This window comes from Chitinimonas arctica, from assembly GCF_007431345.1.
In the GTDB taxonomy this organism is placed as follows: Bacteria; Pseudomonadota; Gammaproteobacteria; order Burkholderiales; family Chitinimonadaceae; genus Chitinimonas; species Chitinimonas arctica.
On the sequence record NZ_CP041730.1, the window covers coordinates 4851783 to 4909453 of the forward strand.

A 57671-nucleotide genomic window follows, 5' to 3' on the forward strand; every position below is an offset into this window, starting at 1 on the left:
ACAAGGCTATCTTTCGAAGGGACATTTTGCCCACAGTCTGGTACCGCAGGCATTGCGTAATATCATTCAAAGAAAAGCAGTCGAAGAAGAGCTTTTCAAGGAAAAATCCCGTGCACAAATCGCGCTCAATTCGATCACGGATGCGGTCATTTGTACGGATCTGTCCGGGGATTTGAACTACCTCAACAAAGCAGCGGAGCTGCTTACCGGCTGGCAGAGCGATGAGGTGCTGGGTTGCGCGGTGGACAAGGTCTTCAGTATCAGTAACGGCAAAACAGGGGTGCCCGATCCGCAGTCGGTCGAGTTTGTTTTGCAACAGCGCGAGTCCGTGGCGTTGAACGAAAATACGATCCTGGTTAGGCAGGACGGCAGCCATACTGCAATCGAAGGCTCCATTGCGCCGATCAAGGACAGGATGGAGAAAATAAGAGGCGTGGTGGTCGTATTTCACGACGTCAGCCTGGCGCAGGCCATGGCGGAGAAAATGATCCACCTGGCGCAATACGATTTCCTGACGGATCTGCCGAACCGTCTTTTATTGAATGATCGCCTGAATCAAGCAATCATTCTGTCGAACCGAAATGCCACCCAATTGGCCATTCTGTTTCTTGATCTGGATAATTTCAAGCATATCAACGATTCATGGGGGCACGCCGTCGGCGATGAAATATTGCAGTCGGTTTCACAGCGCCTGAGTGCCTGCGTGCGCAATTCGGATACGGTTAGCCGGCGCGGAGGAGATGAGTTTGTCATCCTGCTGAGTGAGATAAAGGATAGAGGCGATCCCGAGTTGATTGCAAATAAAATCATCGCCGCAATGGCGCCGCCTCACGCCGCGGGTAAGGGCGAATTGCAAATCACAACGAGTATCGGGATCAGCGTGTATCCTGCTGATGGCGAAGACGGCGATGCACTGATGAGAAACGCAGATGCAGCGATGTATGAGGCTAAAAAGCAAGGAAGAAATAACTATCAATTCTTCTCTTGAGAGTTGAATTGGTGGCCGTGGCTGCTTCCGGCCGCCACTCGCTACACATCGGCGCTTTTCCGCCAGCCTTCGATTGACCTTGCCGTGACCTGCAGTCCACCGCAACGGTATCGAAAGCGCCTGCGTGTTCACGACGCCGTGCCCGAGCCGAAGCGATGCTTTGTTGGATATTACCGTCCATCGGCTGGTCGGTCGGAAAGCCGGCCTTGCATATATAATATTGGCCCTGCGCTTGATCCAACGTTAATATTCTCTCGTTCGAATCTGCACCACAATCCCACCAAGTAATTGAAAATGAAAAGATTTTTCCTGTTCGTCGCCTGCTGTCTACTTTCCTGCGCCGCCGTGGCTGCGCCCGGCGAGGAGCGTGGCTATGTCTATCTCTACAAACCGATGCTGTGGGTAGGTGCTGTCAAAGGGGACGTCTGCCGGGCTACTTCAGTGGAAGGCATCAAGAATATTGGCGAGTGTAAAGTGGTCCCTAACCCCGAACTCAACCAGTATCTCAAGATAGTTGGCTACTACAATGACGGCTGGTCCTACACGGACATCATCTGTTATAGGCGTACTGACGGCGGTCCGGAAAACTGTCCGGCGCCAGTCTACCGCTTTGATGGTGCTTGCAAACCGGGCTGGGAGATCAGCTTCAATAATGGGGTGAGGCCGAGCAAGCAAGTCTGCCGTATGGCCGGTCCCAATAAAAATGTCTGCCCTGCCGGCTTTTCCATGCGGGAGGATGGCAGCTGCGGATGCCCAGCCGGCCAGGCATTCGATGTCCAGCAGGATAAATGCGCCGTCCCGACCAACCCTACCCAAAATACCCAGGATAAAACACCGCCGCAGGACGATTGCCAATGCAGCATCCCGGCTGCGATCGGCGATCCGATTGGTCTCGACCGAGGCCGGACCTTGATCGACGAAACCGATTACGCCGCCACGGGCGCCTCATCGCTCGCCTTTGTCCGTCACTACGACAGCCTGCGGCGCGTGCCAAGCGGTACCGCCGCACGCGGCTGGGATGCCAGCGGCTGGCGCCACAACTACGATATCCGGCTATTCTCGCGCACCGGTTCCGATCGTATCGATATGGTTCTCCAGCTGGGCCAACGGACGCTATCGTTCCGCTTACTGGACGGGGAACCCCGTCGTTGGCAAGCCGATGCCGATGTGAACGCCAGCCTGACCGAACTGCCGACCGGCAGCGGTTGGGCGTATCGTGATAGCGACGAGCGCGTATGGACCTTTGATGCTTACCTCAATCCGCTCAGCCTGGTCCAGCGCAATGGCTACACCCTGACGTTCACCACCAATGCCAACCAGGACATCACCCTGGTGCGCGATAGCTTCCAGCGCCAACTGCGCATCGACTATGACGGCCTGCTGATCAAGCAAGTCACCCCGCCCAGCGGCAAGGTCATTACCTACGGCTATGACGCCGGCAAGCTCGCTTCGGTCAGCCATGCCGATGGCACTCGCCGCCAATACCAGTACCTGGCCCGGGTGTCGCCGATTGCAGGCGCCCCGGCCATGCTGAGCGACCTGATCGACGAGAAACAGCAACCCTTCGCCCACTGGGAATACGACGCCACCACCGGCCTGACCACCGCCACCTGGGAAGCCGGCAAGCTCAACCACTATCAGGTGGACCAGTACCAATTCGATGCCCAAAACCAGCTGCAATCGGTGCGTTTCACCGATCCGCTCGGCGTCAGCCATAGCTATGGCCAAGCCAGCCAGCTCGACGTGACCCGCCCCCGCCAGGAAACACGCAGCGGTGCCCGCGCCGGCGATCCCGTGCAGACCCGCAGCCAGATCTACGACACGCAAAACAACCTGGCCAGCTACACCGACTTCGGCGGCACGACCACCACCTTCAAATACGACCTGGCTCGTAACCTGCAAATCGAACGCGTTGACGCCGCCGGCACGGACAAAGCCACGACCACCCGCACCCAATGGTCGCCCAGCCTGCGTATCCCGCTGGCGATCTCCGCCCCCTCGCTGCGCACCACCTTTGTCCCCGATACCAAGGGCAATATCCTCAGCCGCACCGAGCAAGCCACCCTGGACCCCAACGGCAGCCAAGGCTTCAACGCCACCCTGACCGGCAGCGCCCGCGTCTGGCAGTACACCTACCACCCGAACGGCCTGCTGTGGACCATCACCGAGCCGGACCGGTCGGTGAGCACCTTCGTCTACGACACCCAGGGCAACCTCAGCCAAGCCACCGACGGCGCCGGCCTGGTCACGCTCTATCAGGACTACACCCCGGCCGGCCAGGTGGGCCGCATCAAACAAACTGACGGAGTCGTTGTTACCCTGGGCTATGACCTGCGCAACCGCCTCAAGACCCGCACGGTCGGCACGTTGGTGAGCACCTATAGCTATCACCCCACCGGCCAGCTAAGCCAGGTCGATACCCCCGACGGCCGCAAGCTGAACTACGACTACGACACGGCCCGCCGCCTGAGCGTGATCCGCGACAACGTCGGCAACCGCATCGTCTACACCCTCGATGCCATGGGCAATCGCAAGTTGACGGAGCTACAGGACAGCAGCAATAGCCTGGCCCAACTGGTCGCCCAGATCGACGCCGACCGCGCCCCGCTGGCCCGTCCTACCGCACGCACTGCAAGCTAAACCGAATGAAATTCCCCAATCTGATACTCGCGGCAGCGCTGGCCCTCAGCCTGCCGCTGTCCGCTGCCACCGTCCAAACGATCAAGCGCGACTTCGACCTGCACGGCAATCTCGCCAAGGAAATCCGCAACGACGGCGGCTGGACCGAATACACCCATACCCCCGGCGGCCTGGTCAAGACGCGTACCGACGATCTGGGCCGGCTCAGCGTGTTCGAGTACGATGCACTCAAGCGCATGATCACCCGCACCGATACGGCCTTGGGTGTCACCCGCATCCAGCGCTTCGACTACGATGGCCGCAACCGCCTGACCAAGTACACCGATCCGCGCGGCCTGGTCACTACCTATACGTATAACGGCTTCGACGAGATCCTGGTCCAGACCAGTCCCGACAGCGGCACCACCACCACGGTCCCCAATGGCAAGGGCGGCACCGACACCGTCACCGATGCCAAGCGGCAAACCACCAAGTACCGCTACGACACCGCCGGCCGCCTGGACAAGCTCACCTACGCCGACCAGAGCAACATCACCTTCGGCTACGGCACCACCGGCACACGGGCGGGCAAGTTACAACTGATCACCGACTCGCAAGGCGATCAGATCAGCACCCCCTACGACGACCTCGGCCGTCCGATGGGCGAATGGCGCACCATCGCCGGCAAGCAGTACATCACCCGCGAAAACTACGACAGCGCCGGTCGACTCAAGCAGCGGGTCTACCCCAGCGGCCGCACCATTACCTACAACTTCAACGCCGCCGGCCAGATCAACCAGATCCTGACCCAAGCCAATGCCACCGCCGCTACGGCTGTACTGGCCAAGGACATTACATACCGCCCCTTCGGTGCCGCGCAGAACTGGACCTACGGCAATGGTGAACTGCACACCAGCCGCTACGACCTCGACGGCCGCCTGACCCAGATCAGCCTGGGCGACAGCACCCTGACCCTGGGCTACGACACCGGCAGCCGCATCAAGACCCAGAAGATCAGCGGCGGCTGGTGGGAACGGCTGCTGCAAAAGCTGGGGCTGCCCGCTGGCCAGCAAAGTCAGTACGGTTACGACGGCTACGACCGCCTGAGCAGCTGGCAGGACGGCACCAAGAGCCAGGCCTACAAATACGATGCCAGCGACAATCGCACCGAACTGACCGTCAACGGTAAGGCCTTTGCCCAGCGCGTCGAGACGACCAGCAACCGCCTGACCGCCAGCGACGGCCCGCAAAGCAGTGTCTACCAATATGACGCCAATGGCAGCCGAACCAGCGACACCAAGCAAAGCTACATCTACAACGCCCGTGGCCGGCTGATCGCCGCCGCTGGTGCGCAATACGTGGTGAATGCCCTTGGTCAGCGCATCGTCAAGACCTACCAAGGCCAGACCACGGTCTACCACTACGACATGCAAGGCCATCTGATCGCCGAAAGCGACCAGCTGGGCAATACCAAGCGGGAGTATGTCTATCTCGACGACACCCCGATCGCCGTGATCGATTTCGGTGCGGTCCGCTATATCCATACCGACCACCTGGGCACGGCACGTCTGATCACCGACGCCACCAAGCGGCCGATCTGGGCGTGGCAGGGCGAGCCGTTCGGCAATACACCGCCGAATGAGGATCCGGAGGGAACGGGCGGGGCTTATGCCTTCAATCTGCGCTTCCCCGGCCAGTATTACGACAAGGAATCGGGGCTGTACTACAACTACTTCCGGGATTTTGATCCGGGACAAGGCCGCTATATCCAAAGTGACCCCATTGGCCTCAATGGCGGTCTCAACACCTATGCCTATGTCGGGGGGAATCCGCTGAGTTATAGCGACCCAACAGGTAGGAGCGCGCTTGCACTTCCGGGCTTGGGTAGTTTTGGCGGGGTCGCAGGAGGTCTATCCGCCGGTGGTATTGAAGCTGCGCTTGCCAGCAACCCAATTGGCTGGGGTGTGGCTACCTTTGGAGCTGGGTATGCAATTGGGACAGAAATCAATAGTCATATTCCTAGTTCACCACTTGATCCTCTGCCCCTGCCATGGGGGGAGATGCCACCAAGAACACCTGTTCAAGAGGTAGAAGCAAAAGCTGAGTATGCGGCCTATAAGGCCGTCTGTAATGATCGTCCGGACCCCTCGGGGGATCCATGCCAAGATTTTCTAAATAACGCGGATCGTGCCCAAAGATGTGCACAGATGAGACAGGCGTGGGATGACAAATGGTGGCCTCAACGGCATGCTAGGGATATAGCATCCGAATGGCGGTCTTGGAAAAATAACATGCAAGACTACGCGAAATGTAAAGTGAATTGCTGGAAAAAAAGCAGATAGAAAGGATTTGCCGCCATGGCTAATGTACCAAATAGGGATGATTGGGGCGACTTAAGCGACTTCGACGTGGCTTATGCATATGAAAAATTCGGCGGGCGATCACGTAGTGAAATACAACTAGAGTTTGCGAAAAACGTTGTGCCATGTGCTTCGGATATTGCCGCAATGCCGCCGGTGCCGTTTCAATATTACTTGCTTGGGCTGGGTGATTATGTACTGTCCGAAAATTATGGCAGACAGTCACCAAGTGATGTAGCAGACTCATTCATTTGGGTAGTAGAAGCACGCGCTGAAGACGATCCAGCGACGGTAAGAGTGATTATCAACGAGATCAATGCGGTTCTGGATTTTTTGACGGAGAACCAAAGTCGCCTTGAAATTTGTGAAGAGATTTATGGCGATCTGGGTCAGCGTACCGAGGCCATTAGAATAATGGCGACCGAACCCGGAGAGTAAACAGTAACGGCCGCACAGGCGTAGACGTTGAACAGCGGGACGAACTTCGCCAGCGCATTGGGCGCGCCGAACAACATCTGCTCCTGGGTGCGTGCCGATGGGTAAAAGTACCTCTGGGCAGTCGTCCTGTTTGCTGAAAACACGCATCTAGGGAAAAATGCGTGTCGTAGGGGCAGGCGTCGGGGTTTGTTGGGTTGTAAACCGTGCTGGCTCTAGGGAAAACGCGCTTTTAGCTGCGACCTTGCGTCTGAACAGGAGGTTTACAACTACCATCGCGATTTCGATCCAGGACAAGGCCGCTACCTGCAATCCGACCCCATCGGCTTGGCTGGCGGACTCAATACCTATGCCTATGTAAATGGCAATCCGCTGTCCGCAATAGATCCGCGTGGTTTGGATGCCTGGTGGCCGAATAGCGGCTGGAATCGTGACGCTGGTCGGCGTCGCGATGCCCTGGACCGGGCTTACGATGCGGTCCACAACCCGTGGGAGGCGCCGACGTCGAAAGACACCATGAATATGGCAGCGTATGATCGCACTGGCGCACTGGCGCAATGGCAGGTGTGGCGGCGAATGCGGCGGCGGGTGCCGCATGCAGAGTTATCAAGACGGACGTTGAATTCTTGGCAAAGCAAACAAGGTATAGCGCCGGGAACATTAATGCAGGGACATCCACTCAAGAAGCCATTCGTGCGCTTGAAGTTAATGGCTACATGAAAACATTTAGTCAGGACGGTTCTATAGCAATATTAACGAAGGGTGCGAAGACTTATCGATTTTACCCGAAGTCCAAGTCCACCAGCGAGCCGTCTGCTACGATTACTTTTGATGGCGCGAAGAAAGCGTCCGCGAAAATTAGATTTGAAGAATAGGGAATGGATATATGTTACTTACAGATGTTTCACCCGATGATCTATTGTCAGAAAGACTATGTCAGGTTATAGACTGGAGCAAGGACTTGCCTGAAAATATATTTCATGAGAATGATTATCGGTTTCACTTCTTTGAGCGCTCGGTGCTGGATAATAGTGAGCTTTTACGAGGCATAGTAGAATCCAATTGGCGGACGTATGTCACAGATTCGTTTGTGTCCTTCGGCGTTCCTAAAACTATCGCTTATGCGCAATTCATCTTGGAAGGCGACAAAATTGAGCATGAGCTCGTCACCCTTCAAAATAAATTCAAAGATTTTTTTGGTGGAACAGTAAATTATCCAATTGTGCTTTCCAATAAAAATCTTGATTGGTTTGCATTTGAGAGCGCATACGAGGAGCTTGGCGTGCTTGCGGTTAGAGACAGCGACGTCAAAGCCGGTGAGTTTGTTGATTATTTTAACAATGGCGCACTGATTTCATGTGTAAACATGAAAGCAAATGCCCCAGGCTACTCCGAGCTGCTCCTCGAATTCAAAGGGTTAATTACTGTTTTGAATGAAAATTATTGTTCGAATTGTTGAGGTGTGTATATGAAGACCGCGCTCTGCTGACTCGTCCCATCGGCCTGCGCCAAGCCCTCTCGCTGCTTGTTCTCTCTTTTTCTTTAGCCGCGCATTGCGCGTATCCAGGCCTCTGCACCTGGGTACGTGGCGATATATAAAAGCGCCCCTAGACCGTCGCCCTGTTTGCTGAAAACACGCATCTAGGGAAAAATGCGGGTCGTAGGGGCAGGCGTCGGGGGGTGTTGGGTTGTAAACCATGCTGGCTCTAGGGAAAACTTTTAGCTGCGATCTTGCGTCGGGACAGGAGGTTTACAACTACCATCGCGATTTCGATCCAGGACAAGGCCGCAACCTACAATCCGACCCCATTGGATTGGCTGGCGGGCTGCTTGCCCGCCAGCCAGGAGACATAAGTGAAATTATTTCCGCCTTTAATTTGGGCAAGTAACATCTTGGTTTTAATTGCCCTTGTTTTTAATTCCCATGCGGCAACACAGTTCCAGTTGATTGATATGGGAGAGCCCGGGGATATAGAAAAATGGTCTTCGCTTACGATGATGTCGGGCTATGTGGGCCTATTTTTCTGGGTGGCTGCAATAGCATTATCGACACTCCTATTCTGGAAAACAGATCAGCTATCGAAGACATACAAGGTTTGGTTGCTAGGATTGAGCGTGGCTAGTTTCCCTATCGCCTTTGTTCTAATGTTCTAAGGTGAAGCTAGCCAGTCGGAATAATCCGGTCAAAAGCCGCTGCTGATTTAGCCTTACTCTTAATCGTGGTATCGCCGTCAAAATGGTCCCTGTCGCCCTGGTCATTCAACCAAGGCGGCGGGCCTGGATCGGCGCAACCTTCCCAATACCCTGCTTCATAAGGTGGGGGTTCCTGCTCGTTAGCGTCATCTCTCCAGGGCGGCGGTTGGTCGTCGGTCGTCGTTTCGACCTCAGTTTGCGTACAGTTATTGGAACAAGTCCTACATCAAAGCTAGCGCGGGCAACGCAGCAAGCGTGGCGCGATAGGAAAGGGGCCGGTATTTCCCGGTCGCCACTTTCCCGTTAAAGAAACCGCTCGCCAGCATGGTCCCGAAACATCTCGCTACGACGGGTGTATCCCAGCACGGTACGGGGATCGGTTTGCAACGTCACTTCAATGATGCGTTGCAGCGAGTCACCATGCTCTGCGGCGGATGTAAAAAAGCCGCTGCGTAAGCTGTGGGCCGCCAGCGGCCCATCTAGACCGCCTCGATCCGTCCAGCGCCTCAAGATCAAGCGTACCGACTGCGCCGAGAGCCGTCCCGCACCGCTTAGTCATCGCCTGGCGCGGCTTAGCCTTGCTTAGTTGCTGCGTGGAGTGAGCTCGCCAACAATAAGCGCGCCGGATGATCTTGATTCGAGCTTCGATTATTCATTCCAGGTTCGGAGCAATTCCAAAATCAAAACCAGGCCACTACATCGTTGCAGTGGCCAACAGGAGGTTCAGAAAGTGCCCGTGAAAAAGCTGTTCGCAAGCGCCTTTGCCGGCATTTGCCTGCTGGATACCGTCAGTGCAATGCCGCTTGCCAGGCCCTGGCGCAAGGCCGATGTGACGACACCCGCTTACACGATTACCCAGGCGGAGATCGTAACCGAGCTCTTGCCGGCTATGCAGGCGAGCAATATTGTCGCCACCATCAACGGGCTCACCGCCTTCAAAAATCGGTACTACACATCGCAAGATGGGGTGGCGGCTTCCGATTGGCTATACCGGCAATGGCTGAGTCTGGCCAACGAACGCCGGGGCGATATTGCCGTCGAACAGATTGCCCATCCTGGCTTTCCGCAAATGTCCGTCGTCCTGACTATTGTGGGCACGGATCTGGCGGACGAAATCGTGGTACTTGGCGGCCATATCGATACCGTGCATGACGATGCCGATGGGGACGATGACACGACCGAAAACACCCGGGCTCCAGGCGCGGATGACGATGCCTCGGGTATTGCCAGTCTTACGGAGGCCGCGCGGGTCATCATCGACAGCGGTTATAAGCCGAGGCGTACCATTAAATTCATGGCTTATGCCGCGGAAGAAATCGAATTGAATGGCTCGCGCGATATTGCCAAGCGGCTGGCAAAGGCCGACATAGTAGGTGTGCTGCAGCTGGATATGACCAACTACAAGGGCTCGGATCGCGATATCTATATGTGCTCCGACTATACGGGTAAGGCGCAGAACAAATTCCTGGTCGATTTGGTGCGCACCTATTTGCGAGCCCCTCTCTATCCGCAGTCACTCACGACAGGCTGGACCCGGTGTGGCGAGGAAGGCTCGGATCATGTTTCGTGGCATGAACGCGGCTTTGCCGCCTCTATGCCCTTCGAAAGCGCGGAGGGCGAAAAGAATGTGCATATTCACTCCGAGCACGACACGCTGGGTAACTCCGACCCAAGCGGCGAACATGCACTCAAGTTCGGCCGCCTTGCTGCCGCCTTCGCGGTGGAGCTGGGCGCGGGTCGCTAGGACGGCGAGCGGGGCTTTGACGGCCCCTCGCTTCTCCGTACCAACAATCCTTCGCGACAAGTACTAGCTAGCTGATTTAAAATGCCTTTTATTCGGCGGGCGTGCGCGTGCACGCCCGCTCTTCATTTCGTGTCAAGGAAGCCGTCCGGCCCATGGTGGTGTGGACGGGTCCTGCAGTACCAAGGCGCTGTAGTGGAAAGGCCGGAAGCTTGAACGGCCAAGGCGGAAACAGGGGGTAGGGTGGTCATGTACCGGCCGCTATCCCGTACCAGCCGGCGACACCGTACGTCGCCGCGGCGTTTTGGATTTGATATTTAAAAACAGGAAGTTAGAAACGTGACTGCAATTACTACTACCCCCAAGGTCGGGTTCGTGTCGCTTGGCTGTCCGTATGATAACGTATGTATACTTTTCTTGTGTGATTCTGGCGACACTCTAAAGTTGCTACGGAAGCACAGCAAAGATTCTTTCTTACCTCCACATAGTCTAAGCTTCTAGGGAAGCTTGGTATTTTATTTTGGTCTTCTCGCTGATTCCCGTGTGCCCGAGTCCCACTCTTAGACAAGGTAATGCTAGCATTGGCGGCTCTGTCCTCGCGCCAAGGTAGGAAGCCTCTCCTCTTGATTGGGTTGTCCTCTCGGAGGCGAGACATTCTGGTGTACATTGAAGTATGACAATACTTAACGTTCTACTCTTTGAATACGGGAAACTGAAGACTTTATGGTTTTTCACCAGAAGTGAATAAGCTGAATTTTTGAAGAACTATTCACTAAGACGGAGTGAGTGATGCTTAAAGGTATAAAAATTTTTGGATGGAGGCAGTACAAGGCCGTTGATATTAGCTTTCATCCCCGGCTGACTGTTGTGACCGGTGCAAATGGGGCGGGAAAGACAACACTAATAAATCTAATCGCAAAACACTTTGGTTGGAATAATTACTTTGTAAGTACTCCGTTGAGTAAAGGAATCGGAGAGGATGCTAGCTTTGCTACGGATGTTTGGGACGTTGGTGATCGGTCAGGCGATGGGGGGGCTGGCAATCAGAATGTCAGATCTGTTACAGGTAAACCCATTGGGAAGATATGTTATATGAATGATATGGAGGCAGATTTGCTGGTGCCAGAATTCCCTAGTGATGCAATTTACGGGGTTGAAGTGCCATATATGCAAGGTACTTTTGGGCTGCATATCCCTTCGCATAGGCAAACATTTTCCTATCAAAAAATTGCTAATTTACCGATCTCTCTTAGGCGTCGCCATGAAATATCTTCAGGTTATTTTGGTCGGGTTTTAGGTGGGTATGTTGGAAACCAGTCTGGCGCTTCTCCTCATCATTATATGAAGGAGGCGCTTATTGCTCTGGCCGTATTTGGCTATGAGAGTCAAGTCTCGGAAGGTGATCCTGAGTCGGTGCAAATCTATGAAGAATTCCAAGAGATTTTACGGAAAATTCTTCCGCCTAAATTGGGATTTCAACGCCTGGTTGTGAGGATTCCGGAAATCGTACTCGAAACAAGGACGGGAGAATTTTCATTTGATTCACTTTCTGGAGGAATTGCGGCGATTGTAGATTTGGTGTGGCAAATCTTTATGTATCAGGGAGACGATGGGAAATTTGTGGTTACTATGGATGAACCAGAAAACCATCTTCACCCAGAGCTACAGCGCAGAGTTCTGGTTGACTTAATGGCAGCATTTCCCACTGTTCAGTTTATTGTGGCAACCCACAGTCCTTTTATAGTAGGCTCCGTTCCGGACTCCAATGTATATGTGCTTTCATATGATGAAAATAACAAAGTCAATAGTCAGCTCTTAGATACTATAAATAAAGGCGGAAGTGCGAACGAAATATTAAGAGATGTTCTTGGGCTGGACTTTACTATGCCCATATGGGTTGAAAATAAAATTGAGGCTCTTGTTAAGAAATACTCAAGTACAGGGTTTTCTAGCGAAAATATAGCACAGCTTCGAATGGAGATGGAGGAATTGGGGCTGACTAAGCACGTTGCTCTTGCGATTAATGCGCTGGCTGAGCAGAAAGAAAGGCAATGATAAAATTAAGTCGAAACCGCCTGTCAGATGATGTTGTGAAGAAGCTGGAGCAGAGTAGAGAAAAGTATATTGAGCTTGCGGCGCGTAAATTGCCTATACCGGATGCGTTGGCAACTGCATATAATAGGGTGGAAATTAAAGAGTGCTTAATTAATGAGTCGGCTGGGAAATGCATGTACTGTGAAGGCAAGATGCTTCACGTTGATTATGGGGATATTGAGCATATCGTACCAAAAAACTTAGGCCCTGAATTTCGTTATAGTTACGAAAATTTAGGCTTATCTTGTCGAGTATGTAATGGTAGGAAGGGAGGTTTTCATGATGCGACTTCTCCGCTTTTGAATCCTTATTGCGACGATCCAGATGAACATTTTTTGGCGGCGGGGCCAATGATTGTACATAAATTGGGCAGCGATAGAGGTAAGATTACCAAGGTGAAGCTAGAATTAAATAGAAAGGATCTGCTAGAGAAACGGGCTGAGCGAATTGAAAATATACAGTCTTTGTTTGAGCAATTTTCTAAAAGTAAAGAGCGAGCGATTAGAAAGGTTTTGTTCGAGCAAATCTGTCTTGAATGTGGTTCTGGTAAAGAGTATGCGTTTGTAGTTCGTGCTTACGCACAAGCTATTGTGTCGGATAATCCCGCCGTGTTTAATGAAATGAAAATTGAATATTATTGAATTTAAATGGCGTCGTGGTGATTTCCCATGCTAAACACCCATGCATGGAATTTTTCAGTCTTGGACGTCCTTAACCAATTTTGCTGCTTTAATCGCAGCTTTGAGTCTTTCTTCGGACGAACAGATTGTGATAAAATCTTCCCATTTTATCTTTATACCATTTTCTTTCTTTTTCCTTCCTCGGCACCAAATCAATCCGGTCATGGTAGCATAACAGTCCCCTAATTGCTCAGCTCCATCTTTGCTGCGGATTTCCAGTTCAATGCCATTTTGCTTTACTTGCATTTCCACTTTGAGAGATTTTATCCAGACTTGCATTTTTTCTTCCTTTTATTGTTTTATTTCCATAAATGTACTTGCCCAGGCTTCGTGGAGCTCACTGTCTAGGACTGTTGTAGTCTTGGCCTCGCTGTTTGTCACCCGCGACCGGTCAAATTCTTTATGCATAAATATCATGCAAACATCTAAGTTATAGTATTTACGCAGCAAGACATTGCCACCTTCCCGACCGGCGGCTGACTTGCACTGCGGTTGCAACAGGAGCTGCCCCAACTTTCATATGCAGGGGCTCTAGGGACACACTGATTTATTCCGTCCCGGTTGGCCTGAGGTGATTGTCTTGGGATAATTGGTACTGTGAGGGTGGAGCGAGAAACCGACATGCAGAGAAGCTTTTCCGACCTGGAGTACGCGGTGAAGAAGAAGGTGACGCGCCGCGACCGGTTTTTGGCCGAGATCGAGGCGGTGACGCCGTGGCCGGCGTTGGCTGCGGAGGTAGAGCCGTTCTATCCCAAGCGCGAAGGACGAGGCCGGCCGCCAATTGGGCTGGAGCGGATGTTGCGCATGTACATTGCCCAGCAGTGCTTCGGTCTGTCCGACGAAGGCGTCGAGGACGCTATCTACGACAGCCAGGCGATACGGGGTTTTGTCGGCATCGACTTGGGCCGAGAGGGCGCGCCGGATGCCACCGCTTTGCTCAAGTTTCGTCGCCTGCTTGAAGAGAACAAGCTGACCGAACGCATTTTCGCTGCAATCAACGCGCATTTGGCTGACAAGGGTTTGCTGCTCAAGGAAGGCACGGTGGTGGACGCCACCATCATTGCCGCGCCCAGCTCGACCAAGAACCAGAGCGAAGGGCGTGACCCCGAGATGCACCAGGCCAAGAAGGGTAACGAGTGGCATTTCGGCATGAAGGCTCATATAGGCGCCGATGCTCAGTCTGGACTGGTACATACCCTGGTTACCACGGCCGCCAACGTGAGTGACGTCACGCAAGCTCATCTCTTGCTGCATGGTGAAGAGAAGGTGGGTTTGGGCGATGCCGGCTACCAGGGAGTGGAGAAGCGGGAAGAGAATAAAAACAGCACGGTGAAGTGGTTTGTGGCGATGCGGCCTAGCAAGCGCAAGGCTTTGCCGGATACCGAACTGGGTCAGTTGGACGAACAGATCGAGAAGCTCAAGGCGAAGATTCGGGCCAAGGTCGAGCATCCGTTTCACTTCGTCAAGAATCTGTTCGGGCACAAGAAGAACCGCTATTGGGGATTGGCCAAGAATACCGCGCAACTCTTCACGCTGTTTGCCATGGCCAATCTGGTGATCGCTAAGCGGAGATTGTTCGCACTCAATGTCCAAGGAGCGTCCTGAGAAGGCGAATTGCATGCCAAACCGCCCAATCGGCTTGTGAAATTGCCCGATTTCCGCCGCTACGAGAAACATTCGTCGGCTTTTGGCCCGAAGCATCGAATTCGGAGGGCTGTGCGGCAGGTTTCGTCAGAAAGCCGATTAAATCAGTGTGTCCCTAGTGTGGTGTCTCAAAAGTAGAATTAATTAAATATTTGGTATAATTGTCGTAGTTCAATAGCTCATGGAGACTATGACGATGACCAGAACGGGCCGCCCGATCAAGAAGCTGGAACTATCCGAAGAGCAGCGCAGAGAGCTGAATGCACGTTTGGCGCTGCGCAAGGCGCCGGCCGATGAGAAGCTACGAATTCAGATTGTGCTCAGTTGTGCTGACGGCGAAGGAGGCAAAGAGATCGCGAAGCGGCTGGATACCACTGCGCAGACCGTCTCAAGGTGGCGTCGTCGGTACGAGTCGTATGGTCTGGCAGGGCTGACCGATGCACCGAGGTCGGGGCGGCCTCGCACGGTGCTAGACGAACACGTTCAGGCGGTGATTGATCGTGTCCGGAACAGTAAGCCTACTGACGCGACGCACTGGAGCGTGCGCACGATGAGCAAGGCAACAGGCGTGTCGGCGTCCACAGTGCAGCGCATTTGGCACGCGTTCGGGCTCAAGCCCCATCGGCTGGAGACGTTCAAGTTTTCCACCGATCCGAATTTTGTCGATAAGGTCCGCGATGTGGTGGGCTTGTACCTCGCCCCGCCGGATCGTGCCTTGGTGCTCTGCGTGGATGAGAAGAGCCAGATTCAGGCACTGGATAGAACGCAGCCTTCACTTCCGCTTACGTTCGGCAAAGCAGAAACCCGGACACACGATTACAAGCGGCACGGGACGACTTCGCTGTTCGCAGCTCTGGATGTGGCCACTGGCAAGGTCATTGGCCAACTCAAACGTCGCCACCGGAGCGTCGAATTTCTGCAGTTCCTCAATACCATCGACGCAAGCGTACCGGCAGACCTGGATATCCACCTGATCATGGACAATTACGGGACGCACAAGACGGAGAAGGTGCGTGCCTGGTTCGCCAGCAGGCCACGCTACCATCTGCACTTCACGCCAACTTCGGCCTCCTGGCTCAACCTTGTGGAGCGTTTTTTCTCACAAATCAGTGAGAAGTGGATCAAGCGTAGTGCCCACAGCAGCGTCGCCGATCTAGAGCAGTCAATCCGCCACTACTTGGACATCCACAACACCAACCCGAAGCCCTTTGTATGGCGCAAAAGCGCAGATTCAATCCTTGAGGCCATTGCTCGTGCAGGCAAAGTTATTAATTAATGCTATTTCAGGTACACCACACTAGTGTGGTGTCTCAAAAGTAGAATTAATTAAATATTTGGTATAATTGTCGTAGTTCAATAGCTCATGGAGACTATGACGATGACCAGAACGGGCCGCCCGATCAAGAAGCTGGAACTATCCGAAGAGCAGCGCAGAGAGCTGAATGCACGTTTGGCGCTGCGCAAGGCGCCGGCCGATGAGAAGCTACGAATTCAGATTGTGCTCAGTTGTGCTGACGGCGAAGGAGGCAAAGAGATCGCGAAGCGGCTGGATACCACTGCGCAGACCGTCTCAAGGTGGCGTCGTCGGTACGAGTCGTATGGTCTGGCAGGGCTGACCGATGCACCGAGGTCGGGGCGGCCTCGCACGGTGCTAGACGAACACGTTCAGGCGGTGATTGATCGTGTCCGGAACAGTAAGCCTACTGACGCGACGCACTGGAGCGTGCGCACGATGAGCAAGGCAACAGGCGTGTCGGCGTCCACAGTGCAGCGCATTTGGCACGCGTTCGGGCTCAAGCCCCATCGGCTGGAGACGTTCAAGTTTTCCACCGATCCGAATTTTGTCGATAAGGTCCGCGATGTGGTGGGCTTGTACCTCGCCCCGCCGGATCGTGCCTTGGTGCTCTGCGTGGATGAGAAGAGCCAGATTCAGGCACTGGATAGAACGCAGCCTTCACTTCCGCTTACGTTCGGCAAAGCAGAAACCCGGACACACGATTACAAGCGGCACGGGACGACTTCGCTGTTCGCAGCTCTGGATGTGGCCACTGGCAAGGTCATTGGCCAACTCAAACGTCGCCACCGGAGCGTCGAATTTCTGCAGTTCCTCAATACCATCGACGCAAGCGTACCGGCAGACCTGGATATCCACCTGATCATGGACAATTACGGGACGCACAAGACGGAGAAGGTGCGTGCCTGGTTCGCCAGCAGGCCACGCTACCATCTGCACTTCACGCCAACTTCGGCCTCCTGGCTCAACCTTGTGGAGCGTTTTTTCTCACAAATCAGTGAGAAGTGGATCAAGCGTAGTGCCCACAGCAGCGTCGCCGATCTAGAGCAGTCAATCCGCCACTACTTGGACATCCACAACACCAACCCGAAGCCCTTTGTATGGCGCAAAAGCGCAGATTCAATCCTTGAGGCCATTGCTCGTGCAGGCAAAGTTATTAATTAATGCTATTTCAGGTACACCACACTAGGCATCGCCCATTGCCAATCTGTATCGAAGTTAGGCCAGAAGGACCGCGACAAAAAGTAGCTAGCTGATTTAAAATGTCTTTTAGCTCAAGCGGGCGTGACACGTGCACGCCCGCTCTTCATTTCGCGTCCAGGAAGCCGCCCGATCCGGCCGTAAGGTGGAACAAGGGATGGCTCAGGCAGTACCCGGGGGGCTGTAGTGGAAAGGCCGGGAGCTTGACCGGCCAAGGCTGGAACAGGGGTAGGGCGAAAGAACCGGCCGCTGCCCCACACAAAGCCGGGGACACCGTACGTCGCGATCATGTTGGCGTACCTCACGTTTGGCACGATTTGCGCCTACCGGAAAGGGGCTATGAGGGAGTGGTTCAGCGTCATGCACAATCCTTCTTGATCCTCTCCTCTGGAATCTCTGGCTACGGTTTTGTTGCGTTGACTCTGGTAGTGAAATCTATCTCGACCAGTTCCACAAGTTGTATGATGAAGTGATTTAAGTTGTTGAATTTAAAGAGTACTGGAGCAGTTTCTCATGTCAAATTCCCCTCGTGTAGGGTTTGTCAGTCTTGGCTGCCCGAAAGCCTTGACCGACTCCGAACAGATCCTCACCCAGCTGCGTGCCGAAGGCTACGCAATTTCGCCCAATTATCATGATGCGGACCTGGTGGTAGTGAATACCTGCGGCTTTATCGATAGCGCGGTCGCCGAATCCCTGGATGCCATCGGCGAGGCGCTGAAGGAAAACGGCAAGGTGATCGTGACCGGTTGCCTGGGCGCGCGGGACGGCGGGGACAAGATTCGCGATGTGCATCCTTCGGTGCTGGCGGTGACCGGCCCGCATGCCACCCAGGAAGTGATGTCGGCGGTGCATGCGCACTTGCCCAAGCCGCATGATCCCTTTGTCGATCTGGTGCCGCCGCAGGGCATCAAGCTGACGCCCAAGCACTACGCCTATTTGAAGATTTCGGAAGGCTGCAATCATCGCTGCTCCTTCTGCATTATCCCGTCCATGCGCGGCGATCTCGATTCGCGGCCGGTGCATGAAGTGCTGCGGGAGGCCGAGAACCTGGTCAAGGCCGGCGTCAAGGAACTGCTGGTGATTTCGCAGGACACCAGTGCCTACGGCGTGGACGTGAAATACCGCACCGGCTTCCACAATGGCCGCCCGGTCAAGACCCGCATGACCGAGCTGGCGAAGGAGCTGGGCGATATGGGCGTCTGGGTGCGGCTGCACTATGTCTACCCTTACCCGCATGTCGATGAAGTGATCGAATTGATGGCCGCCGGCAAGGTGCTGCCTTACCTGGATATCCCGTTCCAGCATGCCAGCCCGACCATATTGAAGGCCATGAAGCGTCCGGCCAATGCGGTGAATGTGCTGAACCGGCTGGCGGCCTGGCGCGACGTATGCCCCGATATCGCCATCCGCTCGACCTTTATCACCGGTTTCCCCGGCGAGACCGAGAGCGATTTCCAGCAATTGCTGGACTTTATCGATGAAGCCCAGCTGGACCGGGTCGGCTGCTTTACCTATTCGCCGGTGGAAGGCGCGACGGCGAATGCGCTGGATCATCACGTTCCGCCCGAGTTGGCCGAGGAGCGCAAGGCGCGCTTTATGGAAAAACAGGCTGCCATCAGCGCAGCCAAGCTGCAGGCCAAGATCGGCCGCAAGCTGACCGTCCTGGTGGACGAGTTGGACGAAGAGGGCATCGTCGCGCGTAGTTATGCCGATGCGCCGGAAATCGACGGGCTCGTCTACATTGAAGGTGCAGAGGGCGTCAGCGTGGGTGATTTCCTTGAAGTGGAAGTCATCGACGCCGACGAATACGACTTGTGGGCAAGCCGCGTCTGATTGCTCCCGCTTCGTTCACGTTCCGATACGCCAGAGCACCATGACCCTGACCGAACTGAAGTACATCGTTGCCGTCGCCCGCGAGAGACATTTCGGCCGCGCGGCCAGCAGCTGTTTTGTCAGCCAGCCGACCTTATCCGTGGCGGTAAAGAAGCTGGAGGACGAACTGGGGGTGACGCTGTTCGAGCGCTCGGCCGGGGATGTGTCGGTCACTCCCATCGGCGAGCGCATCGTTTCGGAAGCGCAGCGCATGCTGGAACAGGTGCTGACCATCAAGCAGCTGGCCGAGCAGGGTAAGGATCCCCTGTCCGGGCCGCTGCGGCTGGGAGCGATCTATACGATCAGCCCCTACCTGCTGCCCTATCTGATTCCGCGCTTGCGCAGCGCCGTGCCGCAGATGCAATTGCTGCTGGAAGAAAACTATACGGCACGCCTGGCCGAAATGCTGAAGCAGGGCGATATCGATATCGCCATCCTGTCCGAGCCGTTTCGCGAGAGCGGGATCGCGACCCAGGCGGTGTACGACGAGCCCTTCGTGGTGGCGACACCCAAGGGCCACGCGTGGGAGAAGTTGAAGGCGGTCGAGGCCGCGCAGCTGGAGGACGAGAACGTCTTGCTGCTGTCGCCCGGCAACTGCTTTCGCGACCAGGTACTGCAAAGCTGCCCGGAGTTGAACCGCGAGGCCGTCCATGCCGGCAGCAGTCTGCAAAGGACGCTGCAGGGCTCTTCGTTGACCACCATCCGTCATATGGTGGCTGGCGGGATTGGCGTAACGGTGCTGCCGGTGACGTCGGTCAATGCGGCGGATGAGCAGTTGTTGACCATCCGTCCTTTCAAGGGCGAAGCGCCCATACGCCGGGTCATCCTGGCGTGGCGGCGCAATTTCCCTCGCCGCGAGGCGATAGAAGCGGTACGTCAGGCCATTCTGGGTAGCAGCCTGCCCTCGGTGGAAATGCTGGCGCAGGCAGGCGTGGAGTAGTTGAAATAGCATTTTACTATTGCTGTGGTTTTTACAATCAATTAGACCTATCGCATGGCGCTCCTTACCATGGGCTCACCTGTTCGCAACCGAGCCTGAAGGAGCAACACCATGGCAAGCCAAACACATTCCGTCACCCTCAAGAACCTCGAAGCCGCCTTTGCCGGCGAGTCGATGGCGCATATCAAATATCGTTATTTCGCCAAGCTGGCGCGTGAGGCCGGCGATCTGGATACCGCCCGCGTATTCGAGGAAACGGCCGACCAGGAAGTCATGCACGCTTTCGGCCACCTTGACCTGTTGTTTCCCCGCGATACGATGACGCCGGCCAAGTCCCTGCAGTACGCCATCGACGGCGAGGTATACGAATACACCGAGATGTATCCCACCTTCCGTCACGAGGCGCTGCAAGAAGGTAATGCGGCTGCGGTAAAGGAAATGGACGAGCAGATCGAGGAGTCGCGCGAGCACGCCGCGCGTTTCCAGCAAACGCTGGAGAAAGCCGCCAAGCGCTTTGCCGCATTGGCCAAGGTGGAAGAACGTCACGCCAACCACTACCGTGACACGTTGGCTCGCATCACGGCCTGAGCCCCGCTCCGTTCAATCCACCTTTATCAACCGAATCATGTAAGGAAGCATTGCCATGCGCCAATTCCAATGTATTGTCTGCGGCTTTATCTATAGCGAGTTGCTCGGCATGCCCGAGGAAGGCATCGCGGCTGGAACCCGATGGGACGATATCCCGTCTGATTGGTCCTGCCCTGATTGCGGAGTTGCCAAAGCCGACTTCGATATGGTCCAGATCGCCTGATCGCCCATCCCGCGTCCGCCGCCTCGCCGGCGCCGGACGGGTATTCCTTTCCCACTCTTGACCTGGAGCATGCATGAGCGCCCCGATCACCCTTATCGGTACCGGCCTGGCCGGTTATAACCTGGCGCGCGAGCTACGCAAGCTGCTGCCGGACGCGGCATTGCGTATCGTGACGGCCGATGCCGGCGATTTCTATTCCAAGCCCATGTTGTCAAATGGCCTGGCCGGCAACAAGACCGCCGCCCAGCTGGCCATGAAGACGGCCGACAAGATGCGCGAGGAGCTGCGGCTGGAGCTGCTGACCGATACCGAGGTCAGCGCCATCGACCGCGAGCGCCGCGAGATCGTTACCAGCCAGGGCCGGTTGCCGTATAGCAAGCTGGTACTGGCACTAGGCGCCGATCCATTCACGCCAGGCCTGGCCGGCAGCGCGGCGGACCAGGTTCTCAGCGTCAACGATCTGGCCGGCTATGCCCGTTTCCGCGAACGTCTGGAGGGTAAGCAGCGCGTTGTGCTGCTGGGCGCCGGCTTGATCGGCTGCGAATTCGCCAATGATCTGGTGGCGAGCGGCCGCCAGGTCAGCGTGGTGGACTTGGCGGCATGGCCCTTGTCGCGGCTGCTGCCGGAACAAGCCGGCCAGCGCTTGCGTGAGCGCTTGGCGGCGGCGGGCGTGCAATTCCATTTTGGCGTCAGCGCCGTCGCGGTCGAGGGCGGGGAGGGCGAATATCGGGTCAGCCTTTCCGACGGCAGTGTGCTGGAGGGTGAGCTGGTGGTGTCGGCCATCGGTCTGCGGCCACGGATCCGCTTGGCCCAGGCGGCTGGCTTGGCCGTGTCGCGCGGTATCGTGGTGGATCGGGTACTGCGCAGCAGCGATCCCGACATCTATGCGCTGGGCGACTGTGCCGAGGTAAGCGGGCAAGTGCTGTCCTATGTGCTGCCCATCATGCAAGCGGTACGCGCTTTGGCGCCCACCCTGGCCGGCACGCCGACCGCTGTCGCTTATCCGGCCATGCCGGTGGTGGTAAAGACGCCTGCCTGCCCAACCGTGGTATCGCCGCCGGCCGCGGGCAGCATCGGCGAGTGGCAGATTGAAAGCAGCGAAGCCGCACTGCGGGCGCTTTATACCGCCGCCGACGGCAGCCTGCTGGGTTTTGCCCTATTGGGCGCCGCCACGGCGGAGCGGCAAACATTGGCGCCACGTTTGCCGGCTATCTTGGCTTGATGCCGGGTTCATGACGCCGACTTTCCACGACACCATTGCCGCCATCCCTGCCCGGCAATGGGACGCCCTGGCCGGCCCGCAGCCTTTTTTGCAGCATGCGTTCTTGCTCGCACTGGAAACGTGCGGCTGCGTGGGCGGCGAAAGCGGCTGGCAGCCGTTGTATGCGGTATTGGCAGCGGATGGCGAGCTGATAGCGGCGATGCCGCTCTTTCTGAAGGACCACTCCTGGGGCGAGTACGTGTTCGACTGGGCCTGGGCGGATGCCAGCGAGCGGGCCGGCCTGCCGTACTACCCCAAGCTGTTGTCGGCCATTCCCTTTACCCCGGTGCCCGGTCCGCGCCTGCTGGCCCGCAACGAGGCCGCTCGGCAAGTCTTGCTGGAGGCAGTGATGGCCTTGGTGAGGCGGTCCGGTCTGTCCGGCTTCCATTGCCTATTCCCGCTGGCAAGCGAACAGGCTTGCCTGGCGTCGGCCGGCTTTCTATGCCGCAGCGGCGTGCAGTTCCACTGGATGAACCGAGGCTATCGCGATTACACCGATTTCCTGGCGGTCCTGAATCACGATAAGCGCAAGAAGCTGCGGCAGGAGCGCCGCAAGGTGGCGGATGCCGGCGTGGTGGTACAGCGCAAGTCCGGCGCCGAGATCAGCCGGGAAGACTGGGCCTTCTTTAGCCTTTGCTACCAGCGCACCTATCGGGAACATCGCTCCACGCCCTACCTGAATCTGGAGTTCTTCCTCAGCCTGGGTGAGCACTTGGCTGGCCATTGCCTGCTGGTGTTGGCTTTGCGCGACGGCCAGCCCATCGCCGCGGCGCTCAATCTGTTCGACGGGCAACGCCTCTATGGCCGCTACTGGGGCGCGCTGGAATATGTGCCCAATCTGCATTTCGAACTTTGCTACCACCAGGGCATCGAATTCGCCATAGAACGGGGCTTGGCGGTGTTCGAGGGCGGTGCCCAGGGCGAGCATAAGCTCGCGCGTGGTTTTGAAGCGGTGGCGACGCAATCCTGGCACTGGCTGGCCAATCCGGAGTTGATGGCGGCGGTCGGTCGTTTTCTCGACCGCGAAGGGCAGGGGATTGCGCATTATTTGCATGAGCTGGACGAGCGGGCGCCATTTCGGGACCCGTCCGGCGCTTGAGTTGAAGGGCGCGCCTGCGTAGCATGCGGTCAACCAAACGCTTGCTTGAAAGCCATGACAGCCGAGACCAACGAGATCAGCCAATCCTCCCTGTTTATCGATGTCGCTGATGGTGCCAAGCTGCATTTGCGTCGGCTTCGATGGTCGGAGGACGGCCCTGTCGTATTGATGGCACATGGCGCGGTGGCGAATGCCCGTACTTTCTACAGCGAGCGCGGCAAGGGCTTGGGCGCCTGGCTGGCGCGGCGCGGGTATGACGTCTACGTGCTCGATCTACGCGGGCGCGGCCTATCCACACCCCGTATCGCGCGGGGTGCCAAGCACGGCCAGACCGAGAGCATCGTCGAGGACATCCCTGCCGCCTTGGCCGAAATACAGCGTTTGCGGGGCAAGCAGACCAGGATATCGCTGGTGGCGCATTCCTGGGGTGGCGTGCTTCTGTCGGCCATGATGGCGCGGCGGCCGGACTGGGCGGCCATGGTGCGCGCCAGTGTCTACCTGGGTAGCAAGCGCAGTATCCGGGTGTGGAACTGGACCCGCCTGTATGAGATCGAATTGTTCTGGCAGCGGCTGGCCAGCCTGGTTACGCGGCGCTACGGCTATCTGCCCGCTGCCCGGCTGGGTATGGGTGCCGACGACGAGACGGCGAAAAGCCTGCGTCAAAGCCAGGCTTGGGTACGGCAATCGGACTGGATCGACAGCGACGATGGCTTTGATTACCGGGCGGCGCTGCAAAATGGCGGATTGCCGCCTACGCTGTATCTGGTCGGCGGCAACGATCCGGTGCGCGGCCATGAAAAGGATGTACGCCGTTTTGCCGCCGAATCGGGGCCGCATCCGCACGAATTTGGACTTTTGTCCCGTCGCGCGGGTCTGCGGCGCGACTATGGCCACATCGACATGCTGACCGATCCGCAAGCCGAGCAAGAGGTCTATCCCCTGGTGTTGGATTGGTTCCAAAAACATCAAAACTGAGTTATGCACAGGGGGATTAGTGGTTTATGATGCGCTTGGCATGCGTTGCAATGAAATGCGGTGTTTATATAAATCAATGGTTTGCGTGCGTTAGTTAAGTTGTTTTCTGCTTGGGTTGACGCCCGCTTGCTCAAAAATTAACATGCCCTTATATTCCATTGTGATGCGCTTGGCATGATTGCCGCCGCGGTCCGATGATCAGCTGACACAACGATGTAGGGGCGCCGGGGTGCTACCATCTAAAAAGATGGGGTACGGCCGGATTGAGGGGGACGGAGAAAGTGAGTGCGGCCGGATTGAGTTTTTCACCCGAAAACAACCAAGAATCGACCCAAGGTCGACCAGCAGGCGCGACGCGTCCGAGCATGATGAAACAGAAACCTGAATCCCTTCAGATGCTGACCTCCTGCCGCGACCTGGCAGCCGATCTATTGTCCAAATCCCTTACGACGATGCTGGACAAGATCGAGGAGTCGCTGTTCGAGCTGGCCGACAAGGCGCTGGAGCGGGACAGCTACAATCTGTACATGGAGGCGCGGGGACAGGCGCAGAGCAAGCGCAGCGAAATCGAGACCGAATTTCGCCGCCGTTTCGTCGAAGGTTTCAATCGCACCTTGCATGGCGCGAAAGAAGAGGGCGGCAGTTTCGACACGCTGGACTTTGATAGTCTGGAACTTTCGCTGGTCGGGCACGACGACTACGAAGAAGACCTGGCGGTCACCAATATCGCCACCAAGCTCAAGTCCAAGCTGGGCGACGAACTGAATGCGCTGGACTTCCGCATGGGTCATCTGATGCAACTGCCGGAAAGCAGTCGCGACGACCACCCGATGAGTCCGCAGGCCGTGGTCGAGGCATTTCGCAGCGCCTGCATGAAGATCGAATCCGATTTGAACGTACGTCTGCTGGTGCTCAAGCAATTCGAGCTGCTGGCGGCCGAAAACGTGCCCAATGTCTACCAGAACCTCAATCGCTTCCTGGTCGACCGCAATATCCTCCCCACGCTGCCCAAGTCCGGCTTCCGCCGCCGCAATCCCGGCGCGCCGCGCGGCAATGGCGCCGGCCAGCAGGCGCAGCCCGGTGCCGGTGCGAACCCCGCCGACATGGGCATGGGCGCCATGCCGCCCGGCGGCTATGCCGCCCAGATGGGCTTTGGCGCGGGCGGCTTCGCGCAGGCGCAGGGAGCGGGCGTCGACTTGCCTTCCTATGCCGTGGGCAATGAACATGAACTGATTTCCACCCTGCAGCAGCTGTTGGCATTCAACCAGTCCATGCAGGCGCTGCCCGCCATGGCAGCTGCGGGCATGCCGCAACTGCCGGGCGCCGAGCACGGCCAGCTGATGCCGGCCGCCTCGCCCATGCCGATGTTCCTCGGTAGCGTCGGCCAGAGTTTTCTGGATGCGCTCAACCTGCTGCAACAAGGCCGGGTGGAGGGTACGCTGGCCGATCCGGGCGACCTGGATGCCGATGCATTGAACACCGGTTCGGCCAATGTGCTGCACCAGATCAAGACCACCAGCCTGGCCGCCTCGCTAGGCCATGTCGATGCCATGACCATCGATATCGTGGCCATGCTGTTCGACAATCTGTTCGACGACCGCAATATCCCGGCGCCCATGAAGGCCTTGATCGGCCGCTTGCAGATTCCGGTGTTGAAGGTCGCGATGCTGGACACCAAGTTCTTCGTCCGCAAGCAGCACCCCACCCGCAAGTTGCTGGACAGCCTGGCCCAGGCGGCCATTGGCTGGGATGAGGCCGATGGCCTGGAAGATCGGCTGTACAAGAAGATCGCCGAGATCGTCGAAAATATCGTCGCCAATTTCGACGAGAATATCCCCCTGTTCGAGCAAGCCTCGCAGGAACTGGAAACCTTCCTGGCCGAGGAAGAGCAACGGGCGCATTCCAGCGCCGAACTAGCCACCGAGCAGATGATCGCGGCCGAGCGCGCCGAGCTGGCGAGCCGCCAGGCCGAGCACGTGGTGGCGCAGAAGCTGGCGGGTGCCGGCGAGTTGCCGGAATTGATCAGCCACTTCGTCTCGGTGCATTGGCGCGAGGTGCTCAAGCACGCTGCCCTGTCCAACGAGACCCATCCCGAAGCCTGGCCGGATGCCGTTACCGCGGTGGACGACCTGTTGTGGAGCATCACGCCCAAGGTTGGCGTGGAAGAGCGCCTGCGCCTGGTCAACCTGCTGCCGAAATTGTTGCGCCGCTTGGAACGCGGTACGGAAGAAGCAGGTATCGAGCGTGCCAGCCGCGAGGCGTTTTTTGCCGAGCTGGTGCATTGCCACGCCAATGCCATCAAGTCCGGTCTCAAGCAGGCCGAACCGGTGGCCATGGCAGGCGTGCCACCCATGATGGCCGCCACCACGGCGCCGTCCGCTGCGGCGCCGGCACAACCGTTGCAGTTCACCCCGACCACGCCGGCCGCACCATCCAGTGTCGCGGCACCGGTAGCGACCGGTTTGGCGGATTTGCCCAAGCTGGATATCGGTCCTGGCGAAGTCGGGTTTGAAATTACCGATGCCAATTGGGACGCCGGCCTGGACAAGTACCGCGATTACGACGATGTGGTGGCGAACCAGCTCAAGCGCGGCGCCTGGGTGGAATTCCGCCAGGACGACGGATCGCTCAGTCGCGCCAAGCTGGCTTGGGTCAGTCCCCGCAAGAGCCGCTACCTCTTTACCAATCGGCAAGGCGAGAATGGGCTGGAGTTCACCTTGCTGGAACTGATCGGACTGTTCAAGCGCGGTGACGCCAGCTTGATCGAAAGCGGCCAGTCGGTGGAGCGCGCCGTCAGCGATATGATCGATATGTTGCAGACCCAGGCCGCTTGATCGTCGCGCAGCCTGTATCGCCAGCCAGACCCACAATGCCCGCCTTTTGGTGGGCATTGTCAATTTCGTAGAGTGAAAGCATGCAAACTCAGTACCGGCCAGTTCATCCTTCGCGCAGCGACACGTTAGTCATACGCGGCATCGAATATCGCATCCGCCGCTGGGGTAGGCGAGGCGGCCGTCCGCTACTGCTGCTGCACGGTTGGATGGACTGCGCCGCCACCTTTCAATTCATGATCGACGCGGCGCCGGCCGAGTTGTTGGAATACGATCTGATCGCGCCCGATTGGCGTGGCTTTGGCGCCAGTGCCTGGGCCGCCGAAGGCTACTACTTTCCCGATTACCTGGCCGATCTCGATGCCCTATTGGATCAACTGGCGCCGGAGCGTCCCGTGGACCTGCTGGGACATAGCATGGGCGGCATGGTGGCCAGTCTCTACGCCGGCATCCGGCCCGAGCGGGTTGCCCGCCTGGTTTCGCTGGAAGGTTTCGGCTTGCCGCGCACCACCCCGGAACAGGCGCCGGCCCGCTACCTGCGGTGGCTGGACGAATGCAAGACTCCGCCAGCCGAGCGGCCGCTGCGCGGCTTGCCGGAACTGGCCGGACGTCTGCGAAAATTCAATCCACGCCTGTCCGAGGACAAGGCGGCATGGCTGGCAGCCGAGCTTTCGGCCGAGGTGGACGGGCAATTGCGGCAACTGGCCGATCCACGGCATCGCTGGGTCAATCCGGTGCTGTATCGGCTGGAGGAAGCCATGGCCTGCTGGCGGCAGGTACAGGCGCCGGTATTGTGGCTGGCCGGCGACGAAGCCAAGTTGCTGGGCTGGATGGGCGAGACACCCGAACAGTTTGCGCTGCGGCGCGATTGCTTTACCAGCTTGTGCTACGAGAGCTTGCCGGACTGCGGCCACAACTTGCACCACGATGCGCCAGGGCGGGTAGCGGCGAGTGTGTCGGCATTCTTTGAAAATGCCGCCCGGGAATAATCACGTCTATTTAAAACCGGCAATGTACGCTGTCGCACATTACCGAATGCTTTCGGCAGCGTACGCATATTTTGCTTTTGAACAGTTCACAATTACCTATTTGAGAAAGTGGAAAATAGTCTGTGCATTTTTAATGTTGCCGGTACAGGTAATAAGCAGGTGGGATAAGGCTTTGTGGTTGTAATCCCCTTATTAAATAAGATTTGGCTAATCAATGAATTGCGGCGACTTTGCCACCTGGCCTAGCGAAGCCTTTGATTTACTGGCTGATCGTCCCGTGAATTCTGTGATAATGCCGCGGCGGCGCGGGTTGGCCGCTTCGATCATCTCATCCCACTCTCCAGGAAAAGACCAATAATATGCGTAAAACGACGATTCAATTGGCTGTGCTCAGCCTGCTCGCCATCGGCGGCGCCCAGGCTGCCGATGTTACCGGTACCGTTGCCTATAACCCCATGGGCCTGACCGGTACGAGCAATGTACCCGCCGCGACGGTAAGCAATACCAGCACGGATTCGGTCTATATCACTTCCGGCGACTTTACGCCTTACGACAACAATTACACGAATATTGCCGCTTATTCCCAGGGAAGTACCGAGGGCGGGTTGTCGGCGGAAATCGGCTATCTCGTCATGGGTGGACGCGTAGAGTCGACCGCGACCTGGCACGACACCATCAGCAATTTGTCCGGTAGCAGCCGCAACTACCAGATGAATCTGAACTTGAACAGCATGACCTTCAACATGGGCGGCTGGACCGCCAATCCGGCACTGCGTGATTTCCGTACCGGTTTTGTCGCCGATGTGATGGTCAACGGCGTTTCGGTCTGGAAGTCGGCGCAGACCTTCAAATTGAACGGCAATGGCGCCAGCATCGAAAAGTTCGGCGTCGATATCGGCAATGCCACGCTGCGTGACGATACCGGGCCCGACTATGCCTCGCTGCGCTACACGCTGGGCAACTTCCTGGGCCAAGCCAACCTCGGCACCTTCGCGGCCGGCCAGACCGCCGAAGTGAGCTACAGCCTGTCCGCTTTCTCCTACTGGGATGATCCTGAAGGCTGTGCCTTCGAGTGTTCTTCGATCACTGCCAGGGTCGACGACTACGTCGGTGCCGAGAGTCGCATCGTGTCGGCACCGGTGCCCGAACCGGAATCCTACGCCATGTTGCTGGGCGGCCTGGGTCTGGTCGGCGTGCTGGCCCGCCGTCGCAAGCTTGCCGCCGCCTGATCGCTTGATGCCGGCGAATGGTTGCACTGTGCGCCATGCGGCAAATTGGTGACGCAAGAGGGGAAGACGGGCAAATTAACCGTACATCGGAAAAATCTAATTTATCCTCCATTTAGAGGATAATGCAATCTTCCTCCTCCTCTGGCCGCCCTTCGTGGTGGCCGTTTTTTTGGGCATGAGGGGCTAGTCGAAATACCCCAACACCCCATCCAGGCCCGTATGGTCCAGCGCATAAGCCGCCTGGGCCTTTACCAGCGGCTTGGCATGGCAGGCAATGCCGAACCCCGCCGCCGCCAACATGGGCAGGTCGTTGGCCCCGTCGCCCAATGCCACCACCTGGTCGGGTCGTAAGCCCAGCGCTTCGCGCATGGCAATCAGTTCATCGGCCTTGCGCTGCGCGTCCACGATCTCGCCCTGGATACGGCCGCTCAGTTTGCCGTCCACCACCTCAAGCACGTTGGCGATGGCATGGCTCAGGCCCAGGCGGGCCTGCAGGCGTTCGGTAAAGAAGGTGAAGCCACCGGAGATCAGCAGGGTCTTGCCACCTGTCGCCGCCACCGCACGCAAGAGGGTTTCCGCACCGGGCATCAATTGCAAGCGCTCTCGATAGACCGTCTCGAGTGCGCTTTCCGGCAGGCCGGCCAGCAGTGCCACCCGCTCGGTCAGGCTTTGGCGGAAATCCAGCTCTCCACGCATGGAGCGCTCGGTAATGGCCGCCACTTCGGCCTTGATGCCCTGCATATCGGCGATCTCGTCTATGCACTCGATGGTGATCAGGGTCGAATCCATATCCATCACCACCAGGCCGATATCGGCCAGCTGGGCATCCTGGGGCAGCAGCGCCCAGTCATATCCCGCTTCGGCGCAAAAGGCTGCCAGTTCGGCGCGGCTGGCGGCGTCGGCCGGATAGAGCTTGAAGGCTTGGTGGCCGAGCTGGCCGGGCCGTACCGCGACGATTTGGGTAGCGCCGCTAAGCTGCGCCAGGCGTTTGAGATTCTGGGTGGCGATGTCGGGCGCCTGTACGACCAATTTCAACATGGAATGTCCTGTGCGCTCGTTGGCGCGACTCGATGCAGGGAAACGCGGGAGCGGTCAATGACGGGCAAGCTGGCCGTCGGCCAAGGTCAGCACTTGCCCGGTCCGATGGGCCAGTTCCAGATCGTGGGTGACGATGATCAGGGCGGTGCCCAGCCGGTCATTCAACTCCAGCATCAGCTCGTAGACGGATTGGGCGGTGTGCCGGTCCAGATTGCCGGTCGGTTCGTCGGCCAGCAGGCACAAAGGCTCGGTCACCATGGCCCGGGCAATGGCGGCGCGCTGCCGTTCACCGCCCGACAACTCGCCCGGCTTGTGGCGTAGCCGGTGTCCCAGTCCGACCTGTTCCAGCATCGCAGCGGCTTTCGCTTCGGCTGCCTGGCGCGGTAGACGCCGAATGAACAGCGGCATGGCCACGTTTTCCACCGCGCTGAACTCGGGTAGCAGATGGTGGAATTGGTAGACGAAACCCAGCATCCGGTTACGCAGGCCGCTACGGTCGGCTTCGCTCAGCTGGAAGGGGTTCTGACCGGCGATGCTCAGGCTGCCGCTGCTGGGGGTGTCGAGCGCGCCCAGCAGGTGCAGCAGCGTGCTTTTGCCCGAACCGGAGCTACCGACGATGGCCAGCTTTTCACCGTGCGCTACCTGGAGGTCGATACCCTTTAATACGGGTACCTCCAGGTCCGGATAGGTCTTGGACAGGCCCTTGGCGTCAACGATCAAGTTACTCATAGCGCAGTGCCTCGGCGGGGTTGATGCGGGCTGCACGCCAGCTGGGGTACAGGGTGGCCAGGAAGGCGAGGACCAGCGAGATCGTGCCGACCAGCGCGACGTCGCCCGGCAGTACCTCGCTGGGCAGCTCCGAGATGAGATAGACCTGCGGCGACAGCATCTTCATGCCAAGCAAACTTTCCACCCAGCCCACCACGGTGCCCACATTCAGCGCCAAAAGTACGCCACCCACGACCCCCACGACCGTACCGACGACGCCGATGGTGGCGCCCTGGATCACAAAGATCTTCAGGATGCTGGTCGGCGTGGCGCCCAGCGTGCGCAGGATGGCGATATCCGCCTGTTTGTCGGTTACCGTCATGACCAGGCTGGAGACGAGATTGAAGGCGGCAATGGCCACGATCAAGGTCAGGATCAGGAACATCATCCGTTTCTCGATCTGCACGGCGCGGAAATAATTGCTGTTCTCCTTGGTCCAGTCGCTGAGCCAGAGGTGGGGAAAGCTGCTCTGCATACGGATTGCCAACTCGGGCGCAGCCAGCGGGTCGTCGATCTTGAGCCGCACGCCGCTGACATCTTCGCCGAAACGGTAAAGTTTCTGCGCATCGCGCAGGTCGATAAAGGCGTAGCCGGCATCGTATTGATACATATCGATACGGAACAGGCCCACCACGGTGAAGCTGCGGAAGCGCGGCATCATGCCGGCCGGGGTGATATTGCCTTGCGGGATGGCCATGGTGACCTTGTCGCCCAGGTCCACGCCCAGCGCGCGCGCCAGTTCCTGCCCCAGCACGATATTGAATTCGCCCGCCTTGAGTGCGTCAAGGCGGCCGGCCACCATATGGGTGCCCAAGCCGGCCACCTTGTCCTCTTGCGCCGGGACGATCCCGCGCACCAGGGCGCCCTGGGTGCTGCCCTCATGCCACAGCAAGCCTTGCGCCTGTACATAGGGCGCGGTGGCCCGCACGGCCGGATTGCGTTGCAGTTCGGTGGCCGTTGCCTGCCAGTTGGCCAGGCGTCCGCCTTCGCCACTGGCCTGAATATGCGAGGCCACTTCGAGAATGCGGCCGCGGATCTCCCGTTGGAAGCCATTCATCACGGAAAGCACCGTGATCAGGGCGATGACGCCCAGCGCGATGCCCGCCATGGAAGCGGCCGAGATAAAGGAGATAAAGCCGTTCCTGCGCTTGGCGCGCGTGTAGCGCATGCCAATCAGCCATTCAAAGGAATTCACGGGTAACCATCATGTAAACAGGCAAGCGCGCAGTGTGCCACAGCGGCCCCCAGAGCCCAAATGGCCACGCCCGATGCAAACCACGGTGCCTGAATAAATGAAACCGATTCCTGCTTCCCTGTGTCATAAACAGGGGTGAATGAAAATAGCCCCTGGGCATAGTCCGCTCGCATTAAGCCAACCCGGCATGTAAGGGTGGAGTTAGAATGCGGCCGAACCGAAGAGTCAGGCAGATGATTGATACATTGAAGAAACTTTTTGTATTTGGTCTCGAGTCGAGGCTGGAGAAGGCCGTCGCCACCGTGGAAAGCGCGGCCGCGCAGGCGCCTGTGCAGGCCATGCAGTCCATTGGGGACTGGCTGACGCAAGAGCTGCGCCGCGCGGAGGGTAGGCGCGATGGTCTGGCGGTATTGCGGGCCATCGATGCGCGCTTGCGCAGTGTGCTGGAAGACGGCATGTCCGGCATGCTGGAAGCCAAGTCCAACCATGCCCGCATGAATCTGCTGCTGCAGACCACCGTGCCGTTTTGCGCGACCATCGCCGAGGCCTACACCGAGACCTTGCGGCGCGATATGGTGGAACTGGCGCGCAAGCCCGCGAATGCGCCGCTGGTGCAGGCATCGGTATGCAACTGGTTGTACTGGATCGGCCGCGAGCACGTGGTGCGCTTTGTCCGGGAGCCCAAGACCGACAAATTGCCCTGGCACGAAATCCGGCCCGCCGCCGAATTCGCCCTCGGCCTGGGCGGTACGTTCGCTTCCCGTATCGCCCGTCCGGACGGGGAGTCGGGACGGCTGCAAAAGCAATTGTCCTATCTGGTCCTGCTGTCGCGCACCCTGACTTCCGATCTGCAAGGACGCCAATTGCTGATCGCCGATCGGGTGGCCGATATCCTGGCCAGCTTTATCATGGTCAGCGACCAACATTCCAGCCAGACGCCGTTCGGCCAGGCCAGCGACGACGATAATCCACCCACCGTCCTGACCAAGATGCCGACCCAGGCGCGGGCCGCCGGGCACGGCCTGTTCTATGGCCTGGAAAAGACCCTGCTGGAACTGGTCGCGCTGGAAAAGCTGATCGGCGTGCAGAACAAGGTGCCGACCAAGATGGATCCGGCCGGCCGTATCGCAGTGGCCGAAACACTGGTGGTGATCAAGCATTTGAAGAACCGCTGGGCCGGCCGTGACGTGAAGCGCCAGGCCGAGCGCAAGCCCATCAGCGGCACCCTGACCATTTGCTACGATTTCAGTGCCATTCGCCGCATGATCGGGCAGACCGGCGTGGCCGCGCCGACCCGCAGCAATGAAACCACCCTGGAGCGGGCCGTGGTCGAGGACGTCAGCGCTAGCGGGGTGGGGCTGAAGCTGAGCAAGCATACCGGCTGGGCCAGTATGGGCATGTTGTTGGGCGTAAAGACCGACAAGGACAATCTTTGGCGGGTGGCCATCATCCGGCGCCTGATCAACCGTGCCCAGGGCGAAGTGATGGCGGGTATCCAGTTCATGGCGCGCGAACCGGAGTCGATCCGTTTGACCCGCCGTGCCAATGTTTCGCAGTGGGAAAAAGTCACCGAGCACCACTCCTGGGACAACCTGCTGGCGATCTATCTGCGGCCTGAACCGCTCAACGACAATCTGCACCTGCTGATCGTCAACAAGGCCGAACTGGAGCTGGGCAAGACCTACGGTGCGCCGGGTACGCGCGAGGGCGACCTGTTTTTCCGGGTCGTATTGCGGCAGGAGATCGGCGCCGACTGCGTGTTCTACCGGGTCGAGCGGGTTACCCCCGATGCCAAGCCAGAGCAGGCCGCGCGGGAGCCGGGTGCGGCATGACCTTTACCCTGGTCGTACCCGATCTGCGTTTTTCCCGCCAGGCCGGCTTCAATCCACTGACCGAAATGGCCCTGCCGGGCTTGGCTAGCCTGCTGGGCCGGGCCGACCGCAACCAATTGGGCGGGCAATCGGCCGAGCAATGGCTGCGCGGCCACTTCAAGGCGGAGTCCGCCGGCGCCGCCGCACTGAGCCGTCTGGTCGATCTGCCGGCGGCTGCCGCCGGCCATTGGTTGCGTGCCGACCCCGTCCATTTGCGCGCCGACCGCGACCGTGCCTTATTGTTCGACGCCGGTTTGTTCGATATCTCGGCGGCGGAGGCGGAGCAGCTCCTGTCCGCCTTGAACAGCTTGTATGCCGCCGACGGCTTCGAATTCGTCATGGCCACGCCGCAGCGATGGTATGTGCGGCTACCGCAAGCGCCGGATTTCCACACCACGCCCCTGAGCGTAGTGACCGGCCAGGATATCCACCCCCACCTACCCGGCGGCCCCACGGCGCTGCAATGGCATCGCTTCCTCAATGAGGTGCAGATGCTGCTGTACGGGCATGCCGTCAACGATGCCCGCGAGCAGGCCGGCAAGCCGCCGGTCAACTCGGTCTGGCTATGGGGCGAGGGGCCCGAGCCAACCGGTTTGGCGAAGCCTTGCCGGTCGGTCCGGGCGGACGATGCACAAGTGCAAGGCCTGGCGCTGGCTGCCGGCCTGCCTTTCCGGGCCTTGCCGCCCGCCTTTGACGCGAGTGGTGCGGATGGTGAGCTGGTTTTGCTGGATACGCTGGGCAGGTCGGCCCGCCAAGGGGATCTGTACGCCTGGCGCGCCGAGCTGGAAAGGCTGGAAGCCGCCTGGTTCCAACCGCTGCTGGCCGCCTGGCGCGCCGGAAGCCTGCCGCGCGTGCAAATGATACTGCCCGGCGACGAAGCCACCCTGGCAGCCTCCTTGGGACCGGCGGAGCGTTGGAAAATCTGGCGGCGTCCCGCCCGGTTGGAGGAATGCCTGGTCATGGGGAGCTAAATCTCCGCAAGGCCGGCGCCGTGGTCTCAATCCGGGCTAAAATGGCCGACCGGGCGCCGTTGCCCGCCGGCCCGGCTTGAGATCGCCTACAAAGTTCCTATGCAAATCCTGACCCGTCCTGTTCCGCCTGATGCCGAACGCAGCCTGCTGGCTGCTGGCCTGCATCCGGTGGAAGCACGCATCTATGCAGCCCGCGGTATCGCCGCCAGCATCGAGCTGGAGACCGAATTCAAGCATCTGCTACCGGCAAGCGGCCTGAAAGGCATGGCCGCGGTCGCCAGCCGCCTGGCCGATGCCATCGGCCGCCAGGAGCGCATCCTGATCGTGGCCGACTACGATGCCGACGGTGCGACCGCTTGCGCGGTGGCCCTGCGCGGCTTGCGGCTGATGGGCGGAGTGGTCGATTTCCTGGTGCCGAACCGGTTCGAATACGGCTACGGCCTGACGCCGGAAATCGTCGATCTGGCCGCAGCCAGGCAGCCTCGGCTGATCATGACGGTGGACAACGGTATCGCCAGCGTGGCCGGTGTGGCCCGCGCCCACCAGCTGGGCATCGAGGTGGTCGTGACCGACCACCACTTACCGGGCGATACCTTGCCCGATGCCCTGATCGTCAACCCCAACCAGCCGGGCTGCGATTTCCCCAGCAAGCATCTGGCCGGCGTGGGTGTCATGTTCTATGTCTTGCTGGGCTTGCGTGCCGAGCTACGCGACCGTGGCGCGTTCGGCGCAGGCGCCGGACCCAATCTGGCCGACCTGCTTGATCTGGTGGCGCTGGGTACCGTGGCCGACGTGGTCAAGCTGGACGCCAACAATCGCATCCTGGTCGAGCAAGGCCTCAAGCGCATGCGGGCGGGCCGTGCCTGCCCCGGCATCCTGGCGCTTTATCAGGCAGCCGGCCGCGACCCGCGCCGTGCCAGCGCCTTTGACCTGGGCTTTATGCTGGGACCGCGCCTGAATGCCGCCGGCCGCCTGGACGATATGAGCCTGGGCATTGCCTGCCTTTGCGCCGAGGGTGCCGATGCCGCCCTGGCGATGGCCAGCCAGCTGGATCAGCTCAATCGCGAACGACGCTCGATCGAAGCCGAAATGCAGGATATCGCCCAGTCCAAGCTGGACCAGATCAGCGTGGAGGATCGCTACAGCCTGACCGTTTTCGACGCCGATTTTCACCAGGGCGTGGTCGGCCTGGTCGCCAGCCGCCTGAAAGACCGCCATCACCGGCCCACCGTGGTGTTTGCCGCCGGGCTGAGCGGTGAAATCAAGGGCTCGGGCCGCTCCATCCCCGGTCTGCATCTGCGCGATGCGCTGGACCTGGTGGCCAAGCGCGAGCCCGACCTGATCGCCAAATTCGGCGGCCATGCCATGGCGGCCGGGTTGACCCTGGCCGACCCGAATGGCCTGGAACGCTTTCGCGCCAGCTTCGAAGCGGTCTGCCGGCTGTGGCTGGACGACGCCAAGTTGACCCGGACGATAGAGACCGACGGCCAGCTCGATGCCGTTTCGCTCAATATGGATCTGGCGGAGCGGTTGGACTGCCGGGTGTGGGGGCAGGGTTTTCCGGCGCCGCGCTTCCAGGGTCGCTTCCGGGTGCGTAGCCAGCGCGTGGTCGGGCAGAAGCATTTGAAGCTCCAGCTGGAAGGGCAGGGTGGCCAGCTGTTCGAGGCCATGTATTTCCAGCATTTCGAGCCGCTCCCGGACCTGGTCGAAGCGGTCTATCAACTTTCCGTCAACGAATGGCAGGGGCGGCGCACGCTGCAGCTGCTGGTCGAACATGCTTCAGAGGACGCCAACTAAATGGCTAATACCCGTATCCTGCACGGCTTCCATGCCGTGACCGCCCGCCTTTCGCGCCTGCCCGACAGCGTGCTGGAAGTCTATGTCACCCGCGAGCGCCACGACCCGCGCATGAATGAACTGCTGAAGTTGGCGGAGCATACCGGTGCGCGCTTGATCCCGGCCGATGCCAGCCGCCTGGACGGCCTGACCGGCCATCGACGGCACCAGGGCGTGGCGGCGGTGATCGATGCCACCAAGACCTTTCTTGCGCTGGAAGATGTGCTGGAAGACCTGAGCGAACCGCCCTTGATCCTGATCCTGGACGGCATCACCGACCCGCACAATCTGGGTGCCTGCCTGCGGGTGGCCGATGCCATGGGCGTGCATGCCGTGGTCGCGCCCAAGGACCGCTCCGTGGGCATCAACGCCACCGTGTCCAAGGTGGCCTGTGGCGCAGCCGAGGTGGTGCCGTATATCGTGGTGACCAACCTGGCCCGCACGCTGCGCGACATCAAGGATGCCGGCATCTGGATTGCCGGTACCGATATGGAAGCCAGCACCGACCTGTTCCACTTCGACCAGGCCGGCCCGCTGGCCTGGGTGATGGGCGCCGAAGGCGAGGGCATGCGCCGCCTGACCCGCGAGCATTGCGATGTGCTGGTCAATATCCCCATGTTTGGTTCGGTGGAAAGCTTGAATGTATCGGTCGCCACCGGCATGTGCGTGGCGGAAAGCCGGCGGCAGCGGGTGATGGCGGCGGAGAAAAAAGCCTAGCCATCGTCGGTAGGCCAGCTTGCCGAAGCGGCCCTGAAAGTACGGATCTTGCAATCCGTATTTTCAGGGCCGCTTTGCTTTTGCGGGCTGGAAACCGGTTTCAGAAGGCGGCCACCCGCCGCCGCACGAGAGCGGCAAGGCTTGCCGCCTCTGGCCATGGAAATTTGCCAGCTGCTTGATGTGACGAGCGAATCGGTGCTGGCATGGTGCGTGCTTTTACCCTGTCGAGACCCACCCGGAACCGTCAGCGAGATCACCATGCCGTCCAGCATAGATAAATACCTTTCCGTCAACGAGGCCGCGATGAAGCTGCGTGCGACCCGCCAGGAAGTGATCGCCAGCAATATCGCCAACGCCGATACGCCGGGCTACAAAGCGCGCGATTTCGACTTTTCCCAGGCCTTGGGCAAGGCGGTGGCCGGTCAGAAAGGACAGCAGGGCATGGGTCTGGCCCGTACCGATAGCCGCCATCTCGGCGGCAAGCAGCACAGTTTGCTGGAAGCGGATCTGCTGTACCGCAACGATATCCAGCCTTCCATCGACGGCAATACCGTCGATATGAATACCGAAATGAGCCATTTCACCGATAACGCGATCCGCTACCAGGCCAGTATCACCTTTATGCAGCAACGTATCGCCGGCATCAAGACCGCGCTGCAGTCGCAATAGGATAGGGCCATGCCCGGCCTGGATAGGAGATAGATATGTCCTTGTTTCGTGTTTTCGATATCGCCGGTTCGGCCATGACGGCCCAGTCCATCCGGCTGAACACCACGGCCAGCAATCTCGCCAATGCCGAGAGCGCCACCAGTTCGAGCGGGCAGCCTTATCGTGCCAAGCAGGTGGTATTCGCGGCGACACAGCTGCATGCACGGCAACCGCAGGCGGTCGGGGTGTCGGTGGCGGCGGTTTCGGAAGACCAGTCGCCGCCGCGGCTGGTCTACGACCCGAAGAATGCCTTGGCGGATGGCAATGGCTATGTCGCCATGCCCAACGTCAATGTGGTGGAGGAAATGACCAATATGATTTCGGCTTCGCGTTCCTACCAGACCAATGCCGACATGATGAATACCGCCAAGACCTTGCTGCAGAGAACCTTGCAGCTGGGTCAGGTTTGATGTGCTTGAAAGCAGATAGAGGCAGGCTGAAATGAATACCGTGACCAGCACCAGAAGCAGTGCGGATATCTACGATAACCTGAATAAGGCGCGTGATAGCAAGAGCAAGAGCCAGGAAACCCAGGACCGCTTCCTCAAGCTGCTGATTACCCAATTGCAGAACCAGGATCCGATGAATCCGATGGACAGTGCGCAAAGCACCAGCCAGATGGCGCAGATGAGCACGGTATCCGGTATCGAAAACCTCAATGCCAGTATCACCGGCATGCTGGCCACCTTCAACGCCGGCCAGTCCTACCAGGCGGCCGGCTTGATCGGCAAGCAGGTGCTGGTGCCGGGCGACACGATCCAGTTCGACGGCCAGAAGCCGGTCAGCGCCGAGATCGAAGTCCCCAGCGAGGGCGGCGAGATAACCGTGGGGGTGTACAACGCCAGCAACCAGAAAGTCGACGAGATCGACCTGGGCAAGCTCAAGTCCGGTCGTCAGACGTTGGAATGGGATGGTGTCGGGGCCAACGGTACGAGTTTGCCGGCCGGCAAATATTACCTCGCCGCCAACGCGGTACAGCCGGGCGGCGGCAGCAAGCAAGTTGCCAGTTTTACCTTTGTCGGTGTGAACAGCGTGTCCATGAGTGGCGGTAGCGTCAAGCTCAGCCTGGCCGACGGGCGTCAATTGCCCTACGACGAAGTCAGCAGCATCAAATAAGCCCGGCCGGCTGGTCGCCGGTCAACGCGAACCGTAAGTGCAATTGCAGCAGGAGAAAACAACATGGGCTTCCAGCAAGGTTTGAGCGGACTCAATTCCGCTTCCAAGTTCCTCGACGTGGTCGGCAATAATGTCGCCAATGCCAACACGGTCGGCTACAAGGGGGCCCGTGCGGAATTCGCCGATGTCTACGCCAATACCCTGGCCAGCACCAATGTGCAGGTGGGTATCGGCGGACGTACCTCGGCGGTGGCGCAGCAGTTCGCGCAGGGCAATATCACCAGTACCGACAACCCCCTGGATATCGCCATCCAGGGCAATGGCTTTTTCCGGATGATCGATCCGGCGGGCTCGTTCAGCTATGCCCGCAATGGCCAGTTCCAGTTGGACAGGGAAGGCTATATTGTCAACAACAACCAGAAATTGGCCGGTTATGCCGCCAATTCCGACGGGCAGCTGATCACCGGCGCCACGCCGCAGGCGATCCAGATCCAGACTTCCAATATCGGTGCACAGGCCACCGGCGGTTCGGCGCTCAGCGACGCCGGCCTGACGCTGGGCATGAACCTGGATGCGCGCAAACCCATCATCAACCGCGGCACCTCGACGGTATCGGTCACCGGTGCCCGTCTGGCCAATGCGGCCGGTACGTCGCCGGTCAACTACACCACCCGCGTCACGGATTCGACCGGCCAGTTCCATACCCTGGACGTTCGGCTGACGCGCGCCGCGCCGCAGACCTGGACGGTGGAGACCCAGCTCGACGGCGCCGGCGGCTTTTCCCAAACCGCGACGCCCCTGACGTTTTCCACTCCCGGTGGACAAATCACCTCCGGCGGTACGCAGGCGGTGTCGTATAACCTGTCCTCGCCGGCGCCGGCCTACGGCACCACGCCCATGAACTTCAATCTGAATTTCGCCGGGGCGCTCGAAGTCGCCGCGGCCGCGGAAGCGCCAGGTACGGTAACGGTCAACGATACGGCGGCGCTCAATACCACGGTACAGATATCCAGTTCCAATCTCGACCCGGCCGACCCGGTCACCACGCCCCATACCTACAGCGGGTCCTACCTGGACGGCAACGGCGTTTCGCATACCATCGATATCACCCTGACCAAGGCGGCGACCAATACCTGGGTGCCGACCATCGATATCGACGGCGCCGCGTTCCCTATCGTTCCCACCCCGGCATCCATCGTATTCAACACCAACGGGCAGATGGTGGCCGGGTCGCCCATCGCGATTACCGGTGCGCCGGGCGCCGTGAATTTTTCGGTCAATCTGCAAGGCGTTACCCAGCAGACCGGCGCCTTTACGGCCGGAACGGTACAAACCCGCAGCACCCCGCCGGTGGTGGCGACCGACCCGTCCAGCTATACCCATTCCACCTCGGCCACCGTGTATGACTCGCAAGGCGTGGGCCATACCATGACCTTCTATTTCGCCAAGGTCGGCGTCAATGCCTGGGAAGTGCAGACCAGTTTCGACGGCGCCACGCCGGTCACCCAGCCGGGCTATGTGACATTCGATGCGGCCGGCAATATGAATGGTGGTACGGAGTTTGCTTATACCTCTCCGATCCCGTCGCCGAGCGGTGCCCAGACGCCGTTGGCGTTCAACACCTACTTCACCGGGACGACCCAGTTCGGCAATCAGTTCGGGGTCAACGAACTTAGTCAGGATGGTTATGCGGACGGCAATATCACAGGTCTCTCGATCGGCAAGGACGGCATCATCCTCGGCCGCTACTCCAATGGCCAGAACCGTACCATCGGACAGATCACGCTGTACAACTTCGCCAATCCGCAGGGCTTGCAGCCCTTGGGCGACAACCGCTGGGCCGAGAGCTACGCCTCCAACCAGGCGCGGCTGGGTACGCCGGGGACCAGTGACTTCGGCACCTTGCAGTCGGGAGCGGTCGAGGATTCGAATATCGACCTGACCAAGGAGTTGGTCGACATGATTACCGCGCAACGCTCGTACCAGGCCAATGCGCAGACCATCAAGACGCAAGACCAGATCCTGCAGACGCTGGTGAATCTGAGGTAAGGCAAGAGAGCCGCCCGCTCTTCTGCCGCTAGGGTAACGACCGGCAAGCGTTTCCGGCCAACCGGCCAAGCTTGCCGCTCAGGGAGAGTGAGATGGACAGGCTTATCTATGTGGCGATGACGGGGGCGAAGCATGCCAGCCTGCAGCAAGCCACCGTTGCCAACAATCTGGCCAATGCCACCACGCCGGGCTTCAAGCAGGAGCTGGCGGCATCGCGCGCCCTCCAGGCCGTCGGCGGGGTCGGCTACCAGACCCGCGCCTTTACCCTGGAGCAATCGGTCGGCGCCGATTTCAGCCCCGGCACCTTGCAGACTACCGGCCGCCCACTCGATATCGCCATTACCACCGAGGGTATGTTCGCCGTGCAGACCGGCAACGGCGAGGCCTATACCCGCAACGGCAGCCTGGAAATCGATGCCGCCGGCCTGCTGAAAACCCGCGAGGGCTTTCCGGTGCAGGGTGATGGCGGGCCGATCACCATTCCCGAAAATAGCGTACTAACCTTCGGCAAGGACGGCACCGTCAGCGCCGCGCCGATCAATGATCCTTCGCAAAGCAATGAAATCGGCCGCATCAAGCTGGTGAAGCCGGATGAGCGCCAGCTCGACCGCGGCAACGACGGTTTGTTCCGTTTGCGCGACGGCCAGCCGGCCCAGGTGGATGCGGCGGTACAGGTCGCCAGCGGCAGCCTGGAAGCCAGCAATGTCAACGCGGTGGAACAGCTGGTGAAAATGATCGATTACCAGCGCAATTACGATCTGCAAGTACGCATGTTGCAGACAGCGGACCAGAATGCCCGGGCAGCCGCCCAGGTCATGGTCCTAAGCTAGTTTCCGCAAAATATTCAGGGAAAGACCGCCATCATGATGCGTTCGCTGTGGGTAGCTAAAACCGGTATGGATGCGATGCAGATGAACATCGACACCATCTCGAACAATCTGGCCAATGTAAACACCACCGGCTTCAAGCGCAGCCGGCCCATCTTCGAGGATCTGCTGTACCAGACCCTGCGCCAGCCTGGCGGCGCCACCAGCCAGCAGACGCAATTGCCTACCGGCCTGCAGATGGGGACCGGGGTCAAGCCGGTCGCCACCGAGCGCATCCATACCCAGGGCAATCTGCAGTTGACCGACAATCCCTACGATGTCGCGATCAATGGCGAGGGCTTTTTTCAGATCGAAATGCCGGACGGCACCATAGGCTATACCCGCGACGGTACTTTCCAGCTCAATAACCAGGGCGTGATGGTCACCGCCGAAGGCTATCCGCTCCAAGGCAATATCACCGTCCCGCAAGGCACGATCCGCTTCGGCATCAGTCGGGACGGCATCGTGACCGCGCTGGCGGCGGGCCAGACCCAGGCAACCCAGATCGGCACGATACAGATGGCCTCGTTCATCAATCCGGCCGGCCTGCAAAGCGTGGGGGAAAATCTCTACCTGGAGACCGCGGCATCCGGTGCGCCCCAGGTGGGAACGCCGGGCCAGACCGGCCTGGGGGTGTTGAACCAGCAGTATCTGGAGGTTTCCAACGTCAATATCACGGAAGAGCTGATCAATATGATCCAGGCGCAGCGCGCCTTCGAGATCAATTCGCGCTCGATCCAGACCTCGGACCAGATGTTGCAGAAGCTGACCCAGCTGTAAGACTGGGCAGGGCCGCCAGCACCCCCGACAGGAGTCTCGCCATGAACCGCCACCTCTTAGTTGTCAGCCTGTTGGTTTTGCTGAGCGCTTGCGCAAGCGTGCCGCCCACCATCGTCAGCCAGCCGACCAGCGTCCGGCCCGTCGCCCAGGCGCCGGTACGGCCCAGCAATGGCAGCATCTACCAGCTCGCCAGTGCCCGCCCGCTCTTCGAGGACCGCCTGGCGCGGCATTTGGGCGACAACATCACCATACAGATCGAAGAGCAGATCAACGCGACCAGCAAATCCGGCAACAAGGCCGAGCGCAGCACCGACAATTCCACCAAGGTTTCCGCCACCGCCAACTCACCCCTGTTCAGCGGCGCGCTACGCGGGCTGAACCTGGGCGTCAGCTCCAGCAACAGCCACGACGGCACGGGCGAAACCAGCGCCAGCAACACCTTCAATGGCCAGATCACCGTGCAGGTGGTGGACGTGCTCGCCAACGGCAACCTGGTGGTGGCGGGCGAAAAACAGGTCAATATCCGGGGTGAAATCAGCTACTTGCGCGTTTCCGGCATCGTCAACCCGGCCGATATAAAAGCGGGCAATATGGTATCCTCCAACCGGATCGCTGAAGCCCGTATCGAAGAAATGGGCAGCGGTACCGTAGCCTCGGCCGACCGTGCCGGCTGGCTGCAACGATTCTTCTTCAGCTTCCTGCCATTCTGACCCGATGCCCCTAAATCGTACCTTTGTCCGCCTGATCGCCAGCCTTGCCCTGACCATCGCCTGCGGCACGGGGTATGCCCAGAAAATCAAGGAGCTGGCGAATGTGGGCGGGGTACGCCCCAATCAGCTGATCGGTTATGGCATCGTGGTAGGTCTGGACGGTAGCGGCGACCAGACCACCCAAACACCATTCACCGTGCAAAGCGTCATCAATATGCTGACGCAACTGGGTGTGCAGCTTCCCCCTGGTACCAATCTACAATTGAAGAATGTTGCCGCCGTCACCGTGACCGGCACGCTGCCGCCGTTTTCGCGTACCGGCCAGGCGATCGATATCACGGTCGCCTCCATCGGCAATGCCAAAAGCCTACGCGGCGGCATGCTGCTGATGAGCCCCTTGAAGGGCGCCGATGGCCAGGTCTACGCCGTTGCCCAGGGCAATGTGATTGTCGCGGGTGCCGGCGCGTCCGCCGGCGGCTCTTCCACCCAGGTCAACCAACTGGCGGTCGGCCGCATTCCCAATGGCGCGACGGTAGAGCGCGAAGTTCCGGGCGGCGTGGGCGATGGCGATTTCATCACGCTGGCCTTGCACGACGCCGATTTCAGCACGGCCAGCAAGATGGCGCAGGTCATCAATGCCGGCATGGGCGCCACCACGGCCCGGGCCCTGGATGCACGTACCATCCAGGTTCGTGCGCCGCAAGACCCGGATGCGCGGGTCAGCTTCCTGGCCAAACTGGAAAATCTCGTCATTATCCCGGCCGAAGCGATCGCCCGGGTCATCATCAATGCCCGCACCGGTTCGGTTGTAATGAACAAAGCGGTCACCCTGGAGCCCTGCGCCATTTCGCACGGCAACCTGACGGTGACCATCTCGGCCAGGAACGAGGTCAGCCAGCCCAAGCCGCTGTCGGGTGGCGAAACCAAACCGGTCCAAAACGCCGATATCGAAGTCAAGGCGGAAAAGGGCGGGGTGACTGCCGTGCCCAAGAGCGCCTCGCTCAACGAAGTGATCCGCGCGCTCAACCAGATTGGCGCGACCCCGCAGGATCTATTGGCCATTCTGCAGGCCATGAAATCGGCGGGCGCCCTGAAGGCGGATCTGGAAGTCATCTAGTTCCCCGGCCTTGCCCGGCACCCCTTGTCTCACCGGCGGATAATCTTGCCGCCTCCCTCGCCAGTCTCTGCCGCCTAGTCTTGGTTGACAATGTAAGTCGTTGAAAATAAACGATTTATTGTCTGGCACGTTCCCTGCTTTACTTGATTCAAACCTCTTTGAGTCAAGTGCCATGCAACTCTCCGCCACCACTGCCGATGCAAGCCTGAACGCCCGCCTGGCGATCGATTCCCAAGCCGTCGGCGATCTGCGTGCCAAGTTGGCTCGCGACCCCAAGGGTGCGGCCAAGGAAGTGGCCAGCCAGTTCGAAAAGATGTTTCTCGACATGGTGATGAAGTCCATGCGGGAAGCCACACCCAAGTTCGACGAGCTGGAAAGCAGTACCACCAGCATGTTCCGCGGTATGTACGACCAGCAGCTGTCGCAGACGCTCACCTCCGGCCGTGGCCTGGGCCTGGCCGATGTGATCGCCGCCCAGGTCGAGCGCTTGAGCAATCCCGATAATCTCCGTACGCCCTTGGCCCGCCCGCTACGCGACAGTTTTGCCTTGCGTTCGGCAACGCCTGCCGCTCAAACCGTGCCGGCCCCCTCGGCCGAAGGCTTTTTAGCCACGGTAGGACAGGCAGCAGTGGGCGCAGCCCAGACGCTGGGCCTTTCTCCCCATCTGATGCTGGCCCATGCCGCGCTGGAAACCGGCTGGGGCAAGAAGCCCATCACCGATAGCGCCGGCCACAACACCTTCAACCTCTTCGGCATCAAGGCCGGCAAGAGCTGGACGGGCAAGACCGCCGATATCACCACGACCGAATATGTAGATGGCGTCGCGCAGAAGCGGATCGAGAAGTTCCGTGCCTACGACAACTACAACGATGCCTTCGTCGACTACGCCCAACTCCTGAGCAAGCGCTACGGCGAGGCCACCCAGGCAGGCAGCGACGCCAAGGTATTTGCCAGCGAACTGCAGGAAGGTGGCTACGCGACCGATCCGGCCTACGCACGCAAATTGGCCCGCGTGGCCGAACACCCCGCCCTCAAGGCGTACCGGGCAACCGTCTGAATTAGACCAAACCAACAAAATGACTCGAATGTCGCCTTGCGCGGCGAAGGTGGAAAATCATGGGTAACGGCATCTACGGCATCGCGGTCTCTGGCTTGAAAGCGGCACAGATCGGCCTGACGGCGACCAGCCACAATATCGCGAACGCCAGTACGCCTGGCTACAACCGCCAGCAGATCACGCAGAGCGCGGTGGAACCGACGCCGACCGGCGGCGGTTTCCTGGGCCGGGGCGTGGGCGTGGATACCATTACCCGTGTCTATAACGAATTCGTGGCCAGGCAGGTGCAGACCGCGCAGGCACAGGACGGCTATCTCACCAATCTGCAATCGCACCTGGCCGACCTGGACAATCTGCTGGCCGATCCTTCCGCCGGCTTTTCGCCCTCGCTGCAGGATTTCTTCACCGGTGTGCAGACGGTGGCCAACAATCCGCAGAACGTACCCGCCCGCCAGTCGCTGATCGGGCTGGCCGAGTCGATGATCACCAAACTGAAGACGGTGAACGAGCGCATGGCGATCCTGCGCAAGGACGTCAATACCGAGATCACCGCCTCGGTGGGTAGCATCAATGCCATCACCAACCAGATCGCCAATCTGAACGACCAGATCATCCTGGCCGCCGGTACGGCGGGCGGCAACCCACCCAATGACCTGCTCGACAAGCGCGATCAGCTGGTGAAGGACCTGAATAAGTACGTCAAGTCCACCGTCATCAAGCAATCGGACGGCAGCTACAATATCTTTGTCGGTAACGGCCAGAACCTGGTGGTGGGCAATCAAGCCTTTACCCTGGGTGCGGTGCAGGCCAAGGACGATGCATCCCGTTTCGACGTGGCCTACCAGCAGTTCGGCAATACCGTGGTGATTCCGTCGGAGCTGATTACCGGTGGTTCGCTGGGCGGTGTCCTGGAGTTCCGCAAGGACGTACTGGATGTAACCCAGAACTCGCTCGGGCGGGTAGGGATTGCCTTGGCCCAGGTGGTGAATGACCAGCATCGGATGGGGCAGGACCTCAATGGCCAGTACGGCGGCAATTTCTTCCAGTTTCCGGTCGAGACCATCAATGTCCAGCCGCGCGTGGGGGCCAACCAGGTCACCCTGTCGGCCCAGCTTACCTCCGCCCAGCCGTTTATCGAGAGCGATTTCAATGTGGCGCTCGACAATACCGGCACCAACTACACCATCACCCGCTTGACCGATGGCCAGACCGCTTCGATCTCGCTGGCTTCCGGCCAGTTGACCAGTCCGACCGGTTTTGTCGCCTTTGGCGTGCGTTTCAAGCTGGAAACCAATCCCAATGTACTGCCGCCGACCGGTCCCAATCTGGTTGCCGGAGAAAATTTCGGTGTCAGCTTCCTGCCTGCCGCATCCAATGTGCTGGCCCACGCCGACAATACCGGCGACGCCGACTTGCAGGTTTCCATCGGCAGTTCGAACCAGCTGACCACCAGCGACTACGAATTGATCTATGACGGTCCCGACTACCGGGTGGTGCGCAAGGAAGACGGCGCAACCTTCAATATCAATGCGGCGGCCTGGGGCAATCCGCCCGTGCAGGTGGATGGCATGCTGTTCCGTATCAATAGCGGCACCATTCAGCCCGGTGATCGCTATACCGTGCAGCCAAGCCGAGACTTTGCCGACAATATGTCGGTGATGATCAAGGATACGGCCAAGATCGCGGCGGCGACGCCTATCCGCACTTCGTCCGATACCTTCAGCATCGTGACTTCGGCCAATGCCGCCAATACCGGCACCGGTGCGATTACCCGGGTTTCCGCTTCCATTGCGGCACAAGGGGGCTCGGCCGCCAAGCGCATCGAGATCGTCTTTACCGGTGCGGCCAGCTACGATATCCGCGATTCGGTCAGCGGCACGGTGCTGGTTGCCAATCAGACCTATATCCCCGGTTCGAACATCAACTACAACGGCTGGAACGTACAGGTGAGCGGTGCGCCCAATACCGGCGACCGCTTTGTGGTGGACCCGCGCAAGAATGCCGGCAGCGCCACCATCAGCTCCGGCACGGTCAGTACGGTACCCATCAATATCAATCTGAAGGTGCCGGTCGCCGTCCGCTTCAACAGTCCGGCCACTACCTACGATCTGGTGGACCCAGCCACCGGGACGGTGCTGACCAATCCATCCACCGGCCTGCCCATGAGCAACCAGGCTTATACCTCGGGCGCCAATATCACCTTCAACGGCTGGACCACCCAGGTCAGCGGCATTCCGGCCGGGGGCGATACCTTTGTCATCGAGTCCAATACCGGCGGCAAGGCCGATGCCCGCAATATGCTGGCGATCGGTTTGCTGCAGACCGCAAGCTCCATGGTAAACGGCACGACCAGTTTCCAGGGGGCCTACAGCAAGATGGTGGCGGACGTCGGCGTACGCAGCAACAAGGTCAATATCAACCAGGCCGCGCAGGCGCAGTTGCTGACGCAGGCCGAGACGAAGTTTTCGGAAAGCTCGGGCGTGAACCTGGATGAGGAAGCCTCGAACCTGCTGATATTCCAGCAGGCCTATCTGGCATCCAGCCGAGTGATTCAGATTGCCCAAAAGGCGTTTGAAGAAGTACTGAACATTGGCCGCTAAGCGGCGGAAGTATTGCGGGAGTAGTGATCATGCGTGTCGCGACCAGTACCATTTTCAACCTCGGCGTGTTCAATATGAACAACCGTTCGGTCGACCTTTTCAAGCTGCAGAATCAGCTGTCCACCGGCCGGTCCATTCTTACGCCTTCGGACGACCCGGTTGCTTCGGCCCGCGCGCTCGATCTGACCCAGGCGACCCGGCTCAATGGCCAGTACATCGATAACGTCAAGTATGCCAACGATACCCTGGCGCTGACCGAGAACAATTTGCAGCAGACCGTGGAAACGATTCAGGATATTCAGCAACTGGCGGTGCAGTCCGGCAATCCGGCGCTGACCAATAGCGAAAAACGCATCATCGAGGCGGATATCCGCGGCAAATATCAGTCCTTGCTGGGCTTGGCCAACACCACGGACGGCAATGGCATGTATCTGTTTTCAGGATTCAAGGGTGATACCAAGCCGTTCAACGAGAAGGCCTTCGGCGATGTCAGCTACGACGGCGACCAAGGTCAGCGCGCGGTGCAGATTTCGCCTTCCAGGCAGATTCCGGTGTCGAATTCCGGTGCGGATGTATTTGTGAAGATCAGGAACGGTAACGGCACCTTCGCGACATCGTTGGGTAAGCCGGATCTGCCGCGCACCATCAATGTGGGCGATAGCGGCCCCATCCAGTTTTCTCGCGATCCGGCCGGCGGCTTTGTACAGTCCGACTATCGCGTGGATTGGGATGCCGGTACCGGTAATTACACGATCACGCGCGCCAATGGGGGCGGGGCGGTGGTGTTCTCGCACGCAGCCTTGTTGGCCGGCGCCAACGCTTTCGGCATGCGGATCCAGGCCCAGGGTCTACCGCCCGGCACGGCGACCGCCAGCATCAGCTTCGATGCCACCCTCAGCAATAACCGGGGTACCTCGGTGGTGAGCCCCGGCGTCGTCACCGATCCGGTCAAATGGGCGGCCGCCAACAGCAATAATGAGCGCTATCGCGTGCAGTTCCATTCCGTGGTGAACCCGACCGACCCGACCACCAATCTGACCAAGTACGACATCATCGACAACGATACCGCCTCGGCCAATTACAATCGCTCGTTGATAGACGGCTACAACTACACCACCGATGTACCGGCAGGCGGCCGCACGGATACGGCCGGCAACCCCAATTCCTTCCCCCGTACCTATACCTCGGGCACCGATATTGTCTTCGGCCAGCAAATCGGCGAAGTTGCCGCGCTTTACCCGGGCTGGGATTTTGGCGGCAAGCTGAGCGTGGACGGTACGCCAAAGGATGGCGACAGCTTCAGTCTGGAGCCCAGCAAGGATCACGATCTTTTCAGCACGATCGGAGATTTTTCGGCGGCGCTGACCGGCTATGCCAATAACGAGGTGTCGGGCGCGATCTTCCAGAATCAGCTCAATACCACCTTATCGAACCTGGACAATGCCTTGAGCCGCATTCTGTCCGTACAGGCAGGATTGGGTTCGCGGCAGAAGGAAGGGGAGTCGGTGCAAAACACCAATGAAGATTTGAACGTGCAGTACAAATCGACCATCTCCAAGCTGACGGATCTGGATTACGCGCAGGCCATCAGTGACTTTACCCAGACGCAGACCTATCTGGACGCAGCTCGGAAGTCATTTTCATCGGTGCAGAATCTGTCGCTGTTCCAGTACATCAGCTAGGCAAGCGCCGAGCAAGCCACCCGGCCAGCGTCGGGTGGTGCCTGCCTGGCGAGGCTTTAACGCGCCATAACCCTTGGTCGGCTGGGCGCTGCTACCCTTTGCATCCGCCCTCGCTATTTTTCGATGCGCAGGAATTCCAACAGCCCTTTGCCCGGCACCTGCGAGCCAGGGCGCGCGACATCAAATGACGTCCTGACCACGCCGAACATGTAGGCATACCAGTAGGTGGACTTGCTGACTTGATTGGTAGCAAGATTGGTTCGAGTGATTTCGAATTTGCAGGTGTCCGGTTGGGTATCGTCCGGCAGCCTGATCGACTCGTTGCCCAGGTAGGTAACCTTGGTTTGCAAATCGAAGCTGCTGGCCTGGGAGGGGGGCGCGACGGATTTGCGTGTCACCTTGGTTTGCGTGCTGAGGGATTCACCGATCTTGCTTGGGTAGTGCTCGAGCATGGAGGGTTTGGGGCTGTAGCTGATATCCCATTTCTTATCTTTACCATTGAACTCCTCGTCGGCCATTTGCCAGTACTGTGAATCGTCTTGCCTATCCAGGAAGAAGCTCTTGGTAACGTTGCCATTGGGGTAGGTTTCGTTGTTTCCCGTTATGCGTACCGTGGCAATGTAATTATGAAAGAACTCAAGATTCCAGCGCGTGAATTGATCGGCCTGTTTCTCGCCATCGATCGTATAACGCATAACACGCTTGTCGCTGTCCGTCATGGAATAGAACATGCATTTGCTGCGGAGCTGATTATCGTCCGTGGCGGGCAAAGGCGTGTCGGCATGGGCAGTCACGCCGTATAGGGATAAACATGCGGTAATAAAGGTGCTGGCGGAAATCGCGGCTGGGTTGAATTTCATGTAAATCCTCTGGGAAGTTGAGCGGAATCAGGCCGGGATTAGGATATTTCGTAGTGGGCATACGGTAGACGTGGCTGTCAGGCGGTAGGCATTGCAGCGGGCGTGCAATACACTGCCTATCCAGTTGCGTCAACGCGCAGGTCTATTTGAAGCTAGTTGCCACATTAGAGCTTTTGGGTTTTTATAATTACTTTGGGGAGCTGGAAAGCGGCTGAATTTACTGGCTGCATCAAGCCACTTCCCTGTCTTGTAGAAAGGCTTGCCGCCTTATTTTTTTCCAGTCTTGCGGGCGGACGAAAGTTCCCGCATATCGTGCGTGAAGCTAATTTCAGTGATTGTTTCTTCGGACGGAAATACTTCCGAACGTATGCGGGACGCTACCAAGCCAAGTTTAGGCGCATACCAACTGATTTTATCTATTCGTGTATGTGGCCTGTTGGTGTATTCCAATATCCGGAATTTACAGGCGGTAATGGGGCCAATTTCCGGTAGGGTGAGTTGCTCTTCGCCCAAGTAAATTGTCTTGCTGGTAAGGTGGATATAGCTGACTTTGGGCGGGGAGTCGGTCATATCGGATTTGACCTGGTTGATGCCCGTGACGTAGGGCTGGTCAGGTTTTGTAGGGAACTTCTCGATGTAATAGGGGCGGTACAGAATTTCCTCATTCACGACACCCTTCGTGAAGTGCTCTTCCGCCAAATGCCAGAATTGGGCCTCATCGGTGGTGTTGAAGTAGTGCCTGGAAATGATTTGCGCGACCGGCGATTCATCGGACGGTGCGGATGTGATGGTAAGTGCCATCACCGGCCTGCCATTCGATTGCGTGAGTTCCCAACTCCAGATCTGTTCGGTGATGATATTGTTGACGGTTTGGCGCATAAGGAACTTGTCGCCATTGCTGGGTGTATAGATGCAGTTGTTTCGTACTGAATGCAGGGAAGGGGGCGGAAGTTGCGTATCGCTGCCGGGATATCCGCGAATTGGCGAAATGGCTAAACAGATCGCGATGCCCTTGCCGAGAAGGCGGGCGGATAGGGTGGTGTTCATGACATTCCTCCATCGAAAATAATCATTGACCATGATCATTGATGAATAGCCATGAAGAACGTGAGTGGGGTCGGCTGTCGGTTTTGAACTAGCGTTTTCGAAAATGAATCGAGACGCCGCCGTTCGAGGAAGGCGGCGCGATAAATGGGCCCGGTATGGCCGGGCCCATTCACCTTTAAGGTTTGACTACGTTGTTGAACTTGCCGCTGACCAGCTCCACCACCGAAGTCGTATTGATGCCGGCGACGGTCACTTCCGCCGAGGATTTCACCAGGCCTACGCCGGGCGCATGCCAGGCGAACATCTTCAGGTTGGGGAAATAGCTGCTGCCCAGGGTGGTATTGCTGAAGGACGCGTAATTGAGCATCAGCTCGAATTTACAGGTGTTGAAGGTGCCTGCCGGCACCGTGACCGACTCGCTGCTGCTGTACTTCATGCTCCCGGAAACCGTCGCCGATATCGTATCGCCACCAAGAATCACCGCCAGTTGGGCGGCCGTACTGCCGAAGAATTTGGTGGTGGCGGTGGTGGTAAAGGTAGCGGTACCGCCGACGGTCAGCGGATAGTCGTAGACAAAGGTGTTGGGGCTATAGCTTGTTTCCGCGATCTTGCTGTTATTGCTGACGTCGAAACTTTCCACCAGCAGGTATTTGTACTGCGTCGCACTGAGTATTTGCTGATAGGTCTTCGAACTGATTTTGCCATTGCTGTCGAGGGCGGTCTGGATAAGGACATCCTGGCCATTCAGGCTGCCGCTCGCCCACTGCTGTGAACCGGTGGAGATCGCGGTACCGGTTGTGGTGCGGAAGACGGCCGTATCGCCGCTGACAGGCGTGTAGGTGCAGTCGCTAGGCGTAGGAGTGGGGGTCGGTGTCGGTGTCGGTGTCGGTGTCGGTGTCGGTGTCGGTGTCGGTGTCGGTGTCGGTGTCGGTGTCGGTGTTGGCGTAGGTGTTGGCGTAGGTGTTGGCGTAGGTGTTGGCGTAGGCGTTGGCGTAGGTGTTGGCGTAGGCGTAGGCGTAGGCGTAGGCGTCGGGGTAGGTGTAGGAGTGGGGGTAGGCGTCTGGGTCGCCGGGAACAAAGCCGTCAGCGAACCGCCCTGTACCAGCGTGGCCATCAGCGAGCCGAAATTGACGTTGTTGGTTTTGAGGATTGTCCCAAGGTTGTCCAGTACTACATCCATGGGATTACCCGCCGAGCCGGCTTCCAATGTCCCGCTGAAGAAATTGCCCGCCGCAGCCATCGAGCCGAGATTGGGCAGGACCGCCAGGGCGGTGGTGACCGAGGTTTGCGCATTGCCCAGCGAGGTGGTCGTGATGTTTGCCGCCGTGGTGGCATTGAACTGGTTGAACAGCGCGGTGGGATCGCCATTGCTGAGCGTAGCCAAGGCCAGGTCGGTCAAGGTGGTGATATTGCTGATTCCTGCGCCCAGTGCGGCCGAATGCAGCGTTAGGGTATTGGCACTGCCTCTGACCTGGCCGCCATCCACGCGCAGGATGCATGGCGCGGTTTGTCCCGCCAGCGAAATGGTAAAGCGACCATCCGTGCCGGTCGTGGTATTGACGACCGTTCCGCCTGCGCACTTCAGCGACACCGTACCGCCCGACACCGCCGCGCCTACCGCCGCTACTCCGGAAATACTGGGGGCAGGTTGCGGATCGGTGTAGGAGTCGTCATTACAGCCGCTGAGCAAAAAGCCGGTGCCAAGGAAGATGCTTAAAGGGAGCACGCGCAAGGCGAAGTTCATCTCGATATTCTCCGATACGAGCAAGTAGGCAGCCGCAAATTCGTCAGCAAGCGGTAACCGGGCGACAGCTTTGTGGCCAGTGCGCTGCCCGTCCATTCGGACCGGTCAACCAGACCAAGTTAGACCATGCGATTTCCATGGGGCAATACCGCTTGGCGTACGGATCCAGGCTGAGTGGATAGACAAGATAGGCGTCCTCACGCCGTGGCATTAGTGCCAGGAATAAAGCACGCGCCAAGCCAGTCGGCATACACCAAACTCTGCATATAAATGCTAATATCATATATCTAGAGGGCCGCAAGCTTGCGGTGTGTGGTCCTGGGCTATCAATCCGAGAAGATCAGCATGGCGACAGCACGTTTGAGCAAGGAACTCGATCCGCGGAGGGCGATTTTGCCGCCGGCCAAACGTGTCTTTCGGCTCGACGATATTCCTGGCGTCATGGAGGACTGCCTATCCTGGCCGGTTGCCGCCAGCTTGCTGCGTCGCTGGTTCTCGCAGCCAGCGTGGACCATGTCGGCCGATCTGAAAACCGGCCGCGGCATGCCCACTCAGCTCGATGCCGCCCAGGTGGACGAGGATACGGTCAGGATGGACTGGCTCCTGCGGTACGAGCGTGTGCAACAGGCCTGCTCAGCCTTGCTCGCCGCCTGGCATACCCCGGTGGGCCTGAAGCGACTGCGCGAGCAGATCAGGGCGCAAGGTCCGCAACATGCCAAAGGTACTTGGCTATTCGGCGATCTATCGCTGTCCGCCCGGCAGTTGGACGCTACTTGCCAAGTCAATGCCAGGGCATTCGGCGGTATGTCGGACCCATTCGACGAGTGCTATGGCGCCATCGGCAGAGGCATGCTGCGATTGGCGGTATCCGGTGTGGTGCAAGCGCAGGGGAATCTGCTCAAGATCACCGTTTTTGAAGTCGGGGTATATCTACGCGATAGCTATGACTTCAGCGAAGACGGTTGTGATTGGTTAAGCCAGACGCTGGGCTGTTGGGGACATGACGGCCTGGAAAAACGTGACGCCCATCGGCGGAGAATCGAAATCGACGCGCAATGCGCCGGGGAAGAAGCGGAAGACCTTAAATACGAGGTGCATAACGAAGACTTCCGCCGTTATCGGCTGAAGCATGCGTTGGGCGGCGATTTCCTGGTATTTTCCGATGTCCATCGGGTCAGGTTGAGTCACCCGCAGACTTTCGTGCTGTAAGCGGCGGGATTTAGCTGACGCCCTGCAAGCGGCCCTCTCCTGCATCCTTACCGTAGTACGCCAGGAACATATCCACCGCGGAAGCGACAGCCGCCTCTTGCTGTTGTGCATCCAGGCGCGGCTGCCCCATGGTGAGCTGCGGCCAAAACGCGAATGATTTGAGCAGGCCCTGCAATTGATTGGCGGCAAAGGCCGGATCGAGCGGTTTCAAGCGACCATCCTGCAAAGCCGCGCGTATCCATGCCGCGATACCTTCCTCACGTTCCCGCAACTTGGCCACCAACTCCTGCGCCAAGGCAGGAGAACGGAGGGTTTCGGTGATTGCCACCCTGGCCAGGTCCAGGAAATGGGCGTCATCCAATAAGCGCATTTTCTGCCACATCAAATCCAGCAATTGTTCGCGCAAGGCACGGTCGGAGCGATAAGCCAGTTCGATCTGGGCGGCGCTGTGTTGCCACAACTGCAGCAGGATTTCCGCGAACAGCGTGTCCTTGCTTGGGAAGTGGTTATAGACAGTGCGCTTCGATACATCCGCACTGGCGGCGATCCTATCCATGCTGGTGGCTTCGAAACCTCGGGCGCGGAATTCGGCCATGGCGGCGACAAGGATGGCTTCGCGCTTACGGTCGGTCAGGCGTTGTATGGGGTGCATAAGAGGGAACTGTTTGGATATCCGACTATCTTACACTCAACAGTTTACTTTTGCGCGACTGGAAACTACACTGGTAAGTGTAATTTCTGTCGCGCCATCGCCCACCAGATCAGCGGAGTTTCCGTCACCATGCCCCATCAGTCGCTCAGCGCCGCCCGCGCTTCCAACTACGCCCACTCGCCGCAGTGGCATGGCGACAAGTTCCATAACACCGCGCCACGGGCGCAGCCGGGCTTCTTCAAGTTGCTGGCGATCAGCTGGCGCCTGCTGTTCGGCAAACCGGCCGCTTCCACGCCGGCCAAGCCGGTACCCGTTGAGGCTTTGACGCGGGCACAGTTGCTGGCGGCGCCGGACCAGACCTTGTTCCGGCTGGGCCATTCCACGGTACTGATGAAACTACGCGGCGAATTCTGGCTGACCGATCCGGTATTTTCCCGGCGGGCGTCGCCTTTGCAATGGTTGGGACCCAAGCGGTTTCACCAGCCTCCCATCGCCATCGAGGATTTGCCGCCGATCAAGGGGGTGATTCTTTCGCATGACCATTACGACCATTTGGATCGTGCCGCGGTCCTGCAATTACAAGATAAGGTCGAGCACTTCCTGACGCCGCTGGGCGTGGGCGACACCCTGCTCAAATGGGGCGTGCCGGCGGGCAAGATAAGGCAATTGGACTGGTGGGAATCGACCACCGTTGCGGGTGTGCGCTTTGTCGCGACGCCCTCGCAGCACTTCTCCGGCCGTGGACTGGCCGATGGCGACAGCACGCTGTGGGCATCCTGGTCCATTCTGCAGGATGGATTCCGGGTATTTTTCAGCGGTGATTCCGGCTATTTCGCCGGCTTCAAGGAAATCGGCGACAAGTATGGCCCCTTCGATCTCACGCTGATGGAGACCGGGGCGTACGACCAGGACTGGCCGGACATCCATATGCAACCTGAGCAAACCCTGCAGGCGCACCTGGACCTGCGCGGCAAGCAATTGATGCCCATCCACAATGGCACCTTCGACCTGGCTTTGCATGCCTGGCACGAGCCTTTCGACCGAATCGTGGCGCTGGCCGAAAGCCATGGCGTAAAGATCAGTACGCCCCGCATGGGAGAGGCGCTGGATATGGCCGTGCCGGCGCGCGGCGAGTCATGGTGGTTACAGGTGGACTAGGACATCGGTTCCCCGGCGCCGACCCATGCCGCCACGGTATCGACAAACTGATGCAGCCAGCCGTGCGCGGCAACCGGCTGCCACGCCAGGCAGGCTTCTTCGACGCAACGATAGGGGTAGTCGTCCACCTGTATGCGTACCAGGCCGGTTTCATTGCGAGACTTCTTGCGGTGTTGTCCTTGTCCTGTTTGGCGGGCAGGATTTGCCTGTTCAAGGCTTGGCACCAGCATAGAACTCGCAACAATGCTTTGGGTTTTCCTTGCTTTGTTTTATCGTTGATTGACGTATACGCCAGCAACGGTACGCAAAAACAATAGCTAGGAGGATGCAATGCGCGTATGGAATTGCCTTGCCCATCTGCCCACGATGGTCTGTTTGTCTCTGCTGCTGTTTCTTTCCGCCTGTGCCACGCAGCTGGCGCCACCCTATGATCGCTCGCTGGTGGAAGGCCTGACGACGGCGAACGTCGAGGTGATGACCCTGTTCGCGTCGGTATCCGGCGGCACCCGGGTAGAAGGCTTCGCCAATCGGGAGGCGAAATACAATGAGGTAGTGGGGAAATTCGATGCCTTGGTCCTGCAGGCGGGCGCTCGTCCCATGCCGCGCAACAAGGTCACTGCCGAGATCAACAAATTGCTACAGAGCAAGGGCACGCCACCCATTTC

Annotated in this window: 50 protein-coding genes and 1 pseudogene (2 of these 51 cut by a window edge); 42 read left to right on the forward strand and 9 right to left on the reverse strand. The window is 58.8% G+C overall.

Features of this window, described 5'->3' with window-relative positions; genetic code table 11:
- The 11 genes and pseudogenes from FNU76_RS22050 to FNU76_RS22100 all read left to right on the forward strand — a co-directional run.
- On the forward strand, nt 1-988 hold the 3' portion of the coding sequence (locus tag FNU76_RS22050) for a diguanylate cyclase domain-containing protein (protein WP_179958243.1). 296 nt of this gene lie to the left of the window's left edge; the window shows 988 of its 1284 coding nt (coding positions 297-1284); the start codon falls outside the window, past its left edge; the stop codon is at nt 986-988.
- A gap of 294 nt (nt 989-1282) precedes the next feature.
- The gene (locus FNU76_RS22055) at nt 1283-3628 is read left to right on the forward strand and encodes an RHS repeat domain-containing protein (protein WP_144280201.1); all 2346 of its coding nucleotides are present in this window, start codon (nt 1283-1285) and stop codon (nt 3626-3628) included.
- Between the two features lie 5 nt (nt 3629-3633).
- On the forward strand, nt 3634-5949 hold the full coding sequence (locus tag FNU76_RS25095; protein WP_144280202.1) for an RHS repeat domain-containing protein: 2316 nt from the start codon (nt 3634-3636) through the stop codon (nt 5947-5949).
- 15 nt (nt 5950-5964) lie between these two features.
- A complete protein-coding gene (locus tag FNU76_RS22065) occupies nt 5965-6405 on the forward strand; it encodes a hypothetical protein (protein ID WP_144280203.1) in 441 nt (146 codons plus the stop codon).
- 270 nt (nt 6406-6675) lie between these two features.
- Nucleotides 6676-6789 (forward strand): annotated as a pseudogene (locus FNU76_RS25340) (RHS repeat-associated core domain-containing protein); the annotation flags it as partial.
- 170 nt (nt 6790-6959) lie between these two features.
- Nucleotides 6960-7277, forward strand: coding sequence for a hypothetical protein (locus FNU76_RS24785; protein ID WP_223879142.1), 318 nt, complete (start codon nt 6960-6962; stop codon nt 7275-7277).
- A gap of 11 nt (nt 7278-7288) precedes the next feature.
- Nucleotides 7289-7861 carry a hypothetical protein gene (locus FNU76_RS22075; protein ID WP_144280204.1) on the forward strand — a complete coding sequence of 191 codons (573 nt, stop codon included), beginning with the start codon at nt 7289-7291 and terminating at the stop codon, nt 7859-7861.
- A gap of 395 nt (nt 7862-8256) precedes the next feature.
- The gene (locus tag FNU76_RS22080; protein ID WP_144280205.1) at nt 8257-8556 is read left to right on the forward strand and encodes a hypothetical protein; all 300 of its coding nucleotides are present in this window, start codon (nt 8257-8259) and stop codon (nt 8554-8556) included.
- 637 nt (nt 8557-9193) lie between these two features.
- A complete protein-coding gene (locus tag FNU76_RS22090) occupies nt 9194-10339 on the forward strand; it encodes a M20/M25/M40 family metallo-hydrolase (RefSeq protein WP_223879143.1) in 1146 nt (381 codons plus the stop codon).
- Between the two features lie 786 nt (nt 10340-11125).
- Nucleotides 11126-12391, forward strand: a complete 1266-nt coding sequence (locus FNU76_RS22095) for an AAA family ATPase (RefSeq protein WP_144280207.1) — start codon at nt 11126-11128, stop codon at nt 12389-12391.
- Nucleotides 12388-13071: an HNH endonuclease gene (locus tag FNU76_RS22100; protein WP_144280208.1), complete on the forward strand. Its 684-nt coding sequence runs from the start codon at nt 12388-12390 to the stop codon at nt 13069-13071. The genes FNU76_RS22095 and FNU76_RS22100 overlap by 4 nt, the downstream gene beginning before the upstream one ends.
- A gap of 54 nt (nt 13072-13125) precedes the next feature.
- Here the strand turns inward: FNU76_RS22100 and FNU76_RS22105 are convergent, their stop codons facing one another.
- Nucleotides 13126-13389: a hypothetical protein gene (locus FNU76_RS22105; RefSeq protein ID WP_144280209.1), complete on the reverse strand. Its 264-nt coding sequence runs from the start codon at nt 13387-13389 to the stop codon at nt 13126-13128.
- 342 nt (nt 13390-13731) lie between these two features.
- On the opposite strand from FNU76_RS22105, the gene FNU76_RS22110 reads away from it, so the two are divergent.
- From FNU76_RS22110 to FNU76_RS24790, 13 genes are all read left to right on the forward strand, one after another.
- The gene (locus FNU76_RS22110; protein WP_144280210.1) at nt 13732-14715 is read left to right on the forward strand and encodes an IS5 family transposase; all 984 of its coding nucleotides are present in this window, start codon (nt 13732-13734) and stop codon (nt 14713-14715) included.
- A 235-nt stretch (nt 14716-14950) separates the two neighbouring features.
- Entirely contained in the window at nt 14951-16030 is a 1080-nt protein-coding gene (locus tag FNU76_RS22115; protein ID WP_144280546.1) for an IS630 family transposase, read from the forward strand.
- Nucleotides 16031-16132: 102 nt separating this feature from the next.
- Entirely contained in the window at nt 16133-17212 is a 1080-nt protein-coding gene (locus tag FNU76_RS22120; protein WP_144280546.1) for an IS630 family transposase, read from the forward strand.
- 549 nt (nt 17213-17761) lie between these two features.
- Nucleotides 17762-19081 carry a 30S ribosomal protein S12 methylthiotransferase RimO gene (gene rimO / locus FNU76_RS22125; RefSeq protein WP_144280211.1) on the forward strand — a complete coding sequence of 440 codons (1320 nt, stop codon included), beginning with the start codon at nt 17762-17764 and terminating at the stop codon, nt 19079-19081.
- A gap of 40 nt (nt 19082-19121) precedes the next feature.
- Nucleotides 19122-20060, forward strand: coding sequence for a hydrogen peroxide-inducible genes activator (locus FNU76_RS22130; protein WP_144280212.1), 939 nt, complete (start codon nt 19122-19124; stop codon nt 20058-20060).
- Between the two features lie 111 nt (nt 20061-20171).
- Nucleotides 20172-20648 carry a rubrerythrin family protein gene (locus FNU76_RS22135; RefSeq protein ID WP_144280213.1) on the forward strand — a complete coding sequence of 159 codons (477 nt, stop codon included), beginning with the start codon at nt 20172-20174 and terminating at the stop codon, nt 20646-20648.
- A 55-nt stretch (nt 20649-20703) separates the two neighbouring features.
- Nucleotides 20704-20871: a rubredoxin gene (locus FNU76_RS22140; RefSeq protein WP_144280214.1), complete on the forward strand. Its 168-nt coding sequence runs from the start codon at nt 20704-20706 to the stop codon at nt 20869-20871.
- A 73-nt stretch (nt 20872-20944) separates the two neighbouring features.
- Entirely contained in the window at nt 20945-22093 is a 1149-nt protein-coding gene (locus FNU76_RS22145) for an NAD(P)/FAD-dependent oxidoreductase (RefSeq protein WP_144280215.1), read from the forward strand.
- Nucleotides 22094-22103: 10 nt separating this feature from the next.
- A complete protein-coding gene (locus tag FNU76_RS22150; protein WP_144280216.1) occupies nt 22104-23231 on the forward strand; it encodes a GNAT family N-acetyltransferase in 1128 nt (375 codons plus the stop codon).
- A 54-nt stretch (nt 23232-23285) separates the two neighbouring features.
- Nucleotides 23286-24206, forward strand: coding sequence for an alpha/beta fold hydrolase (locus FNU76_RS22155; RefSeq protein ID WP_223879384.1), 921 nt, complete (start codon nt 23286-23288; stop codon nt 24204-24206).
- Between the two features lie 365 nt (nt 24207-24571).
- Nucleotides 24572-27040 carry a DUF1631 domain-containing protein gene (locus FNU76_RS22160; protein ID WP_144280217.1) on the forward strand — a complete coding sequence of 823 codons (2469 nt, stop codon included), beginning with the start codon at nt 24572-24574 and terminating at the stop codon, nt 27038-27040.
- An 80-nt stretch (nt 27041-27120) separates the two neighbouring features.
- On the forward strand, nt 27121-28026 hold the full coding sequence (locus FNU76_RS22165) for an alpha/beta fold hydrolase (RefSeq protein ID WP_144280218.1): 906 nt from the start codon (nt 27121-27123) through the stop codon (nt 28024-28026).
- Between the two features lie 359 nt (nt 28027-28385).
- Nucleotides 28386-29255 carry a PEP-CTERM sorting domain-containing protein gene (locus tag FNU76_RS24790; RefSeq protein WP_223879144.1) on the forward strand — a complete coding sequence of 290 codons (870 nt, stop codon included), beginning with the start codon at nt 28386-28388 and terminating at the stop codon, nt 29253-29255.
- 183 nt (nt 29256-29438) lie between these two features.
- Here FNU76_RS24790 and serB read toward each other — a convergent pair whose 3' ends face one another.
- From serB to FNU76_RS22185, 3 genes are read right to left on the reverse strand one after another with little or no spacing between them, the layout of a single operon-like run.
- Nucleotides 29439-30293, reverse strand: coding sequence for a phosphoserine phosphatase SerB (gene serB, locus FNU76_RS22175; protein ID WP_144280219.1), 855 nt, complete (start codon nt 30291-30293; stop codon nt 29439-29441).
- A gap of 54 nt (nt 30294-30347) precedes the next feature.
- On the reverse strand, nt 30348-31022 hold the full coding sequence (locus tag FNU76_RS22180) for an ABC transporter ATP-binding protein (protein ID WP_144280220.1): 675 nt from the start codon (nt 31020-31022) through the stop codon (nt 30348-30350).
- Entirely contained in the window at nt 31015-32256 is a 1242-nt protein-coding gene (locus tag FNU76_RS22185; protein WP_144280221.1) for a lipoprotein-releasing ABC transporter permease subunit, read from the reverse strand. Before FNU76_RS22185 ends, FNU76_RS22180 begins: the two co-directional genes overlap by 8 nt.
- 233 nt (nt 32257-32489) lie before the next feature.
- Between FNU76_RS22185 and FNU76_RS22190 the strand changes: the two genes are divergently transcribed.
- The 15 genes from FNU76_RS22190 to flgL all read left to right on the forward strand — a co-directional run bounded on the left by FNU76_RS22190 (nt 32490) and on the right by flgL (nt 50336).
- Entirely contained in the window at nt 32490-34088 is a 1599-nt protein-coding gene (locus tag FNU76_RS22190; protein ID WP_144280222.1) for a hypothetical protein, read from the forward strand.
- Nucleotides 34085-35098, forward strand: a complete 1014-nt coding sequence (locus FNU76_RS22195; protein WP_144280223.1) for a hypothetical protein — start codon at nt 34085-34087, stop codon at nt 35096-35098. The genes FNU76_RS22190 and FNU76_RS22195 overlap by 4 nt, the downstream gene beginning before the upstream one ends.
- 99 nt (nt 35099-35197) lie before the next feature.
- Nucleotides 35198-36895, forward strand: a complete 1698-nt coding sequence (gene recJ / locus FNU76_RS22200) for a single-stranded-DNA-specific exonuclease RecJ (RefSeq protein WP_144280224.1) — start codon at nt 35198-35200, stop codon at nt 36893-36895.
- Complete coding sequence (rlmB, locus tag FNU76_RS22205; protein WP_144280225.1) at nt 36896-37651, forward strand: 23S rRNA (guanosine(2251)-2'-O)-methyltransferase RlmB; 756 nt, start codon at nt 36896-36898, stop codon at nt 37649-37651.
- Between the two features lie 258 nt (nt 37652-37909).
- On the forward strand, nt 37910-38320 hold the full coding sequence (gene flgB, locus FNU76_RS22210) for a flagellar basal body rod protein FlgB (RefSeq protein ID WP_144280226.1): 411 nt from the start codon (nt 37910-37912) through the stop codon (nt 38318-38320).
- A 35-nt stretch (nt 38321-38355) separates the two neighbouring features.
- A complete protein-coding gene (gene flgC, locus FNU76_RS22215; RefSeq protein WP_144280227.1) occupies nt 38356-38769 on the forward strand; it encodes a flagellar basal body rod protein FlgC in 414 nt (137 codons plus the stop codon).
- Between the two features lie 31 nt (nt 38770-38800).
- Nucleotides 38801-39475: a flagellar hook assembly protein FlgD gene (locus tag FNU76_RS22220; RefSeq protein ID WP_144280228.1), complete on the forward strand. Its 675-nt coding sequence runs from the start codon at nt 38801-38803 to the stop codon at nt 39473-39475.
- A 63-nt stretch (nt 39476-39538) separates the two neighbouring features.
- On the forward strand, nt 39539-41524 hold the full coding sequence (locus tag FNU76_RS22225) for a flagellar hook protein FlgE (RefSeq protein ID WP_144280229.1): 1986 nt from the start codon (nt 39539-39541) through the stop codon (nt 41522-41524).
- A gap of 92 nt (nt 41525-41616) precedes the next feature.
- Nucleotides 41617-42354, forward strand: coding sequence for a flagellar basal-body rod protein FlgF (flgF, locus tag FNU76_RS22230; RefSeq protein WP_144280230.1), 738 nt, complete (start codon nt 41617-41619; stop codon nt 42352-42354).
- A 33-nt stretch (nt 42355-42387) separates the two neighbouring features.
- Complete coding sequence (gene flgG, locus FNU76_RS22235; protein WP_144280231.1) at nt 42388-43170, forward strand: flagellar basal-body rod protein FlgG; 783 nt, start codon at nt 42388-42390, stop codon at nt 43168-43170.
- A gap of 41 nt (nt 43171-43211) precedes the next feature.
- Nucleotides 43212-43880, forward strand: a complete 669-nt coding sequence (locus tag FNU76_RS22240) for a flagellar basal body L-ring protein FlgH (protein ID WP_144280232.1) — start codon at nt 43212-43214, stop codon at nt 43878-43880.
- Nucleotides 43881-43884: 4 nt separating this feature from the next.
- On the forward strand, nt 43885-44997 hold the full coding sequence (locus FNU76_RS22245; protein WP_144280233.1) for a flagellar basal body P-ring protein FlgI: 1113 nt from the start codon (nt 43885-43887) through the stop codon (nt 44995-44997).
- 172 nt (nt 44998-45169) lie between these two features.
- Nucleotides 45170-46054 carry a flagellar assembly peptidoglycan hydrolase FlgJ gene (flgJ, locus tag FNU76_RS22250; protein ID WP_144280234.1) on the forward strand — a complete coding sequence of 295 codons (885 nt, stop codon included), beginning with the start codon at nt 45170-45172 and terminating at the stop codon, nt 46052-46054.
- A gap of 59 nt (nt 46055-46113) precedes the next feature.
- On the forward strand, nt 46114-48654 hold the full coding sequence (flgK, locus tag FNU76_RS22255) for a flagellar hook-associated protein FlgK (RefSeq protein WP_144280235.1): 2541 nt from the start codon (nt 46114-46116) through the stop codon (nt 48652-48654).
- A gap of 29 nt (nt 48655-48683) precedes the next feature.
- Nucleotides 48684-50336, forward strand: coding sequence for a flagellar hook-associated protein FlgL (flgL, locus tag FNU76_RS22260; protein WP_144280236.1), 1653 nt, complete (start codon nt 48684-48686; stop codon nt 50334-50336).
- Nucleotides 50337-50449: 113 nt separating this feature from the next.
- Here flgL and FNU76_RS22265 read toward each other — a convergent pair whose 3' ends face one another.
- From FNU76_RS22265 to FNU76_RS24215, 3 genes are all read right to left on the reverse strand, one after another.
- Nucleotides 50450-51196, reverse strand: a complete 747-nt coding sequence (locus FNU76_RS22265) for a hypothetical protein (RefSeq protein ID WP_144280237.1) — start codon at nt 51194-51196, stop codon at nt 50450-50452.
- Nucleotides 51197-51463: 267 nt separating this feature from the next.
- Entirely contained in the window at nt 51464-52243 is a 780-nt protein-coding gene (locus FNU76_RS22270; RefSeq protein ID WP_144280238.1) for a hypothetical protein, read from the reverse strand.
- Nucleotides 52244-52418: 175 nt separating this feature from the next.
- Nucleotides 52419-53987 carry a hypothetical protein gene (locus FNU76_RS24215; protein ID WP_179958244.1) on the reverse strand — a complete coding sequence of 523 codons (1569 nt, stop codon included), beginning with the start codon at nt 53985-53987 and terminating at the stop codon, nt 52419-52421.
- A 345-nt stretch (nt 53988-54332) separates the two neighbouring features.
- Between FNU76_RS24215 and FNU76_RS22280 the strand changes: the two genes are divergently transcribed.
- On the forward strand, nt 54333-55196 hold the full coding sequence (locus FNU76_RS22280) for a DUF6402 family protein (RefSeq protein WP_144280239.1): 864 nt from the start codon (nt 54333-54335) through the stop codon (nt 55194-55196).
- Nucleotides 55197-55206: 10 nt separating this feature from the next.
- On the opposite strand, the gene FNU76_RS22285 is transcribed toward FNU76_RS22280, so the two are convergent.
- Entirely contained in the window at nt 55207-55848 is a 642-nt protein-coding gene (locus tag FNU76_RS22285; protein ID WP_144280240.1) for a TetR/AcrR family transcriptional regulator, read from the reverse strand.
- Nucleotides 55849-55977: 129 nt separating this feature from the next.
- Here FNU76_RS22285 and FNU76_RS22290 point away from each other — a divergent pair, with 129 nt between their 5' ends.
- A complete protein-coding gene (locus FNU76_RS22290; RefSeq protein WP_144280241.1) occupies nt 55978-57006 on the forward strand; it encodes an MBL fold metallo-hydrolase in 1029 nt (342 codons plus the stop codon).
- On the opposite strand, the gene FNU76_RS22295 is transcribed toward FNU76_RS22290, so the two are convergent.
- Nucleotides 57003-57236, reverse strand: coding sequence for a hypothetical protein (locus FNU76_RS22295; RefSeq protein ID WP_179958245.1), 234 nt, complete (start codon nt 57234-57236; stop codon nt 57003-57005). The two genes, FNU76_RS22290 and FNU76_RS22295, sit on opposite strands and share 4 nt — an antisense overlap.
- A 100-nt stretch (nt 57237-57336) precedes the next feature.
- Here FNU76_RS22295 and FNU76_RS22300 point away from each other — a divergent pair, with 100 nt between their 5' ends.
- Nucleotides 57337-57671, forward strand: partial view of a hypothetical protein gene (locus FNU76_RS22300; RefSeq protein WP_144280243.1) — the 5' portion only. It continues 175 nt past the right edge of the window; 335 of the gene's 510 nt are visible here — the first part of the coding sequence; its start codon is at nt 57337-57339; its stop codon lies beyond the right edge, outside the window.

Coding starts and splice junctions, on each gene's coding strand:
- FNU76_RS22055 (WP_144280201.1), top strand. CDS start 1,283: ATGAAAAGATTTTTCCTGTTCGTCGCCTGCTGTCTACTTTCCTGCGCC.
- FNU76_RS25095 (WP_144280202.1), top strand. CDS start 3,634: ATGAAATTCCCCAATCTGATACTCGCGGCAGCGCTGGCCCTCAGCCTG.
- FNU76_RS22065 (WP_144280203.1), top strand. CDS start 5,965: ATGGCTAATGTACCAAATAGGGATGATTGGGGCGACTTAAGCGACTTC.
- FNU76_RS24785 (WP_223879142.1), top strand. CDS start 6,960: ATGGCAGGTGTGGCGGCGAATGCGGCGGCGGGTGCCGCATGCAGAGTT.
- FNU76_RS22075 (WP_144280204.1), top strand. CDS start 7,289: ATGTTACTTACAGATGTTTCACCCGATGATCTATTGTCAGAAAGACTA.
- FNU76_RS22095 (WP_144280207.1), top strand. CDS start 11,126: ATGCTTAAAGGTATAAAAATTTTTGGATGGAGGCAGTACAAGGCCGTT.
- FNU76_RS22100 (WP_144280208.1), top strand. CDS start 12,388: ATGATAAAATTAAGTCGAAACCGCCTGTCAGATGATGTTGTGAAGAAG.
- FNU76_RS22105 (WP_144280209.1), bottom strand. CDS start 13,389: ATGCAAGTCTGGATAAAATCTCTCAAAGTGGAAATGCAAGTAAAGCAA.
- FNU76_RS22110 (WP_144280210.1), top strand. CDS start 13,732: ATGCAGAGAAGCTTTTCCGACCTGGAGTACGCGGTGAAGAAGAAGGTG.
- FNU76_RS22115 (WP_144280546.1), top strand. CDS start 14,951: ATGACCAGAACGGGCCGCCCGATCAAGAAGCTGGAACTATCCGAAGAG.
- FNU76_RS22120 (WP_144280546.1), top strand. CDS start 16,133: ATGACCAGAACGGGCCGCCCGATCAAGAAGCTGGAACTATCCGAAGAG.
- rimO (WP_144280211.1), top strand. CDS start 17,762: ATGTCAAATTCCCCTCGTGTAGGGTTTGTCAGTCTTGGCTGCCCGAAA.
- FNU76_RS22130 (WP_144280212.1), top strand. CDS start 19,122: ATGACCCTGACCGAACTGAAGTACATCGTTGCCGTCGCCCGCGAGAGA.
- FNU76_RS22135 (WP_144280213.1), top strand. CDS start 20,172: ATGGCAAGCCAAACACATTCCGTCACCCTCAAGAACCTCGAAGCCGCC.
- FNU76_RS22140 (WP_144280214.1), top strand. CDS start 20,704: ATGCGCCAATTCCAATGTATTGTCTGCGGCTTTATCTATAGCGAGTTG.
- FNU76_RS22145 (WP_144280215.1), top strand. CDS start 20,945: ATGAGCGCCCCGATCACCCTTATCGGTACCGGCCTGGCCGGTTATAAC.
- FNU76_RS22150 (WP_144280216.1), top strand. CDS start 22,104: ATGACGCCGACTTTCCACGACACCATTGCCGCCATCCCTGCCCGGCAA.
- FNU76_RS22155 (WP_223879384.1), top strand. CDS start 23,286: ATGACAGCCGAGACCAACGAGATCAGCCAATCCTCCCTGTTTATCGAT.
- FNU76_RS22160 (WP_144280217.1), top strand. CDS start 24,572: ATGATGAAACAGAAACCTGAATCCCTTCAGATGCTGACCTCCTGCCGC.
- FNU76_RS22165 (WP_144280218.1), top strand. CDS start 27,121: ATGCAAACTCAGTACCGGCCAGTTCATCCTTCGCGCAGCGACACGTTA.
- FNU76_RS24790 (WP_223879144.1), top strand. CDS start 28,386: ATGCGTAAAACGACGATTCAATTGGCTGTGCTCAGCCTGCTCGCCATC.
- serB (WP_144280219.1), bottom strand. CDS start 30,293: ATGTTGAAATTGGTCGTACAGGCGCCCGACATCGCCACCCAGAATCTC.
- FNU76_RS22180 (WP_144280220.1), bottom strand. CDS start 31,022: ATGAGTAACTTGATCGTTGACGCCAAGGGCCTGTCCAAGACCTATCCG.
- FNU76_RS22190 (WP_144280222.1), top strand. CDS start 32,490: ATGATTGATACATTGAAGAAACTTTTTGTATTTGGTCTCGAGTCGAGG.
- FNU76_RS22195 (WP_144280223.1), top strand. CDS start 34,085: ATGACCTTTACCCTGGTCGTACCCGATCTGCGTTTTTCCCGCCAGGCC.
- recJ (WP_144280224.1), top strand. CDS start 35,198: ATGCAAATCCTGACCCGTCCTGTTCCGCCTGATGCCGAACGCAGCCTG.
- rlmB (WP_144280225.1), top strand. CDS start 36,896: ATGGCTAATACCCGTATCCTGCACGGCTTCCATGCCGTGACCGCCCGC.
- flgB (WP_144280226.1), top strand. CDS start 37,910: ATGCCGTCCAGCATAGATAAATACCTTTCCGTCAACGAGGCCGCGATG.
- flgC (WP_144280227.1), top strand. CDS start 38,356: ATGTCCTTGTTTCGTGTTTTCGATATCGCCGGTTCGGCCATGACGGCC.
- FNU76_RS22220 (WP_144280228.1), top strand. CDS start 38,801: ATGAATACCGTGACCAGCACCAGAAGCAGTGCGGATATCTACGATAAC.
- FNU76_RS22225 (WP_144280229.1), top strand. CDS start 39,539: ATGGGCTTCCAGCAAGGTTTGAGCGGACTCAATTCCGCTTCCAAGTTC.
- flgF (WP_144280230.1), top strand. CDS start 41,617: ATGGACAGGCTTATCTATGTGGCGATGACGGGGGCGAAGCATGCCAGC.
- flgG (WP_144280231.1), top strand. CDS start 42,388: ATGATGCGTTCGCTGTGGGTAGCTAAAACCGGTATGGATGCGATGCAG.
- FNU76_RS22240 (WP_144280232.1), top strand. CDS start 43,212: ATGAACCGCCACCTCTTAGTTGTCAGCCTGTTGGTTTTGCTGAGCGCT.
- FNU76_RS22245 (WP_144280233.1), top strand. CDS start 43,885: ATGCCCCTAAATCGTACCTTTGTCCGCCTGATCGCCAGCCTTGCCCTG.
- flgJ (WP_144280234.1), top strand. CDS start 45,170: ATGCAACTCTCCGCCACCACTGCCGATGCAAGCCTGAACGCCCGCCTG.
- flgK (WP_144280235.1), top strand. CDS start 46,114: ATGGGTAACGGCATCTACGGCATCGCGGTCTCTGGCTTGAAAGCGGCA.
- flgL (WP_144280236.1), top strand. CDS start 48,684: ATGCGTGTCGCGACCAGTACCATTTTCAACCTCGGCGTGTTCAATATG.
- FNU76_RS22265 (WP_144280237.1), bottom strand. CDS start 51,196: ATGAAATTCAACCCAGCCGCGATTTCCGCCAGCACCTTTATTACCGCA.
- FNU76_RS22270 (WP_144280238.1), bottom strand. CDS start 52,243: ATGAACACCACCCTATCCGCCCGCCTTCTCGGCAAGGGCATCGCGATC.
- FNU76_RS24215 (WP_179958244.1), bottom strand. CDS start 53,987: ATGAACTTCGCCTTGCGCGTGCTCCCTTTAAGCATCTTCCTTGGCACC.
- FNU76_RS22280 (WP_144280239.1), top strand. CDS start 54,333: ATGGCGACAGCACGTTTGAGCAAGGAACTCGATCCGCGGAGGGCGATT.
- FNU76_RS22285 (WP_144280240.1), bottom strand. CDS start 55,848: ATGCACCCCATACAACGCCTGACCGACCGTAAGCGCGAAGCCATCCTT.
- FNU76_RS22290 (WP_144280241.1), top strand. CDS start 55,978: ATGCCCCATCAGTCGCTCAGCGCCGCCCGCGCTTCCAACTACGCCCAC.
- FNU76_RS22295 (WP_179958245.1), bottom strand. CDS start 57,236: ATGCTGGTGCCAAGCCTTGAACAGGCAAATCCTGCCCGCCAAACAGGA.